The following is a 57,671-nucleotide window of genomic DNA, read 5'->3' as shown; positions in this document are numbered from 1 at the left end:
CGGGTACCGCCTCGACGATCGAGACCGGGCACGTGGTGGGGACGACCCCGGTGACCTTCAGGCCGGCCTTGGCGAACAGCTCGGTGTACTGCGGCAGCGTGCGCTCCTTCGCGCCGAGCAGGTGGAGCAGCCACAGGTCGATGACGTTGCCGATGTGCCGCTCGTTGCCGCCGTCGAGCACGTACTCGACCAGGAGGAGCCTGCCGTCGGGGGCGATGGCGTCCCGCACGTTCCTCAGGACCGTGAGGCACTCGGGCTCTGGGAAGTCGTGCAGGACGTGCTTGAGCACGTAGGCGTCCGCGCCCGCCGGCAGCTTGCCGAAGCCGCTGCCGTTCTCGATCTCGACCCGCTCCGCGACACCGGCGGCCTCGAAGACCGACGCCGCGTCCGCGGACGCGGCCTCGGACTCGACCAGCACGCCCCGGGAGCCCGGCGCCTGCGCGAGGATCCCCGCCAGCAGGCCGCCGCGCCCGCCGTTGACGTCCACGATCGTGCGGAACCGCGAGAAGTCGTACGCCGCCAGCACCGGATCGGTCTCCGAGGCGGAAATGCTGCCCATGCCCTGGAAGAACACGGCGGCGTACTCGGGGTTGGCGCCGAGGAAGTCGTACGCGCCCATGCCCCTCAGCTTCGGCAGATTGGCCTCACCCGTGCGCACGGAGGTGAGCAGGTGCCCCCACTCCTCCCAGAGCAGCGGGTGACCCATCAGGACGGCCATGCCGCGCATCGAGTCCGGCGCGTCCTCGCGCAGCGCGCCGGCCATGGGCGTGAGCGCGAACCGGCCGTCGGGCTCGACCGCGAAGACCGAGTAGCCGGACAGCGTGCGCAGCAGCCGGTGCGTCGCCTCGGGGTCGCTTCCCACCCGCCCGGCTATCTCCGCCGCGGTCAGCGGTCCGTCGCCGAGGACGTCGGCGATGCCGAGCTTGGCCGCGACCGAAATCGCCTGAGTGATCACCGCGCCCTGAATCAGGTCGAGCAGCGAATACGCGGCGGATTGGTCCCGCACCGTGGGCAATGCGGACATGTTCGCCTCCTGGATTGGTAGCCTCTGGTGCCCGACCATAGATTCGCGCTTTTTCTGCCCGCAACTTCCGCCCGGCCCTGTTCAACCGCGTGATGTTCAACCGGAGAAACGGGTCCGGTTGAACCGAGCGGGAATCTATCCGCGCTCGACCGAGATTAGCGAGCACCCTGCCAGGCTGCCATGACAAAAGTCCTACGAAGGGATAGGCGGAATGGCGGACAATGGACAGCAGGTTGCGCTGATCACCGGTGGGACCAGCGGGATCGGCCTGGCGATCGCGGAGGCGCTCGCGGGCCGCGGCTGCAAGGTCTTCATCGGCTCGCGCACGCCGGAGGCCGTCCAGGAGACGGTGGGCAAGCTCCGTTCGAACGGGTACGAGGCCGACGGCGTGGCCGCGGACGTCCGGCGCCCGGAGGACGTCGCGCACCTCGTCGGCGCCGCCGTGGAGCGGTACGGGCACATCGACGTCCTGGTGAACAACGCAGGCCGCAGCGGCGGCGGTGTCACGGCGGACATCGCCGACGAGCTCTGGTACGACGTCATCGACACCAACCTGAACAGCGTCTTCCTCATGACCCGGGAGGCGCTCCGGTCGGGGCGGCTGCTCGAACGCGGCCGGGGACGGATCATCAACATCGCGTCCACCGGCGGCAAGCAGGGCGTGGTGCTCGGCGCCCCCTACTCCGCCTCCAAGCACGGCGTCATCGGCTTCACCAAGGCGCTGGGCCTCGAACTCGCGAAGACCGGCGTCACCGTCAACGCCGTCTGCCCCGGCTACGTCGAGACCCCGATGGCGGAGCGGGTGCGGCAGGGTTATGCCGCGCATTTCGACACCACCGAGGAAGCGATTCTGGAGCGTTTCCAGGCGAAGATCCCACTCGGCCGCTATTCCACTCCCGAAGAGGTCGCCGGCCTCGTGGAGTATCTGGTCAGCGACGCCGCCGCGCCCGTGACGGCACAGGCGATCAACGTCTGCGGAGGACTCGGAAACTACTGACGTCCCATCCTCGATCTCGCGAACGAAGCGGACTCGCGAACAAGCGATCTCGCAGTGAAGGCGGTGGAGCGCAAAATGCAGAGCACCCTGATCGTCGCGCGGATGGAACCGCGGTGGCAGCCGGAGGTCGCGCGGCTGTTCGGCGAGTTCGACCGGACGGACATGCCGGACCGCATGGGCACCCGGCGCCGCGAGCTGTTCACCTACCAGGGCCTGTACTTCCATCTGCAGGACTTCGACGACGAACACGGCGACGACCGGATCCTCCAGGCGCGGACCGACCCCCGCTTCATCAAGATCAGCGACGACCTGAAGGGCTACATCGCGGCCTACGACCCGCTGACCTGGCGCTCGCCCGCCGACGCCATGGCGACCCGGTTCTACCACTGGGAGCCGGGCGGCTGACGGCCGGAGCCGTCACGACGTGACCCGCGAGCGCGTGGCGCTCGCGGGTCACGTCGTCGCGGACGGCTCAGGCCGCGAACGGGTCACGTCGTCGCGAAGCCGGCCAGGACCCGGCCGAGGATGTCCATCTCGATGCGGTGCCACGAACCGGGCAGCTGCATCCCCCAGCCGTTGGGCAGTGCGGCCGCGGTCTCCCGCGCCGCCTCGCGCAGCCAGTCGCCGGTGTTCTCGCTGTTGACGACGAGCGCGGGCGTCCGGAGGGAGGCCAGCCGTCGCGCGGGGACCTCGAAGTCGCCGCAGATGGCCGTGTCGTAGAGGAGCGTGTGGGCGTTCGCCTCGTTCGTCGCCCACAGGGGGGTCTGCCGCCAGTTCGCGATCATTTCGGGGTCGAGCCACATCATCTCGGTGAGGAAGTACTCCGCGGCCTCGCCGCGCCTGCCGTCCGCCACCAGGGCGCGGAGGGTGTCCGCGAAGTCGGCCGGGGGCTTCGGGTTGTCCCCGACCCGGTAGAACGGCTCGTGCAGCCCCAGTTTGGTGATCGGGGCGCCGGCCAGCGCCGCCTCGATCGCCAGGTTCGCGCCGCAGGAGCCGGCGAACACCACCGCCTGGCCGCCGGCCTCGTCGATGACCGCCACGAGATCCTCGATCTCCCGCTCGACGGCGTAGTCGGGCGAGTCCCCGCTCTGCCCGCGTCCCCGGCGGTCGTAGACATAGGTGGTGCAGTGCGGCGCCAGCTCGGGCACCAGCGACTCGAAGATCGTGTGGTCGCGGAACGCCCCGTTGAGCAGCACGATCGGCGGGCCGTCACCCGCCTTCTCGTAGGCGATCGTCGTGCCGTCCCGCGAAACGACCTTGCGCATGACGCCCTCCTCGTGGCGAATGGCTGTATTCGTGTCCAATTTCCGGCGCGCCGCTGGACGGCCGCTAGAGGATCCGTCGCGCCCGCCCACCGCGGAGTTCGGCCGGCGTGGATCGGCCAGGGGCCGCTACAGAAGGGCGCCGTCGTGGTGGAGAACGCGGGATATCGCGTCCGCCAGAACACCAGCGGGGTCGTCGCTGCCGTTCATGCTGCGCCAGGCCACGTGATTGTCGGGGCGCACCAGAACGGCGCCTTCCTCGGCTACCTGCCGGACGGCTTCCCACTGCTCGTCGACGTCGGCGAATTCGCCGCCGGCTCCGATGCGGGCCGTCAGGATCGGTAGCGAGAACTTCTCCGCCAGCTGCGCGGCCGCCTCGCACCACGGCGTGCCCGCCGGGCCGGTGAGCAGCGCGAAGCCGAGGCCGGCGCCGGCCAGGTCGTGGGTCGACAGGCGCCGCCCGTCGTGGTCGAGCCAGGCGTGCGGCAGCCGGTGCCCGGGCCGGGTCGTGGGCCGGTACACGTCGCGCAACGGCTCGCGGGACGGGGGCGGGCTGCCGTCAGGGCTGACCGCGCCGTCCTCGTAGGCGAAGCCGATCTCCAGGTCGTGCGCCTGGTAGCCGCCGCGGGCGGTCGCGAACATCTCCGCGGCCCGCGCCCGCCCGGCCGCACCGAGCGGGGACGGGTCGAAGTACGCGGAGAACATCTGCTCCCGGCGCTCCGGCGGGGTGTTCGCGCCGAGGCCGATGGCGCCGAGGATCGCCTGGTTGTGGGCCGCCGCGGACAGCGCCCAGTCGATGTTGTGCCCGCCGACCGGCCGCCGCTCCGCCTCGTAGGTGTCGAGCAGGCCGTCGGGTGCGCGGCCGGTGAGCACCGCGGCCAGCTTCCAGGCGAGGTTGTGCGCGTCCTGGATCCCGCTGTTCAGGCCGAGGCCGACGGTCGGCGGCTGGCGGTGCGCGGCGTCGCCGGCGAACAGCACGCGTCCCCGGCGGTAGCGTTCCGCGAGCAGCCCCTGGACGGTCCAGGACGTCACGCCCAGCAGGGTCAGGTCGAGGCCGGGCAGGCCGAGGACCTCGCGGATCCTGGGGACGATCACTTCCTCGTCCGAAGCGGACGCCTCGTCCGGGGGGAGATGGAAGTGCATGACCCATTCCTCGCAGTGTCGGCCCCAGGTCGGCCCCATCTCGAACAGGTTGCTGAACAGCCCCGGGTGGTAGGGGTTGAGGAAGTGGGTCATGTGCGCGCCTTCGCGCCACCATGCCGACAGGTCCGCGGCGAAGTACACGGTCGTGATGTGCCGCAGCGCGGGCCTGCCCCGCATCTGCATGCCGAGTGCGGGACCGACCGTGCGGCCGCCGTCCGCCGCGATGACGTACCGGGCCGAGATCTCGGTGACCGTGCCGGTCCGGGTGTCGCGGACGACGGCGACGGCGCGGTCGCCCGCGTCCGCGAGTTCGACCAGCTCGTGACCGAACAGGATGCGCCCGGGATTGTGCCGTTCCGCGTGGCGGCGCATGATCGGCTCCAGCCGGCTCTGCGGCAGCCTGGTGGGCAGGACGGGTGCGGCCGCCGCGTAGCGCTCGCGCAGCACGCCGCCGCCGAAGCCGTCCATCTCGTGGATCATCCGGCCGTCCAGCGGCCGGTCGCCGTCCAGCGAGGTCAGCCAGCGCACCTTGGCGAACGCCTCCACCGGCGCCGCCTGCTCGGCCACCGCCGCGTGGAGCCCGTGCTGGCGGAGGATCTCCATCGTGCGCTGGTTGTGGTAGTGCGCTTTCGGAATTCTCGACGTGCCGGCGTGCCGTTCCACCAGCAGGTGGCCGACGCCGTGGTCGGAGCAGAAGACGGACGCGGCCAGGCCGCATCCCCCGCCGCCGACGATCAGGACTGGGACCTCGACCGTGCCCGTGTCCGTCCCCTTATCCGCCATTCCACCGGCTCCTTCTGACGGTGCGTGGGTACTGCTTTCGGCCCCGGCTCGTCACCGGGCTCCGCCGGCCGCCCGCGCGAGCTGCTCGCGCATGGACTCGGTGTCGTTGGCGTGCGGGAAGGGGTCCGAGGGCACGTCGGCGCCCAGGAACTCGCACAGCGGTTCCCAGCCCTGCTTCACGTCGTAGACGAGAAGCCTGCCCGCCTCGATACTCTCCACGACCTCCTGGTTGTGCCGGTCGAAGACCTCGATGGCGTGCTCCTTGTCGGAGAAGCGTCCGCCGAAAAGGCCGTCCCAGACCATGGTGCTCGTCACGCGGTAGATCCGGGCCGGCATGGAGCGCGGGTCCGGCCGCTTCGACTCGTTCATGAGAACGAACTGGTACAGCGTGTCGTAGGTGCTCTGGTACCAGCGCTCGGCATCCCGCACCGTCAGGACCATCTTCGCGTCGGGAAACGCCTTGGCCATTTCCCGGTAGTAGACGGCCGGGGGACCGTCCACGGCCGAGGCGTAGCCGTCGAAAAGCGCATCCCAATCCGGGCTCTGCCCGTCGCAGACGACCTTTTCCCACTGCGCGAGGCGTGCTTGGTCGCCGACGACGTCGAACATGTGGAAGCACGGCCCGTAACCCAGCCGTTCCAAGGCCACCTTCAGCGAAGTGGTACCGGTCCGGCCCAGGCCGGCGTTGATGAGTTTCATCGGGTCGCTTTCCCTTCGGTCGTCGATGGCGCGAACCGCATGGCACAGCACCCTGCTTCCGGAATCGTCCCGGCCGCAAGTTTCCGGTGGTGTTCAAGAGAATGGCGGCGGTTACGCGGAAGCGTGCGCGGCGGCATCGGCGAGGGCGCGGTAGAGCCACTCGTTCCCGGTATGGCCGGCCTCCCATTGCACCCCGACCGCGAACGGCCGGCCGATCACTTCCACCGCCTCGATCACTCCGTCCGCCGCCCACGCGGTGGGGGTGAGGCCCGTGCCGAGCTGATCGATCGCCTGGTGGTGGTGGCAGGCGGTCTCGACCGAGTCCTCGCCGAGGATCTCGGCGATCCGGCTCCCGGGCTTCAGGTCAAGGCGGTGCCGGCCGAGGGCGAACGCCCCGGTCTCCGGGCAGTGCTCGTCGTTGCCGGTGACCTCGGGCAGATGCTGATGGAGCGTGCCTCCGCGGAGGACGTTGAGCAGCTGCATGCCGCGGCAGATGGCGAGGACGGGCAGGCCGGCGCCGAGCGCCCCGTCGACCAGTGCCAGCTCGGTGGTGTCCACGTCCGGGTCGGCTCCGCGGGTCCTCGGGTGCGGCCTGCCTCCGTACAGCGACGGGTCCACGTCCGGGCCGCCCGGGACCAGCAGGCCGTCGAGGCGTTCGAGGAGGTGCTCGACGCCGGGCAGCAGCGGAACCAGCACGGGAGTGCAGCCCGCGGCGGCGAGCCGCTCCACATGCGGCTGGAACGCCAGGCTGACCGTCATCTCGCTGCCCTGCAGCGTGACCGGAGCCGTCCGGGCGCATATCCCGATCACCTGCCGCCCGGCGGCGGACCGGGTGCCCACCGCACCATTCAGCGTTCGGTTCATGACCAGCCCCGTCCTTCCGCGCGTCTCGGGTGACCCTCGTCGAGGATCGCCACCGAACGAAATCACGGTCGTGACGCAGGCGAACAGTGCTCACCGCCGGCACCCGATGGTTCAACCGAGGAGAACGCCCGGATGAACGCGCACCAGCGGTGCTGCATCGCCGGTCCAGGGAGCGTCCATCCGCCGTCGACCGCGCTTAAAGGCGCCCTTGCGAGGGTCGTCCGGGTACGGCAGCGGCAGGGAGGAGCACCGGGCATGGCTGGTGGCAATGGACAGGCTCTCCTGGTGGCGGGCGGTGCCGGTTTCGCCGGGCCCGATGCCGACGACTCGGCCACCGACACCGCGCACGCGGACAGCCTGAATCTGCAGAACTTCGAGAAGCTGCCCGCGTGCGAGGTGTCGGTGGGCGCGCTGTCGCCGGGCCCGGGACTTCGGCAGAGCGGGACGGACACCGCGCACGTCCACCTGCTGGTCGACGCGTCCGGCGCCGCGGAGCTGCCGCCCCTCCTGGTCCAGGAGGACGGCTGGCGGGTCATCGACGGCCTGCACCGGCTGGAGGCGGCCAAGCTGCGCGGCGACAGCAGCGTCAAGGCCCGCTTCGTCGACTGCACGGATTCCGAGGCGCTCGTCCTGGCCATGAAGGCCAACAGCACGCACGGGCTGCCGCTGTCGAAAGCCGACCGTGTCTTCGGAGCCAAGAGCGTCCTGGCCGCCCACCCCGACTGGTCCGACCGGGCCATCGCCACCATCGCCGGGCTGAGCGCGAAGACGATCGCGTCGCTGCGCGGCCGCTCGGCGGCCGGCGGTCGGCTCGGCGACAAGCGCCTCGGCCGCGACGGGAAGCGGCGGCCGGTCACCCCCGGGGAGGGCAGGCTCCGCGCCGCGGAGTACATCACCGCCCATCCCGATGCCCCGCTTCGGCAGGTCGCGCGGGAGACCGACGTGTCGCTCGGAACGGTCCACGACGTCCGGGCCCGCCTGCGCCGGGGCGTGAATCCGGAGCGCAACGGGCACCGGCCGCCCACCGTGCCCGCCACCGAGCCGCCCGCCGTGCCGCCCGCCGTGCCGCCCGCCGTGCCGCCCGCCGCGTCAGCCGCCGGGCCGCTCGCCGCCCGGCCGGGTCCCCGCGCGGTCAGGAGGGTCCCCGACGAGGACGTCGCGGCGGCACCGCCCGACAACAGGCCGCCCGACAACAGCACGCCACTGCGCCGCAGGAACCATGCCGACCTGCCGCCGAGCTGGCCCCAGATCGTGGCCAAGATGGCCAACGACCCGGCCGTCCGCTACACCGACAGCGGCAAGGAGTTCCTCCGGTGGATGTCGCTGCACGCGGCCGATCCGCAGCGGTGGCGGGAATTCCTCAATACCGTCCCGGCGCACTGGCAGACCGTCATCGCCCCCATGGCGGAAGCCATCAGCCAGGAATGGAGCCTGTTCGCCCAGCAGCTCAGAAACCGGCAAGAGACGGCGTAGTGGGCGATCCGCGCGGAGAAGGGAACGCCAGGGTGAAGCGGGCGTGGTTGAAATCCGTCATGCGATCGATTCTGCATCGTCTCGACCAGGAACTGATCTGGGTGGGCTGGATGTACTGGCCCTTCGTCTGGGATGAGTATTACGGCGACCGCCCGGAGGAGAACCCGCGCAGGACGGAGGGGTTGTGACGATGAAAACCTATTGCTGGGAGTCCGTATGACCGGCCGACGGGTAGTGATCACGGGAATGGGGGTGCTGGCGCCGGGCGGAACGGGAGTGAAGAACTTCTGGGACCTGCTCAGCACGGGCCGGACGGCGACCAGGGGGATCACCTTCTTCGATCCGTCCGGTTTCCGTTCCAGGGTCGCGGCCGAGGCGGACTTCGACCCCTGGCTGCACGGCCTGGGCCCGCAGGAGACGCGGCGCATGGACCGGGCGGCGCAGTTCGCCGTCGTCACGGCGCGGGAGGCGATGGCGGACAGCGGCCTGGACCTCGGTCCGGTCGCACCCCACCGCGCCGGGGTCGCCGTCGGCACCGCCGTGGGCGCCACCATGGGCCTCGACCAGGAGTACCGGGTGGTCAGCGACGGCGGCCGGCTCGACCTCGTCGACCACGAGTACGCCGTCCCCCACCTGTACGACTACTTCGTCCCGAGCTCCTTCGCGGCCGAGGTCGCCTGGTCGGCCGGCGCCGAGGGCCCGGCCACCGTGGTCTCCACCGGCTGCACCTCGGGGCTGGACTCGGTCGCCTACGCGGCCGGGCTGATCCGCGACGGCTCGGCCGACGTCATGATCGCCGGGGCCACGGACGCGCCCATCTCGCCGATCACGGTGGCGTGCTTCGACGCGATCAAGGCGACGACGCCGCGCAACGACGATCCCGCGCACGCGTCCCGGCCCTTCGACCGCACCCGCAACGGCTTCGTGCTCGGCGAGGGCGCCGCGATGTTCGTCCTGGAGGAGCTGGCCGCGGCGCGCCGCCGCGGCGCCCGCCTGTACGCCGAGATCGCGGGCTACGCCTCCCGGTGCAACGCCTTCCACATGACCGGGCTGCGGCCCGACGGCAGGGAGATGGCGGAGGCCATCCGGGCGGCACTGGACGACGCGCGGACGAACCCGGAGGACATCGACTACATCAACGCCCACGGTTCCGGGACCAAGCAGAACGACCGGCACGAGACCGCCGCGTTCAAGCGCGCCCTCGGTGCGCACGCCCGCCGCACACCCGTCAGCTCGATCAAGTCGATGGTCGGCCATTCGCTCGGCGCGATCGGCTCGATCGAGATCGCGGCCTCGGTCCTGGCCATGGAGAACGACGCGGTGCCGCCGACGGCCAACCTGCACGAGCCCGACCCGGAATGCGACCTCGACTACGTCCCGCTCACCGCGCGAGACCGGCGGACCGACACGGTGCTGACGGTCGGCAGCGGATTCGGCGGCTTCCAGAGCGCGATGGTCCTCGCCCGTCCCGACAGGAGCACGGCATGACGGCGCGGGCGGTGGTGACCGGAATCGGCGTGGTGGCTCCCAACGGGTTCGGCGTGGCCGACTACTGGGCCGCCACCTGCGGCGGGAAGAGCGGCATCGGCCGTATCACGCGGTTCGACCCGAGTGGCTACCCGGCGCGGCTCGCCGGGGAGGTCTCCGGGTTCAGCGCCGAGGAGCACATCCCGAGCAGGCTCATCCCGCAGACCGACCGCATGACCCAGCTCGCCCTCGTGGGCGCGGAGCACGCGCTCACCGGCGCCGGGGTCAGCGTGGCCGACCTGCCGGAGTTCGGGGTGGGCGTGGTGACCGCCAGCACCTGCGGCGGGTTCGAGTTCGGCCAGCGGGAGCTGCGGAACCTCTGGAGCAAGGGCGGCGAGTACGTCAGCGCGTACCAGTCCTTCGCCTGGTTCTACGCGGTCAACACCGGCCAGATCTCGATCAGGCACGGCATGCGGGGCCCCAGCGGCGTGCTGGTCGGCGACCAGGCGGGCGGGCTCGACGCCATCGCGCACGCCCGCCGCCATGTCCGCAACGGCAGTGACCTGATCCTGTCCGGCGGTGTCGACGCCCCGATCTGCTCGTGGGGGTGGGCGGCCCAGCTCGCGGGCGGACGGCTGAGCACCGGCGACCGGCCGGAACGCGCCTACCTTCCCTTCGACACCGGCGCGGCCGGGCATGTGCCCGGTGAGGGCGGCGGCCTGCTGACCGTCGAGAACGCCGACGCCGCGCGGCGGCGCGGCGCGGCCCGCGTGTACGGGGAGATCGGCGGGTACGGGTCCACGTTCGACCCGAGACCGGGCAGCGGACGCCCGCCGACACTGCGGAAGGCGATCGAGATCGCGCTGGACGACGCCGGCCTGTCACCGGGGGAGATCGATGTCGTCTTCGCCGACGCCGCCGCGATCCCGGAACTCGATCGCATCGAGGCGGCGGCGATCACCGAGGTGTTCGGAGCCCGCGGGGTCCCGGTCACCGCGCCCAAGACCATGACGGGGAGGCTCGGCTCGGGGGCCGCTCCGCTGGACGTCGCCACGGCCTTCCTGTCCATGCGCGCGGGACTGATACCGCCGACGACGAACGTCACCCTCTCGCCCGAGTACGACATCGACCTGGTGACCACGGCCCCGCGGCCCGCGTCCGTGGACACCGCCGTCGTCCTCGCGCGGGGCCAGGGCGGCTTCAACTCCGCCGTCGTCCTGCGATCCGCCGACTGGAACTGACCGCGCCAGGTTTCCGGCGGCCGGTTCAGGCGCCCGGTTCAGGCGGGTGCCGAGCCCGCGGACAGGTCGATCCGCCAGGAGATCCCATAGCGGTCGCTCACCCACGCGAACCTCGGGCTGAAGCCGTAGTCGCGCGCCGGCAGGTGTACCTCGCCGCCTTCGGCGAGGGCCTCGTAGAGCTTGTCGAAGTCCTCCACCGAGTCACGCTGTACGTAGATCGTCATGGCCGGGTTGAACGTGAACTCGTGCCAGGGCATGAGGTCGTGCAAACGGCTGTCCGGCGGCGGCGTGTTGCTGCAGACGACCTGCTGTCCGGCGAGCTTGAAGATCCCGTACTGCAGGGTGCCCTCGGTCCACCCGGCGTCTTCCGCGCGGGCGCGGATGACCTGGAGGACCTCACCGTCCTCGAACAGCGACGTGTAGAAGTCCATCGCCTCTTCGGCGTTCCCGTGGAACATCAGGAAGACGGAGAGTTTCTGCGTGCCCGGCTCGGACGTCATGGTTGCTCCTCATCGACACAGACCGGTCAGGCGGAGGGCAACATCATCGCTGCGGCCGCTCTCCACCCGGTCAAGACTCACTCGACCCGCGGGGTGCACGGTGGCGCGACCTCGGCCGGCGGCCCTGACGCAGCGCATATCGCGGCGGCCGAATGCCCGGCCATGGGGAAAGTCTGACCACGCTATTGCGTGCCACGCATTGTCGTAATGATCCGGTGCGAAAGCCGCTATCAGCCTGACAATGCATGGTTCTCACCGGGGGTTCGTGGTCATATGAATTCGACGGGGGAGAGCGCATCGAGAGAGGGAACAGGCGAAGATGAGACGTGGGGTGACCGGTGTCATCGCGGTCCTGGGGGTCGTCGCCGCCGTCGCGTCGGCCGGAAACGCCTCGGCGGCCCACCGGGCGCCGGGAGCGGTGCTGTTCGACGAGTCGTTCACCGCGGCCACCGCGGACTCGCGCCTGATCGGGTACGGGGCCGCCTGCCTGACGGGCGCGCGGCGCGGAGGCCCGGTCCAGGAGGCCGCCAACCATCCGCTCGGCGGATGCCACCCCGATCCGGCGGGACCCGTGCCGCCGGCCGGTGCGGCGCCCCACGGGTACCTCCAGCTCACCGACGCCCATGACGAGGAGACCGGCGCCGTGCTGTTCGACTCGCCGGTCCCGGCGGCGAACGGCGTGGAGGTGACCTTCGAGCAGTGGCAGTACGGCAGCACCACGCGGACCCCGGCGGACGGGATCTCCTTCTTCCTCACCGACGGCGCCAGGCGGCTCACCACGCCCGGCGCGTTCGGCGGCAGCCTCGGTTATGCCCAGAAACTGCCGGACGGCAGGGCGGGCGGTCAATTCGTCCCGGGTGTCGACGGCGGATATCTCGGTATCGGGCTCGACGTGCTGGGCGACTACTTCGGCGATGGAGAAAGGCGCGGGAATGGCTGCACGCGGCGTGCCCCGGCCGGGACGCGTTTCCCGGCCCCTTCCCCAGGCCCCAACATCGTGACCGCCCGCGGACCGGGAGACGGCGTCGACGGGTACTGCTTCCTCGCCGCCACGACGAGCAACACGACTTCCACCGGTCCCTGGCCGTCGACGCTTCCCGGGCGACTCGATGGGAAGCTGCGGGAAATTCCCGCCGGCGTGCCACCGGCGCGGGCCGAGGCCCTGCTGGAGCCGGTGAAGCGGGTCGTCCGTCTCGCGGTGCCACCCGGGCCCGAACCGATGGCGACGGTCGACATCGATTTCCGGAACGGCGACGGCTTCCAGCGAGTGCTGCGGTTCCGTGCTCCCCGGTCCCTTCCGAACACCGTCAAGTTCGGGTTCGCCGCTTCGACGGGACCGTTCACCGACGTGCACCTGATCCGCAAGGTGACCCTGCGCTCCCTACGTTGACCGGCCCGGACACGCGATCATGGAAGCCGGGCGGAACGACCGGACCGGGCTCATGACGGCCTTCCGGAGCGACGGCCACGTCCCGCTGCGCGACTACGCGGTGATCGGCGACGGGCGGAGTGCCGCGCTGGTCGCCGCCGACGGGACGGTGGACTGGCTGGGGCTGCCCGATCTCGACTCGCCCTCGCTGTTCGCCGCCGTCCTGGACCCCGCCCGGGGCGGCCGCTTCCTGCTGGAACCGGAGGAGCCCTGCACGGTCGCGCGCCGGTACCTGCCGGGCACGAACGTGCTGGAGACCACGTTCACCACCGGCCGCGGCACCGCGCGGGTCACCGACGCGCTGACCCTGGACGGCGGCGGGGCGCTCGGTCCCATGCGGGAACTGCAGCGGCGCCTCGACGGCGTGGCGGGGACCGTGCCGATGCGCTGGAGCGTCCAGCCGCGGTTCGGTTACGGTGCCCGGAGCCCGCGGATCACGAGCCGCTCCGGTGTGCCGGTGGTGGCGTCGGGCGCGGACGCGCTCGCGGTCTGCGCCTGGGACGCCGGAGAGCCGGAGTGCACCGACCGGGCGATCAATGGCCGCCTGGAACTGATGCGGGGGCGGCGGGCCCTGCTGGCGATGCCGTTCGCGCACCAGGAACCGCTCGTCCTGCCGACCCGTCCCGAATGCGACGGCCGTATGGCGCACACCATCGCGGCCTGGCGCGGCTGGTCGGGGGAACGGCCGTACGAGGGCAGGTGGCGGGACGCCGTGCTGCGCAGCGCCTTGGCGCTCAAGCTGCTGATCTTCGCGCCGTCGGGGGCGATCGCCGCCGCGGCGACGTGCTCGCTCCCCGAGGAGATCGGAGGCGAACGCAACTGGGACTACCGCTTCTCCTGGGTCCGCGACTCGGTCTTCACTCTCGACGCGCTCCTCCGGCTGGGCTGCTCCGCCGAGGCGCACGCCTTCTTCTGGTGGCTCATGCACGCCACCCAGCTCACCCATCCGCGGCTGCGGGTCCTCTACCGGCTGGACGGCGGCGCCCGCGCACCGGAACGCACGCTCCCCCTGGCGGGGTACCGCGGCTCCAGACCGGTGCGCATCGGCAACGCGGCGGGCGCCCAGCTTCAGCTGGACACCTACGGTGAGCTGCTGCAGACCGGCTGGCTGTACGCCGGTGCCGCCGGGCGGCTGGACGCGGACATCGCCCGGCGCCTGGCCGAGCTGGCCGACCTCGTCTGCACCGCCTGGCGGCGGCCGGACTCGGGCATCTGGGAGGTCCGCAGCGCGCCCCGGCACTTCACCCACTCGAAGATGATGTGCTGGATCGCCCTCGACCGGGCCATCGACCTGGCCGAGCGCGGGCTGATCCGGGACCGCGGCGCGGCCCGCTGGCGGGCCGCCCGCGCACAGGTGCGCGACTTCATCGAGACGCGCTGCTTCTCCGGCGGCCGCCGCTGCTACACGCGCTCCGCGGACGGCACGGAGCTGGACGCCGCCGTCCTGCTCGGCCTCCTCCACGGCTACGCGCCACCCGGCGACCCCCGCATGCGCGCCACGGTCGACGCGATCGGACGGGAGTTGCGGCACGGCCCGTACGTCGGCAGGTACACCGGCGAGGACGGGCTGGCCGGCACCGAAGGCGCGTTCCTGGCGTGCTCCTTCTGGCTCGCCGAGTGCCTCGCCCGCACCGGGCGTCTCGACGAGGCCGTCGCGCTGATGGACGACCTGGTCGGCCTGGCCAACGACGTCGGCCTGTACGGCGAGGAGATCGACCCGGACACCGGCGCCTTCCTGGGCAACCTGCCGCAGGGCCTGAGCCATCTGGCGTTGATCAGTGCCGCGTGCGCCATCGGCTCGGCCGCCGGGGAGGCGGGCAGGTGAGCGCCTGGGGGACCGCCGCGGGCGCCTTCGTCGGCACGCTGGTGCTGACCACCGTCCTGCGGGCCGCCAGCGAGTTCCGGCTCACCCGCATGGACCTGCCGTTCCTGCTCGGCACCGCCGTGACCGCGAACCGGGCCCGCGCCAAGGCGATCGGCTACCTCGTGCACTTCGCCAACGGCCAGGTGTTCGCGTTCGTCTACTACGCCGTCTTTCTCGCCATCGGCCACGCAGGCTGGTGGCTCGGGGCTCTCTTCGGCCTGGTGCACGGCCTGTTCGCCGGGACGGCGCTGGTGAACATCCTGCTGCCCTTGGTCCACCCGAGGATGGGCAGCCCCCTGACCAGCGCCCCCGACGTCGCCCTCCTTGAACCCCCGGGCTTCCTGATGCGCAACTACGGCCCCAGCACGCCCCTGGTCACCGTCCTGGCCCACGTGGCCTACGGCTCCATAGTCGGCGGCTTCACCGCCCTCGACCCCCACTGATCACCTGTCGAGTGCTCAGGGGCGGGGTAGGTCCTGGGGGCCGAGGAGGTGCCGGCCTCGGCTGGTCAGGTGGTGCATGACGTGGGCGCCGTCCCGCTCGCTGTGGACCAGGTCCGCGTCCCGGAGCACCTTCAGGTGGCCGCTGACCGTGGACGCGGGCATGCCCAGCCGGACGGCGAGAGACCCCGTGGTGAACGTGCCGGTCAGGGCGCCGAGCACCCGCGCCCGGCCGGTGCCCAGCAGGGCGGCGAGCGCGTCCGCGCGGTCGGCGGCGGTCCGGTGATCCGGCGGCCGGGCGCCGGCCGGGTAGACCACGACCGGCGGCAGGCCGGGGTCGGCGATGGCGATCGGCGCGGTGTGGCAGAAGAAGGACGGGACCAGCCGGACGCCGCGTCCCCTCAGGTGCAGGTCGGCGTCCACCGGATACGGCGCGCTGAGCACCGGGTCCCGCCACACGAACGGCGGCAGCGTCTCCAGCATCGCCACCGTGCCGCGCTCAAGGGTCTCCGCCCGCCTCTCCCGGTCGGTGGCGACGGTGGCCTCGACCTCGCTCCAGTCCGGTGCGATCAGCCGGGTGTGGAAGTGCAGGACGGCGTCCGCGACCTGGCCGAGCAGGACGCGGTCGCCCGAGGCGAGCCGCCGGGTCCAGCCGGGGAGCGTCCGGTACCGGGCCGCCTCGCGCAGTTCGCGGGTCAGCCGGGGGCCGGGGGTGCCCCGCAGCGTCCGCAGGGCGGCCGCCATCCCCTCCTCCGACTCGGCGGGGGTCAGGAAGTCGGGGAAGTACGCGGCGTCGGCGGGCGCCAGGTCCCGGAGGAGCCGGGACGCCGCGCGTAGCCCGCCGTCCTGCAGGCGTTCCACCGCCTGGCGCCGCCACGGGTGCAGCCGCCGGGGCAGCCGGGCCAGGGGCGTGGTGAGCACGTGGAGCCCGAGGAACGCCTCCCATACCGGATCGGCTGATCTCGCGAGCCGCACGTGCCGGAAATCGCGGTCGCTGAAGTGGATGCGCAGAACGCCGCCCATCGCCCGACGTTAATACCCGGCGGTAACGAGGGGATTTCGACTGGGCTCGAAAACCTCGGCCGAATTCGGTTCGCCAGGCTTTTACCATCCGCCTGCGTGCGAGAACGAAGTCCCCACCAGGAGGTTCGGGTGAGCCAGTCGAACATCTCCCGCCGGCAGGTGCTGAAGACCGCGACCGCCGCGACCGCCGCGGCCGCGCTCGGCGGCGCGGGCGTCATCGGATCCGCCACCGCCGCGCACGCGGCCCGTGACGGTTTCGGCCTGCGCATCGTCGAGCACGACGAGCGAGACCCCCGCATGAAGTACTACCGGTTCGCCACCGACGCGATCGGATGGAACCCGGGGGTCAACGTCCTCCTCCCCGACGACTACGCGAGCGGGCGGCGGTACCCCGTCCTGTACCTGTTCCACGGCGGCGGCCTCGGCCAGGACTTCATCACCTTCGACCGGTGGGGCATCCGCGCCATCAGCGCGGGCAAGCGCATCATCATCGTCATGCCCGACGGCGGGCACGCCGGCTGGTACAGCAACCCCGTCTCCTCCAATGTCGGCCCGCGCAACTGGGAGACGTTCCACATCGCCCAGCTCCTGCCCTGGATCGACGCGAACTTCCGCACCTACGCCGAATACGACGGACGCGCGGTCTCCGGGTTCTCCATGGGCGGCTTCGGCGCGCTGAAGTACGCGGCCAAGTACTACGGCGACTTCGCCTCCGTCAGCTCCCACTCCGGCCCCGCGAGCCTGCGCCGCGACGCGGGCCTCGTCGTGCACTGGGCGAACATCAGCTCCGCGGCCGTCGACCTCGCCGGCGGCACCGTGTACGGGGCACCACTGTGGGACGAGGCCAGGGTCAGCGCCGACAACCCCGTGCAGCGCATCCCCAGCTACCACCACAAGCGGGTCTTCCTGGTCGCCGGGACCAGCCCCGACCCGGTGAACTGGGCCGACTACGTCCAGGAGACCCAGGTGCTCGCCGGCCAGCGGGAGTTCCGCGCCGGCCTCGGCGCCGCCGGGATCCCGCACGAGTGGCACGAGCTGCCCGGCGGCCACGTCCTCCGAGAGAGCATGCTGCGCCGCGATCTCGACGGCGTCATCGCCCGGCTCCGCAAGGCGTGACCGGCCGGCCCCGGCGTCCCGGCCCTGTCTGCGGCCGAGAGCAGGGACTTTGGTCCCGGTGAGCGTGGACGTCTCGCCAGGGTCCTTCGGCCGGTGATGGGAACGGTTGGTGTAGGAATGCCCGGCCCCGGCACTCGGGTCGCCGGGCGACCGACCGTTGGGAGGCCGACATGGACGGTCAGCGGATGCCGGTGCGGGTGGACGGGCGGCTGGACGAGCCGCTGTCCCGGTGGCTGTGGCTGGTGAAATGGCTGCTGCTCATTCCGCACTACATCGTGTTGTTCTTTCTCGGGATCGCGTTCGCGGTCCTCACCGTGGTCGCGTTCTTCGCGATCCTTGTCACGGGCCGCTACCCCCGGGCGATCTTCGAGTTCAACCTGGGGGTGCTGCGCTGGGCGTGGCGGGTGGCGTTCTACGGGTACGGCGCGCTGGCGACGGACCGATACCCGCCGTTCACGCTCAAGGACGTCCCCGACCATCCCGCTCGCCTGGACATCGACTACCCCGAGGAGTTGTCGCGGGGTCTGGTGCTGGTGAAGTGGTGGCTGCTGGCGATCCCGCACTACGTGGTGGTCGCGCTGTTCATGGGTGGCGGCCTCGGGGGAGATGACGGAAACTGGAACGCGCCCGGGCTGGTCGGGGTGCTGGTGCTCATCGCCGCCGTCGCGTTGCTGTTCACGACGCGTTACCTGCCCGGCGTCTTCGCCTTCGTGATGGGCATGCACCGCTGGGTGCTGCGGGTGGCCGGTTACGCCTTCCTGATGACCGACCGGTATCCGCCCTTCCGGCTGGACATGGGTGGCGCGGAGCCGGAGCCGCAGCCGGGGCCGGTGCGGGCGCCCTGAAGGTCGTCCCCTCAGGGCGGGACCTTTGGCCGTGGAGCGGCGACGTCCCACGGCCTAGCGTCGAAGGCGAAGAGCAGAAGACGGCCCAGGAGGACTGACCGATGGCGGCTCCGACCGTGGTGGGCATCGATGGTTCCGCGCATGCCTGGCGGGCGCTGGACTGGGCGGCGGACCGCGCCGTCCGCCGGCGGCTGCCGCTGCTGCTGGTGCACGGTTCACGTGCCCTGGCGGACGATGGCCCGATTCCACCGGACGCGTTGCGCCGGCTGGTCGCCGAACGCGAGGACCTGCTCGGCGAGGCCCGGCAGTACGCGCTCAAGCTCCACCCGGACCTCGACATCCGGACGCGGCTGGTGCCGGTGGACCCGGGCAGGGCGCTGGTGGAGGAGAGCGAGCACGCCGGCCTGGTGGCCGTGGGGTCGCGCGGGCTCGGCGGATTCGAGGGCCTGTTGTTCGGGTCCGTCGGCCTGTACACCGCCGCGCACGCCCGCTGCCCCGTGCTGGTGGTCTCGCGTTCGGCCCCCTACCCGGCCGACGCGCCGGCGGAGATCGTGGTCGGTGTCGAGGGCCGTCCCGGCGAGGACGCCGTCGTCGAGTGGGCGTTCGCGGAGGCCGCCGCGCGGGACGCCAAGATACTGGCGCTCCACGCGGTGGGCGGGGAGTTCGGCTCGCCGCGCCGGCGTGTGATCGAGGACATGGAGCTGTCGGAGGCCCTGGCCGGGATGGGAGAGCGGTATCCGGACGTCCGGGTCGAGCAGTCGGTCTCCGATCGGACGCCGTCCCGGACGCTGGTGGAGGCGTCGGAGAAGGCCGCCATGGTCGTTGTCGGCGCCCGTCCAAGGCGAGGGCCGGCCGGTATGGCGCTCGGGCGGGTCAACCACGCGGTGCTGCACCACGCCCGTTCACCAGTCGTGATCGTCCCCACCCGGGAGTGATCCCACGTGCTCTGTGCGACACCCCCGGGAGGACTGAGAAGGGAGTTGACATGTCCCATCCGATCATTGTCGGGGCCGACGGCTCGGTTCCGTCCGAACGGGCCGTGGCCTGGGCCGCCGAGGACGCCGCCCGGTACGGACGCGGCCTGGAGATCGTCCACGTGGTGGAGCGGTGGCCGCTCGACGTCCCGCTGACCCTCGCGCCAGGGGAGGCAGGCTCCGTGTCCCGCGTGGGCGGGGAGGTACTGGCGGGCGCCGAGCGCGTCGCCCACGGCCACCGGCCCGAAGTGCCGGTGAGCGTTGAGTTGGTGTCCGGGCACACTGTCCGTGCCTTGGCCGACCAGTCCGAGAGGGCGTTCGAACTGGTGGTCGGGCACCGCGGCCTGGGCGGTTTCGCGGGCCTCGTGCTGGGGTCGGTCGGACTGGGCGTCGTCCGGCACGCCGCCTGCCCGGTCGTGGTGATCCGCGGCGAATCGCCGGCCGAGCCCGCCGGCGGACATGGCGAGATCGCCGTGGGAGCCGGCCTGGGTGATGACTCCGCGGCCCTGGAGTACGCGTTCCGCGCCGCTGACGCGCGGCACGCCCGGCTCCGCGTGGTGCACGCCTGGCGGTACCCCGAGGCGCTGGACGGGCCCGGCGCGGGAGCCGACCTGAAGCGTGTCGAGGAGCGGGCGCGCTGGCGTGTCATCGAGGCGCACGCGCCGTTGCGCAAGCGTTTCCCCGGTGTGGACGTCGTGGAGGAGATCGTCGAGGACAACCCCGCGGCCGCGCTCGTGGCCGTGTCCCACGACGTCGACCTGGTGATCGCGGGCTCGCATGCCCGGGAGGGCCTGATCGTCCCGCGCAGCCGTGCGGTGACGCACGCGCTGATCCACCACGCGCACAGTCCCGTCGCGATCGTTCCTGACCGTTCCGGCGCCTGAGCGATGGACGGCGGTCACCCATGGCCGGGACCGAAGCCCGTTGGCCCGTGCAGCGCAGGTGAGCCGGCCGCGGGGCGCAGTAGGACCTTCGACCCCTGCATGACGCCCGTGCCCTGCGGAAACTGAGGGGGAAGCCTGCGTTCGCGGAAAGGGGGAGACCCAATGGTCGCGCTGACGCGGGTCCAGCGGCCGAACATCCTGCTGGGCTACGACGGAACCGAAGAGAACGAGCCGGCGCTGCGCTGGGCGGTCGAGGAGGCCCGGCTCCGCGGCCTTGACCTGGTGATGTGCTACTGCTGGCGGTGGCCTTATCCGCGCGAGCACGTCGACACCGGTGTCCAGGCCGTCATCGAGCGGGTGGGGGAGAACCTCCTGCGCGAGGGCGCCCGCCGAGCCCGCGACCTGGGAGTCGGCGGGAAGGTGAGCACGCTGCTCAGGCGCGAGCCCGTCTCCGAGACGCTCGTCCACGAGTCCGCCGACGCGGAGCTGATCGTGGTCGGCTCGCACGAGCGGCATCGCCTGCCCGCCGGGTCGACGGCGGTGCAGCTGCCCGCGCGAACCCGTCGCCCGGTGATCGCCGTCCGCGGCATCGCCGAGCCCCGGGGCCTCGTCGTGGCCGGGGTCGACGGATCGGCGGGCTCGGACGCGGCGCTCGGCTTCGCCATCGAGGAGGCCGCCCTGCGCGACAGCGAGCTACGCGTGGTCTACGGAGCCTGGGAGCCGGGCGCGGTGCCCGAGGCCGAGCTTGCCCTGTTCACCGACCGGGACCGGCTGCTCCGCACACGTGCGCCCATGCTGGACGAGGCCGTCCACCCGTGGAGGCGGCGCTACCCGCACGTCCGCGTGCAGATCTCGCTGCAGCTGGAGCGTCCGCGGGAGGCCCTGCTGGAGGCGGCCTCCGGCGCCGACCTCCTGGTCGTCGGCGACCGCGGGATCGGGGGCGTGGATCCACTGCTGCTGGGAGCGACCAGCTCGGCGATGCTGCACCATGCCCCCTGCACGGTCGCGATCGTCCCCGACCCCACCGCGCCGCCGGCCGCCTGAGGGGCGGCCGGCCACCGCGCGGCTACCCCAGCTTGGCGAGCCGCTCGTCGTACTCCGCGGTGTCGATCTCGCCGCCGGCGTACCGTTCGGCGAGGATTTCGCGGGCGCGCTCCAGTCCCGTCTCGCGGTGGCCGGACGCCTCGGCGCGGCGGGAAGTCGCGGTGGCACGGACGATCAGCCACGCGGCACCGCCGATGATGGCGGTCCACAGCAGCACCATCGCCACACCTCCCAACCACATCCAGCCGGACCAGGCGCCGTTTCCCATGTGTCCCCAGCCGTCGCCGTGAGCGGCGAGGGCAAGGGCATGACCGGTATTCATCGCCATACCTCCTGACACCTCCACCCTGCGCCTCCGGCCGCACCGCGGACAGGGCCGAAGGTCACCCGCTTCGGCGGACCCACGCCCCCCGGGAGCGGGCCGCTCTCGGCGTGATCAGCGACGATGGTGAAGGGCTCGTCCGTGGTGGACCAGGGCGCCGGGCAGGATCGGCAGCCAGAAGCTCAGGAGCCGGTAGAGCAGGACGGCCAGGACGGCTTCGGTGGCACCGGTCCCGAACGTGACCAGGGCCAGGACGAGGACCGGCTCGACCACACCCAGGCCGCCCGGGAGCGGGCCGAGGAGCCGCAGGGGGATCAGCAGCAGCAGGATCGCCGCCAGGACCGCCGGTGGGATCGGCACGCCCACGGCGAGGCACACGGCGAGGAAGACCAGCACCGAGCAGGAGGTGACCGCGGAACCGCCCGCGAGCAACGCGATGAGGCGCCCCGGCCGACGCAGCCGCCCGGGCAGACCCACCGCGGCCATCCGCAGCGGCAGGACGACCTCCGCCCGCCGGCGCCACAGCAGCACCCCGCCGAGCGCGGCCACCGCCGAAACGATCAGGAGCAGCCGTCCGGACCAAGCCGGCGAGTGCGGCGTTCCCCATCCCTGCGCGGTCGCCGCGGCCACGGCCAGCGCCAGGGCGATCAGGTGCACGAGCGCACCGGTCAGCCTGGTGAGCGCGACCGTCTCGGTGGCTTCGTTCGGCCCGGCTCCATGCTCGCGGAGGTACGCGCCGAGGACGGCGTCGCCGCCCCGGCCGGCCGGGTGCTGCCGGGCGGCGTAGGAGGCGGCGACCTGGCGCGTCCAGGTGCGTCCGAAGGCCAGGTCGCGCGGGGAGGCGCCCATCAGGGAGAGTGCGCCCGCCGCGTACGAGGCCGCCACGAGCAGCACGGCGGCGAGGAGCCAGCGCACGTGGACGTCCGAGAGCACGGCCAGCGGGGAGCGCGGGCCCGCGATGCCGGCCAGTGCGTGGTAGGTGACGAATCCCGCGGCGACGAGCAGCAGCAGGAGCCAGGGCCGGGTCGGGATCCGCGCCAGCGGCCGGGGCTCGACGCGGGTGGCGCCCGTACCGGTCAGCGTCCGGCGGAGCTCGTCCAGGAGCCGGGGGTGCCTCCGCAGCTCCGTCCGTGTGGAGCCCGCCAGGGCGAGGGGCTGCAGATAGGGGGCGGCGGCCTCGACGGCGGGCATGCCGAGCACGTCGACCGCCGCCCGGACGGAACGCCGCGGACCGGTGAGCAGCGCGGTGGAGACGAGGAGCTCGGCCACGTCCTGGGCCAGCCGCCCATCGCCGGCCGCGTCCTCGGCGAAGCCGAAGTCGATGAGCACGGGACGGCCCCCGGTGGCCACGAGGATGTTGGCCGACCGCAGATCGCGGTGGGCGATGCGCGCCGCGTGGAGTTTCGCCACCTCCCCCCACAGCATGCGCAGGCGGGCGTCGTCGAGCGAGCGGAGGGGACGGCCGTCGGTCTCGACGGCCTCCTCGGCGAGGATCCAGGTGCCGTGCCCGGCGGGCGCCACGCCGATGACGGCGGGCACGCGTGCGCCCGCCGCCGCGGCGCGCATCAGCATGTACGCCTCGTGCTCCACCTGCCGTTTGGGGCTCGCCATCGGTGTCTCGTCCTCGACCTCGCGGTACAGCAGGAAGCGGGCGGCCTTGAACAGCAGGTCCGCGTCGCGCTGGTCACGGCCGAGCGCCTTGACGAACGCGGTGCGGCCGTCGGCGGTGACGGCGGTGAACGGAACCGAACCGCGCGCGTCCGCCTTCACCGGCCTGACGTCGGGTTCCGCCAGGCCGCAGCGGATCAGTCCGGTGGCGATCCGCGCCGGCGGCGGAACGTGGTTCGGTGTGCCGCGCACGAGGTGGACGGCGCCGCCGATCGCCCATCCGAGCGCGGCTCCCGCGACGACGTCCAGCGGGAAGTGGGCGCCGACGTAGACGCGCGCCACGGCCACGGCGACCGCGACGGTCCACAGCACCCACCGGACCGGGCGGCGGACGTGCGCGGCGGCGACCGTCGCCAGGGCGGCGGCCACGGCGGCGTGGCCGGAGACGAACCCGAGGCCGCCCTCGTGCGCGCCGCGCAGGACGACCTCCTCCAGCAGCGCCCCGGGCCGGCCGCGGTCGGCCCAATCCTTGATCAGCTTGGCGAGCAGCCAGGCGGCGGTGCCCCCGAGGGCCAGGTCGGCGGCGAGCCGGACCCGGCGGGCGGCCAGCGCGGCCGCCGCCGTGACCGCGACCGCGCCGAGGGCACCGGTCTGCATCACGATGTCGACCGGCCGGAACAGCCAGCCGGGCAGGTGGTTGACGAGGCGGAACACCCCGGCCTCCGTGCCCAGCAGGAACCCGTCCGCGGCGAAGATCGCCAGGGACGAGCAGACGGCGAGCCCGGCGAGGACCCGGACCACGTCGGCCGGATGCCGCGCCGTGACGGGCGACTTCGGCGGGAACAGCGCGAACCGGGATGCCCGCAGACGATCGGGCCATCGCTTGCGGAGGATCCGCGAGGACGGCCGCTGCGCGTGGTCCCCGGACCGGGCGGCGAGCCCGGCCGACTCGTCGGCGCCCAGCACGCGCCGCGCCGCCGCCAGCGCCTGCCCGCGGGTGGTGGCCGCGGCGGTCATGGCGAGCAGCCGGTCCGCGTCGTCGTCCAGCACTTCCGGTGCCGTGTCGGTCTCGGCGCGTCCCCAGCCGACGATCCAGGGACGTCCCCGCCCGTCGATCAGGATGTTCTCCGGCGCGAGGTCGCGGTGCGCGATGCGGTCCCCGCGCAGCGCGGCGTACTGCCGCCACAGGTCGTCCAGCGCGTCCTGGGCGAGCTCACCGGCCGCGGTCATGGGGCGGCCGTCGACATGGTCCATCACCAGTGCCCAGCCGCCCGGGCCGGCCTCGGCCACGAACCGGATGGCCGGGACGCGGGCACCGGCTCGCCGGGCACGCATGAGCAGATAGCCCTCGTGTTCGGCGAGGTGCTTGGCGGTGGCGAACGGCGGCTCACCCGGCCTGCGGCGCCACAGGCGGCCCAGCCGGTGCAGCGTGTCGGCGTCGCGCTGGTCACGGCCGACCACCTTGACGAAGAGGCGACCGGCGGACGTGGTGACGGCGAAGGGCACCGCATGCCGCAGATCGCCCGGCACCTCCCGCACGTCCGTCACCGTCGAGCCGTGCCCGGCGAGCAGCTCCCGTACCGCCGCGAGCCGGGGCCGGTGGCCCGGCGTCCCGGCGACGAGCAGCACCGCCGCCCCCACCGCCCAGCCCAGCGCCGCCCCGCCGAGCGCGTCCAGCGGAAAATGCGCCCCTATATAGATTCTGGCGGCGCCGACGACGGCGACCACGAGCCACAGGACGCGCCGGTACGGACGCGGAAGATACGCGCCGGCGACCGTGACCAGCGCGGCGGCGACGGCCGTGTGCCCGGCGACGAAACCCGTTCCCCAGGGCGTCGCGTCGGCTCGGAGCGTGACATCCTCCAGCAGCGCGGCCGGCCGCGGCCGGCCGGCGACCTCCTTGACGACCTTGGCCAGGATCCACGCGAGCAGCCCGCTTCCGCCCAGCGCGGCGGCGAGGCGGAACCGGCGGAAAGCGGCGGCGGCCGCCATCGCGGCGGCGGCGGCGCCGAGCCAGCCGCCCTGCATCACCAGCCACACCGGCGGCTCGATCACGTCGGGAAGATCGTTCAAGAGCCGGAACAGATCGGCGTCCCAGCCGGGCACGCCCCGGCTCACCGCGACCAGCAACGCCAGTAGGGTCAGCGCGAGCGCCGGCCGGACCGCGTCCATCGGGTGGCGGAACGCGGCCCGGCGCGGCCGCGCGGCGGTGGCCGGGCGGATCCACCGCCACCACGACCACAGCACGCCGCCCGCCGGCAGGTAGGCCAGATAGGTGAAGAACCGGAACAGCAGCACGCCCGCCGCGGCCGCGGGCAGGTCCGCCCCGGTGAGGTTCAGCCCGCCGATCAGCGCCAGTTCGAGCACGCCCGCGCTGCCCGGGGTGAGCGGGATGACCGTCACCTGCCGCGCCACCGTGTACACGGCGAAGGCCTCCAGGACGCCCACCCGGGTGGTGCCCGCGGCCTGCAACGACAGGTAGAGCACCGCGAACACGCTGGCGTGGTAGGCGATGGCCGACAGTGTCAGGGCGAGCCACCGGGCGCGGATCAGCTCCCGGGCCTCGCCCTGGAACCGCGCCACGCCACCGGTATGGTCGCCCGCCTCGCGTCGCAGCAGCCGCAGGACGAGGCGGGCCGCGCGGTATCCGGAGGCCGCCACGGCGGATGCCGCGCGATCGTTCCAGAGCATGACACCCGTCAGCGCGACGAGCACGGCGGCCAGCCCCACTCCCAGGACCCCGGCCCCGCGGATCCCCGGGGGAACGTCCGACACCAGGGCGAGCAGGCCCAGCGCGAGCAGCGGCAGGGTCAGCCGGGAGACGACGTTCCAAAGGCCGGTCACCAGCACCTGCAGCGCGATCGGAACCGCCCGGAAGCCGAGCTCCCGGGACATCGCGACGTTCAGCGCCGCCCCGGCGGCGCCGCCGCCCGGCAGGGCGTAGGAGAGCGCGGTGGTCACCACGTTGATGACCGCCGCGGGCAGGAGCCTCAGGCCGGGAAGCGCCGCGCTGAGCGCGGCGGCCGACGCGAGCACCGACAGTGCCGTGAGCACCGACAGCAGGACGAGCTCCGCCGTGGTCACCCGCGTGCGCAGGATCTCGGCGACCTCAGCCAGGTCGACGAAGCCGGGCAGGATCTTGCCGAAGATCGCGGCGACCACCAGCAGGGCGAGGACGCGGCCGAACCACGTCCGGGCGCGTCCCCGTCCCGCTTCGCCGTCACCGGAAGCCGAGGAGTCGGCGAGGCCGCCTTCGGCGACCCGCGTGCTCATGCGTTCACCTCAGGCGTCGAGGGCGGTGAGGGAGCAGCCGGCGTCGCGGAGTCCCTGGATGCTCGCGGGGGGCAGGGCGGCCGTGAAGAGTGCGGTGATGCGTCGCATCGTGGCTCACCGTCCTTGATGGGGACTTTCAGCGTCCTCCACCGCGTCGGCCGGTGCAGCGGACGAAGGTCCCCCCGCCGTCCGCTGAACGGCTCGTTCTCCCCGCTACGTCATTCGTGCGGGGAAGGGACGATCACGGCCCGTCCGGTGAGCTCCCCGGCCTCCATCTGCCGGTATGCGTCCATCGCCCGGTCCAGGGGGAACTGGACGATGTCGGGACGCAGCAGCCCTCGCGCGGCCAGGTCGAGGACCTCGACGAGTTCCGGTCTGGTGCCCCAGTAGGTCGTCTGCAGGGACACCTCGTAGGGGACGGAGAAGAACGACAGCGGCAGGGTGCCGCCGCCGATGCCGACGATGGTCACATCGCCGAGCGTCCGGACCGAGGCCGCGGCCATGGCGAGGGTCGAGTCGGAGCCGACGAAGTCCAGGACGACGTCGGCGCCGCGTCCCCCGGTGGCGTCGCGAATGCTCGCCGCCGTCCCGTCATCGGACGGGACGGCGAGGTCGGCGCCGTTCCGCAGCGCGAGGTCGAGGGCCTCGGTGCGGGTGTCGACGGCGATGACGGTCGCGGCGGTGGTGGCCTTGAGGATCTGGACGGCGAGGTGCCCGAGCCCGCCCGCGCCGATCACGACCGCGGTCGCACCGGGCGGCAGCTTCCCCCAGGACCGGCGGACGGCGTGGTAGGGCGTGAGACCGGCGTCGGTGAGCGGCGCCGCGATCGCCGGGTCGAGGCCGTCGGGAAGCGGGAGGAGGAGCCGCGCGTCGGGGATGACCATGTACTCGGCCATGCCTCCGTCAAGGCCGAGTCCGCCGCCGCCGGACGGTACGGGCGCGTTCGCCGGGTCCTCGCAGTAGTTCTCCGCGCCGAGGCGGCAGCGCGCGCACGTCCCGCAGCCCCACGGGCCGTAGACGGCGACCGGCTGCCCGACCTGGAGCCCGGTCACACCGTCTCCGAGTGCCATTACCCATCCGGCGTTCTCGTGCCCGAGGGTGAACGGCGGTGCCCAGGGGAGCTGCCCGCCTTCGAAGTCGCGCATCAGGTGCAGGTCCGAGTGGCATGCCCCCGCGCCGCCGACCCGGATGACGACCTGGCCGGGCCCGGGTTCGGGATCGGGGACGTCGACCGGCACCGGGTCGGACCTCCATTCCCGCAGTCGCAATGCTCGCATGGTCCTCCTCCATTCCTCTCCTACCAGCCAATTACCTTGTGCATCGCGTGCGTAACGGACGAAGGTCCCCAGGGGGTCACTCGCTCTCGATTCGGGTGCCCGCGGTGCCGGACAGATGCGCGGAGACATCGGTGAGCGAGCCGATGACCGCGACGGCGCCCCGGCGGTGCTCCGCGAAGCGGCAGGCGGCCTCGGCCTTGGGACCCATGGAACCGTCCGGCAGATCCATCGCCCGCAACGCCCGGGGAGTGATCTGACCGATGGGCCGGGCGTCCGCCGTCCCGTGGCCCCGCATGACGGCCGGGACGTCGGTGAGGAGCAGCAGCATGTCGGCCGCGAGGTGTTCGGCGAGCAGCGCCGCGGCGAGGTCTTTGTCCACCACGGCCTCGACTCCCCGGTATTCCGGATCCACCGGGACGCCGCCACCGCCGGCGGCGATGACCAGGCAGCCGTCGTCGACCAGCCGGGCGATGGTGGGAAGTTCCACGATGTCGCGGGGATCGGGCGACGGGACGACCCGGCGCCAGGCCGCCCCGTCCCGGCGGACGGCCCAACCGTGCTCCGCCTGCAGCCTGTGCGCCTCGGAGGCCGGATAGGTGCGGCCGATGAACTTCGTCGGGTTGGCGAACGCGGGGTCGTCCGGGGCGACGACGGTCTCGGAGAGCACGGCGACGATCTCGCGACCGGGCAAGGCCCGGCGCAGCTCCCGGGCCAGCCAGTAACCGATCATGCCCTGGGTCTGGGCGCTGAGGACGTCGAGTGGATAGGGCGCCCGAAGCGCCGGGTCTGTGGCGCTCTCCACGGCCAGCAGCCCGACCTGGGGACCGTTGCCATGGGTGATGACCAGTTCGTTGCCGGACGCCGCGGCCGCCAGGCCCCGCACGGCCGCACGGATGCGCCCGATCTGGACGGACGCGTCGAGCGGATCGCCCCGGCGGAGCAGCGCGTTGCCTCCCAGGGCCGCGACGATTCTCATGGGGTGTTGCCTTCGGTGTCCAGGGGCATGAACGCGCGTCGCTTGGGCAGCCGCGCGGCGATGACCTGGCGCGCCTTGCCGGCGGTGAACAGCCGCCGGGCGAGCAGTTCGATGGCCTGCGGGGTGGTGCGCTCGCTCATGCCGACCAGGACGGCGCCGTTGCCGAGAACGTGGTTGCGCGCGTAGGCATAGGGGCCGCCCGTCTTGGGGTAGGCCCGGGCGAGGCGGGCGAACACCAGTGCCAGCAGGATCGCTCCCGCCGCGGTGAACACCCACGCCACCAGGCTGATGGGCCCGTACGCGGCCGGCGAGCTGGGCAGCAGGACCACGCCCGATCCGACCATGTTGCCCACCACCAGGGCGGTGGCCATCCACAGCCCCAGTCTCCGGCGGGCCGGTTGCGCGGTCATCCCTGGCTCCTCTCATCGGCGGCGTCACCGCCGCCGGTTCAGCTGATCACCACGCCGCCGTGCCGGGCGCCGGGCGTCCGTCCCCGGACCAGCGGACCAAGGTCCTCTCCTGCGCGGCCCACAGAAGGGGAAGGTTGAAGAGGACGGGCGAAAGGAGATGGGAACAATGAGAAGAACGCTTCGCGGCACCGTTTACACCGTTCTCGCGGCCGGCGTCTACGCGGCCCTGGTCCGTCCTCGCCTGCTGCGCTGGGGCGCGACCCGGGAAGAGGCGAGCGCCTCCTATCCCGGTGACGACCTCATCGAGCGTGCGACCGCGCAGTCGACCATGGCGGTCTCGCTGCCCGCGCCGCCGGAGGAGGTCTGGCCGTGGCTGGTCCAGATGGGATGCGGGCGGGCCGGCTGGTACAGCTGGGACCTCCTCGACAACGGAGGACGCCGGAGCGCCGACGAGGTCGTTCCCGAGTGGCAGGACGTGGCCGTCGGCACTCGCGTGCCCTCGGTGCCCAGCGGGGCGTTCTACTTCGTCGTCGAGGTCCTCGACCCCGCGAGGACCCTGGTGCTCAGGTCCGATTTCGAACTTCCGTCCGGACGGCCGTTCGACCCGCGCGGCCCGATGCCCGACGCGTACACCGACGGGATCTGGGCCTTCCATCTGCGGCCGCTGCCGGACGGCGGGACCCGGCTGATCGTCCGGACGCGCGGCCGCGGGAAGCCGGCCGCGGCCGACCGGCTGATGGGCCGCCTCTTCGGCGAGCCGGCCCATTTCATCATGCAGCACCGGCAGTTCCGGAACCTTCGCCGGCGCGTCCGGCGGGACGGTCCGTCCGCAGGGCGGCCCCGCACATGGTCGCGATACCGGGATCCTCGGTCCCGTTCGGCGTGGCGGTGATCATCGTCGTCATGGTCGGAGTGGGGTCGGGGTTCGGGCTCCGCTATCCGGGCGACCGCGGCGCCGGGCGGTACGACGACTCCGCCGGGGGGTCCGGCGCAGGCACTGACCCGCGGGGCGCCAGGTCGCCCGCGATCTCGGACGCCCAGGCGTCGATCGCCGGCCAGTCCCGGTAGTCGCCGTACCGTACTCCGAGCAGCCTGCAGATCACGCGCCCGGCGGGAGAGATGTGCTCGCGCCGGAAAACCCCGGAGAAGAGCCGGTGTTCGCGGGCGTCGAGCGTCCGGCGGAGGTCGTCCGCCAGCAGGGCCTCCTCCTTGGGTCCGTAGCCGCGCCAAGGGCCGCGCAGCGCGGCGGGCATCCCGACGCTGAACAGCCACACCGGCCGCTTGGCGAGGGCGTCGCGTTCCCGTTCCAGGAAGCCGGTCGCCTCGGCCAGCCAGGCTCGGCTGTGGACGGCGCTGCCGAGGACGAGCGCCTCGTAATCAGCCGCATTGCCCCCACTGCTCATGGCGCGGACTTCTACCCGCGCACCGTGTTCGGTCAGTACCGCGCCGATCCGTTCGGCGATGCTCCGCGTGGACCCGTGCGTACTCGCGTACGCCACCAGGACGGTCATGTCCTCACCTCCAGTCCGCGCTGCGCGCCCCCCGGAGCCGCCGCCCGCCAGGCGAAACCGACGGCGTCCTCCCCGCCGGCGGGGACGGCCCCGTGCGGGGACGCATGAACCTCTTGTCGAGTCGAGTGATCCGCAGGATCCGCGCGAGCTGCGGACGGACGCCGGTCAGCGTGACGGCACCGCCGCGGCGCCGCGCTAGCCCGTCGGCGGCCACGATCGCCGCCAGTCCCCGGGCATCGCAGAAGGTCAGGGCGGACGCGTCGAGCAGCACGTCCGGTCCGTGCTCGTCGATCACCCGCGCCAGTTCGATCCCGAAGTCGGCGGCGGTCGCGATGTCCAGCACGCCGGCGACCGCCACGCGCGACACACCGGTCGTCCCGTGCTCGAACACCGTCGTGAGCAGCGCGGACGCGCTATGCCGGACGGCATGGACGCACATGACCGTTCCTCTCTGCGGCTTCGCTGGTGACACCAGGCTCCGTCGTCGCTCACCGCGCTGCCAGGGACCAACGTCCCGATATTGCGCGCGGCGGGGCTCGCCGGACGCCCCGAGGGGGCGGCGCGGGCGGTTCGGCGAGCTCAGGGAAAGGGAGGGGTGATCAGGACGGTGCCATTGCCTCTGGCCACGCCCGACATATCCCTGGGCGATCCTTGGCCGGGCGGATGCCACCGGCAAGATCGACTTTCTGGCTCGGATGTGGGCTGCGGTATGACCGAGGGCGGGGACATCATTGTAGTGGATCCGCCATCCGTGCTGAACCCGCATGATGCCCCGAATGTCGCGATAGGGGTATTTGGCGGCACTGGGGAGCCGGGGTGCAGCTTTCGCATGATCGCCCGGTAGGGGCGTGGTACGGGTACCCGCGCGACGACAGATCACCTCATCATCGACGGGTGGCTTGGATGGTCATGCAGGCGCCGGAGGATCGCCCGCGAGGGCATCGGAGCCGCTCGGCTCCCGGGTCAGTCCGCATGAGGGGAGGGATCTTGAGGTACGAAGTCCTGGGGCCGCTCCGCGTGATCGACGAGAGCGGTTCCGCCTCCATTAGCGCACGGAAGGTCGAGACCGTGCTGACCGCCATGGTGATCAGGGCGGATCAGGTGGTGGCACTCGACCAGCTGATCACCGAGGTGTGGGACGACGCGCCACCGCGGCGTGCCATGGCCGGACTCCACGTCTACATATCCCAGGTCCGCAAGTTCCTCGCGCGGCCCGGCCAGGAGGAGAACCCGGTGCTGACCAAGCCGCCCGGCTATCTGCTCCGGAAGGGCGCCGACGACATCGATTTCCACATCTTCCGGCGGCTGGCGGACCGGGGGCGGGCCTGCATCAGGGAACGCCGGTACGAGGAGGCCGCGGACGCCCTGGAGCAGGCGCTGGGCCTGTGGCGCGGGCAGACGCTCGGCGACGTGCGCACCGGCCCCATCGTCGGGGGCTTCGTCCGGTGGATGACCGAGCTGCGCCTGGAGTGCCTGGAGATGCTGAGCGACGCCTATCTCCGGCTGGGCCGGCACCGGGAGCTCGTCGGCTGGCTGTACTCGCTCGTCGCCGAGAACCCGCTGCGGGAGGTCTATTACCGCCAGCTCATGCTGGCTTTGTACCGCTCCGACCGGAAGGCGGACGCACTGCGGGTCTACCAGTCCGCCCGTAGCACGCTCAGGGAGGAGCTCGGCCTGGAGCCGTGCCAGGCTCTGCGGGACATGCAGCGGGCGATCCTTTCCGCTGACGAACGGCTCGACCTGCGCGTCGCCTCCTAGTCCTTTCCGGGCCGGACGGGTGCCGAAGGCGGCGCGGCACGGCAATGTGCCGAATCAATTTTTTTCATTTAGTATTTGGTCTCTTTTGTTTTCTGGGTGATGCTGAAGGTCATCTGTGTGTCAAGGACTGCAGGGTGACGGTTGGATTGCCTGGGGTCTGGATGACTATGTCCCTGCGGTCCATGGAGGAATCGTGCTCTTTCGTCGAGATCGCGGCTTTTGTCGGATCTCGCTGGATTCGGTGGGCTCATGTGTGGAGTGCGCGGGGCGCAGCAAAGAGGTTAATGTCACATTCTACTAATGTCCGGAACGATGTGCCTTGAGAATCCGTGCAGCTTAATCGTCTTATCACGCACGGTGGCCGGCTGTGACGTTTAGTTGATGTTGTAAAACAATGGCCAGAGTGTAAGGATGGTGGCATTTGTGAAGCATGTCGACGAGCGGCGCTCCGAATCGGTGGTGATCACGGCGCCGGGTTTTCAGTGGGGTCGGAGAAACGAGGCGGTCTGCTTAGGAGTCACTCATGATTCTGGTCGGCAGGGAGAATGAACTGGGCACCCTGAAGGGCCTGTTCGGAAGCTTCTCAGGGGGCTCGGTAGTGGTGATTAGCGGGGGAATAGCCACCGGTAAGACGGCTCTCCTGCGCGCCGCCGGCGAGTGGGCCGCCGAGTCCGGCGGCCTCACGCTCGGCGCGGTCGCCTCCCGGAGCGAACGCGACCTGCCGCTGGGGGTGCTGGAACAGCTGGTCCGAAGCCCGGGCCTGCCGCGCGAGAGCGCGGAGCGGGCGATGCGATGGCTGGACGCAGACGCCCTGAACGCCGGCCCGGGCGCACCGGTGGCCGGGGAGGGCGGCGAGGCCGTCGTCCAGGTCCCCACCCGCGTCCTGCGCGGGATGCTGGGGATTCTCCGCGACCTGCTGGAGGACCGGCCCGTCGTGCTCATCGTCGATGACGCGCACCACGCCGACGTGCCGTCCTTGCAATGCCTGCTGTACCTGGTCCGCCGGCTGCGGGGCGCGCGCCTGCACGTCATCTTCGGCGAGTGCTCCCATGCGAACGGGTCGAGCGCCCTGATGCGCAGCGAGTTCCTCCGGGAGCCGCTGTTCCGGCGGATACGGCTGGAGCCGCTGTCCCGGGCGGCCCTCGCCGAGATGGCGGCCGCGCACCTGGACGACCGCCCGCCGCACGACCTGGTCACCGAGCTGTACGAGGCGAGCGCGGGCTACCCGATGCTGGCGCAGGCCTTCCTGGACGACCACCGCGACGGCTCGTTCCGGTGGTCGGGCGCGACGGGGGGTGAGGCGTTCGGCCGCGCCGTGCTCGATTTCCTCTACCGGCACGAAAGCCCGGTCGTCGAGTTGGCACGTGCCATCGCGGTGCTGAACAAGCCGGTGTCGCCCCTGCTGCTCGCCGGCGTCCTCGACATAGGCGTCGATGCCTGCCGCCAGGTCGTCCACCTGCTGACCACGGCGAAGGTGCTGGTGGACGGACGGTTCCGGCACGAGGCGTTCCGCGCCGCCGTGCTGGAGGGCACGCCGGCCGGCACGCGCCGGGCCGCCCACGCGAGGATCGCCGACCTGCTGCACAACGAGGGCTTCCCGGCCGTGGAGGTGGCGGCGCACATCGTCGCGGCGGGCCGGCTCGAAGCGCCGTGGGTCGTTCCGATCCTCCAGGAGGCCGCGGAACACGCGCTCGCCGGCGACGACGTGACCACGTGCGTCCACTACCTGCGGGCGGCCCACCAGGTCTGTGACGAACGGCAGCGCGCCGTGGTGGTGTCCATGCTCGTCGACGCGGAGTGGCGGCTCGATCCCGCCGCCGTCCTGCGGCGGCTGCACGAGTTCTGCGCCGTCGGCGACGCCGACCCCGAAGGCGCCGACCCCGAAGGCCCCGACCACTTCATACCGGCCGGCTACCTGCTGTGGCATGGGCGTGTGCGCGAGGCGCTGGCCATCCTGGACCTGCTGGCGTCGGGCCACGGGGTGGCGGCGGAGTGCGAGAAGGCGAGCACCGCGGATCTGGACGGTCCCGGCCTCTGGGGCGCCTACCTGTATCCGGCCCTGTTCAAGCGTCCCCGGCCGGTGACCTTCCGGCGGCACGGACCCATGCCGGTCCTGGTGAATCCCGAACTGCAGGGGGCCGATGTGATCGCGGCCGAACTGGTGCACGGGAAACAGGCCACGGTTCTGGCGGCGGCCGAGGGACTGCTGCAGCGGTCCCGGCTCAGCGAGCGCATGCTCGCTCCGCTGACCGCCGCGCTCGCCGCCTACACCTACAACGACCGGCTCGCCGAGGCCGCCGGCTGGTGCGACGTGCTGCTCGCCGAGGCCGCAGTGCGCCGCAGCCCGACCTGGCATGCGCTGTTCGCGGCCGAACGGGCGATGATCCACGTCCGGCAGGGCGAACTGCAGGCGGCGGAGGAGCAGGCGAAGGCCGCGCTCAGCCTGATCTCCCCGCCGAGCTGGGGTGTCGTGGTGGGACTGCCGCTGGCGGCGGCGGTCCTCGCGCTGACGGGCAGGGGCGATCTCGACGAGGCGGCGGCCTATCTCGACGTCCCGGTGCCCGAGGCGATGTTCCAGACCCGGATGGGGCTGCACTACCTCTGCGCGCGCGGCCGCTATCACCTGTCCACGAACCATCCCCATGCCGCGCTGAGCGACTTCCTGGCCTGCGGCCGGCTGATGGGGGACTGGGGCATCGACCTGCCGGTCGTGGAAGCGTGGCGCAGCGGGGCGGTCGAGGCGTACCTGCAACTCGGAGACCTTCCCGAGGCCAAGGCGCTCGGTGACGAGCAACTCGCCCTGATCGACCCCCAGCACCTGCGGACGCGGGGGATGGCGTTGCGCGCCCACGCCGCCACGCGCGACCTGGCCGCGCGCATCGCCGTGCTGGAGGAGGCGGTCGGGTTGCTTCAGCAGTGCGGGGACAAGCTAGAACTGGCCTATGCCCTGGCCGACCTGGGCCGCACCTGCCTGCTGCTGGGCGAAGCCAAGCGCGCGCGCAAGCACGCGCGCAAGGCGCTGGCGCTTGCCCGGCAATGCGGCGCCAAGGCGCTGGACCAGGGCGGCGGGTTCGATGCGGGGCCGGCCGGGCCGGAGGGCGCCGCGGCCCATGCCGACACGGCCCCCGGGCTCAGCGACGCCGAGCGCCGGGTGGCGGCCCTCGCCGCCGCGGGCCACACCAACAGGGAGATCTCCGAGAAGCTGTTCGTCACCATCAGCACGGTGGAGCAGCATCTGACGAGGATCTACCGGAAGCTCAACGTGACGCGCTTCGACCTGCAGGACGCCCTTCAGGACAACGGCGCCGAGCTGACGGATCCGGACTGGTTGAGAATCCTTGAGAAGTGCAGCTAGCCGATCGGTCCTTCAGTACCCCGGGTGGGAGTCGAACCCACACTGGACGGATTTTAAGTCCGCTGCCTGACTGCCTGATTGGGCTACCGGGGCGTGGCGTGCGCGTCGTTCGGGCTGATCGTCTTTCAGTGCGGGTGGACGATGGTCTCCGTATCATCCCCTGTTCGTTCGGCCGCCTCCTCCCTATTCGGCGATTTTCGTGCGCATGGTCCAGCGGAAGACCGGCGTTTCCTGCTCATCGGGCCTGCCGATGCGGCGGTCGCGCTCGAAGTGCTCGTATCCGCCCCGGTGCGGGATTTTGATCGTTTCACCGGCGGCCGGGGCGCGCATCCGCCTGGCCGCCGCCGGGAGGTCGTCGGGTCCGCCGACGAGCACGACATCGATGGGATTGCTCCGAGCGGCGTTGTCATCGAGGCCTTTCACCGGGCGTCCTCCTCGCGTGTCGTTTCCTCGATGATTTGCGTCACACCGCCGCGGCGATACCCCGTGACCCCCCCTATTCGCAGGTGCGCGGGATGCCCGGGTGTTCGGGGTGGCCGCACCTCGCGGCCCCTAGGACGCATCGGGGGCGCGGAGCGCGATCGCGGTGATGACGATGTCGGTGCCGGCGAGCCAGCGTCCCGCGAAGCCCTCGACGCGGCGCCCGTCGGCCAGGGCGTGCCCGGGGACGAGCAGCCGCGCGGTGAAGCGTCCGCGGAGCGGGTCGAAGTCGATGTCGGCGTCCTCGAAACCGAGCGGGCGGCGGGTCATCGGGAACCACGCCTTGTAGACCGACTCCTTCGCGCTGAACAGCAGGCGGTCCCAGCGCACCGCGGGGAACTCGGCGGTCAGCCGGTCGATCCGGGGCCGCTCCGGCGGGATGGACACCGCCTCCAGCACTCCCTCGGGCAGCGGGCCGTGCGGCTCGGCGTCCACGCCGATCGCCGCGCAGTCGCGGTCGCTGGCCACGGCCGCGGCCCGGTAGCCGTCGCAGTGGGTCATGCTGCCCACGACCCCGGCCGGCCAGCCCGGCGCGCCACGGATCCCGGGCAGGATCGGGGCGGCCGGCACCCCCAGCCGCCCCAGTGCCTCGCGTGCGCAGGCGCGTACGGTCGCGAACTCCCGGCGCCGCTTGGGCACGGCCTTCGCCACCAGCGCGGCCTCCTCGGGGAACACGTGGGCGGGGCGGACATCGCCGAAGATCTCCGCGGAACGCACGGACGCGGGCAGCAGGCTCTCGATCACACCCGGCTCCGCAGCGCGATCTGTACCTCGCTCAGGCCGGGCGCGGGCCGGGGACGGCGCCGCCATTCACGCGGGTAGCCCACGGAGACCTCCTGGAAGGGCACCCCGTCGCACCAGATCGTGCGGGGTATGTGCAGGTGCCCGTAGACCACGGCCGCGGCGTTGAACCCGTGGGTGCCAGGCGGCCGTGCGCTCGGTGCCGCACCAGAGCGCGAACTCCGGGTACCACAGCACGTCCGTGGGAGAGCGCACCAGCGGATAGTGGTTCAGCAGCACGGTCGGCAGGGCCGGGTCGAGCTCCGCCAGGCGTCGCTCCGTCGACTCCACCCTGGCGCGGCACCAGCTGTCCGGACCGGGGTGCGGGTCGGGGTGGAGGAGGATCTCGTCGGTGCACACCACCCCCGCGTCGCGGGCCTGCGCCAGCGCGGCCTCCTTGGTCGTGCCGGGCGGCCGGAAGGAGTAGTCGTACAGGACGAACAGCGGCGCCACCGCGACCGGGCCGCCCGCGCCCTCCCAGACCGGGTAGGGGTCCTCCGGGGTGATCACTCCGATGTCGCGGCACAGGTTCACCAGATGGGCGTAGCGGGCCTCTCCGCGCAGCGCCACCGGATCCTCCCGCGGCGTCCACAGTTCGTGGTTGCCGGGCACCCACACGACCTTCGCGAAACGTCGGCTCAGCGTGCGCAACGCCCATTCGATGTCGCCCATCATCTCCCCGACGTCACCGGCGACCAGCAGCCAGTCGCCATCGTTTCCGGGACGTAGTGAATCGACCAGCGTCCGGTTCTCCGGGAACATGACGTGCAGATCGCTGATGGCCAGGAGTTTCGGAGGTGAAGTCAGAGATCTGGGCATTTGACGACGGTACCCGGCAAGCGTTTTACGCGGAACCCTTGTTCCGCTCGTCCGGCAATCTGGGGTTGCCATGGCGCCCGTTAGGGGATGGCTTTTTCCGATAGGGGGTGACCATATCTCTCCGGAGCTGCACGGCGCGTTCGCGACGCGATCTATTTCTGGGGTGCCCGCGCATTGCAGGACGGCGTGGAACGCCGGTTACATTGCCCGAAGGCCCTGCTGTCCGGCCATTGTCCTGCCGCGATCACCGCGGCTGCGGGCAGTGCGCGCGGCGGTTGAATTGGAGTGTCGTGACCGTAACCGGAGAAACAGCCGAAGCCACGATGCGGTCCGACCACGGCGGCCCGGTCGCCATCGTGGGACTGTCGTGCCGCATGCCGGGCGCCGCGGGTCCCGAAGAATTCTGGCGCCTCCTGCGGAGCGGGACCGAGGCGGTCGGGGAGGCGCCCGGACGGCGGCGGGCCGCCGGCACGCTGTGCGATCTGAGCCGGCTGGACGTCGCGCCGGGAGCGCGGCGCGGCGGGTTCCTCGACCAGGTCGACGGGTTCGACGCCGCGTTCTTCGGCATCTCCCCGCGCGAGGCGGCCGTCATCGATCCCCGGCAGCGCCTGATGCTGGAGCTCGCGTGGGAGGCGCTGGAGGACGCGGGATTCGTCCCGCGACGCCTGCACGGCGGCAGTACGGGCGTCTTTGTCGGCGCCATCGGGGACGACTACGCGAGTCTCGGGACGCGCTACGGGACCGGCACGATCACGCAGCACACCGCGACCGGGCTGAACCGCGGCATCATCGCCAACCGCGTCTCCTACACGCTCGGACTCGGCGGCCCCAGCGTTACGGTCGACACCGGGCAGTCGTCGTCCCTGGTGGCGGTGCACATGGCCGCCGCGAGCGTGCGCAGGGGCGAGTCGGACCTGGCGCTGGCCGGCGGAGTCAACATCGCCATCACCCCGGACGGGTTCATCGCGGCCGACCGGTTCGGCGGCCTGTCCCCGGACGGCCGCTGCCACACCTTCGACGCCCGGGCGAACGGGTACGTGCGCGGTGAGGGCGGCGCGGTCGTCGTCATCAAGCCGCTGGAGCGCGCGCTGGCCGACGGCGACCGGATCTACTGCGTCATCCGTGGCAGCGCGGTCAACAACGACGGCGCGGGGGAAGGGCTGACGGTCCCGGCGCAGGCCGGGCAGGAGGAGGCCGTCCGCCTTGCCTGCCGCCGCGCTGCGGTCGGCCCGGCGGACGTCCAGTACGTGGAACTGCACGGCACCGGAACACGGGCGGGGGACCCCGTCGAGGCGGCGGCCCTCGGCGCGGCGCTCGGCGTCCCGGCCGCATCGCAGGGGGCGAGCCGCCCGCTGGCGGTCGGCTCGGTCAAGACCAACATCGGGCACCTGGAGGGCGCGGCCGGGATCGCGGGGCTCGTCAAGACCGTCCTGTGCATCCGGCACCGCGAGCTCGTGCCCAGCCTCAACTTCGAACGCCCCCACCCGAGCATCCCCCTGGACACCCTCAACCTGCGGGTGCAGGACGCGGCGGGCCCCTGGCCTCAGCCGTCCCGGCCTCTTGTGGCGGGCGTGAGCTCCTTCGGGATGGGCGGCACCAACTGCCACGTCGTGCTGGCCGAACCGGACATCACGGAATCCACACCCGAGGCCGGCCACTCCGCCGGGGTCCGTCCCTTCCTGGTGTCGGCGCGGAGCGAGCGTGCGCTGCGCGCGCAGGCCCGGCTGCTGCGGGAGCATCTGGACACCGCCGATCCGCGACCGGCCGACCTCGCCTACTCGCTCGCCACGACCCGCTCGGCGTTCGAGTACCGCGCGGCGGTCCTCGCCGACGACGCCGCGGGCCTGGCCAGAGGGCTCGACGCCGTCGCGCGCGGCGGCCCGGCACCGGCCCTGGTCCGCGGCCGGGCCACCGGAGGGCAGGTCGCCTTCCTGTTCGCCGGCGGCGGGACGCAGCGCCTCGGCATGGGACGGGACCTCTATGCCGCCCACCCGTTCTTCGCCCGGTCGTTCGACGAAGCGTGCGCATGCCTGGACCGGCATCTGGACCGCCGGGTGCGGGACGTGGTTTTCGCCGCCCCGGGATCGGGCGAGGCGGCGCTGCTCGACGAGACCCTGTACACCCAGGTCGGGCTGTTCGCGCTGGAGGTGGCGCTGTTCCGGCTCCTGGAGTCGTGGGGGGTCCGGCCGGACTACCTGATGGGGCACTCCAGCGGAGAGGTGGTCGCCGCCCACTGCGCGGGCGTCCTCTCGCTGGAGGACGCCTGCGAGCTGGCCGCCGCGCGGGGCCGCCTGATGCAGGCGCTCCCCGGGGGCGGGGCGATGGTGGCGGTCCAGGCGTCCGAGGACGAACTCTCGCCCCTGGTCGCCGAGCACGGGTCCCGTGCGTCGGTCGCCGTCGTCAACGCGCCGCTGGCGACCGTCCTGTCCGGTGACGAGGAGGCCGTGCTGGAGGTCGCGGCGTACTGGAAGGAGCGGGGCCGCAAGACCAAGCGGCTCCGGATCAGCCACGCGTCGCACTCCTCGCACACCGAGGGCATGCTGGAGGAGTTCGAGGGCATCGCGCGGCGGCTGGCCTTCCGCCCGCCGCGGATCCCGGTCGTGTCGAACGTGACCGGCCGGGTCGCTCCGGACGATGAGATCTGCGCACCGGGGCACTGGGCCCGGCAAGTACGCGGCACCGTGCGGTTCATGGACGGGATGCGCGCCCTCGAAGCCGCGGGTGTCTCCACGTACGTGGAACTCGGTCCGGGCGGCGAGCTGTCGGCGATCGGCCGCGACTGCGTCGACCCTGTCACGGCCGGGTTCGTGCCCACCTTGCGCGACGATCGCCCCGAGCCGCGCACGCTGCTCGGTGCGGTGGCAGAGCTGTCGGTGCGGGGCGCGGACGTGGACTGGGAGGCGGTGCTCGCCGGGACGGGCGGGCGCCGCATCCCGCTGCCCACCTACCCGTTCCAGCGCGAGCGGCACTGGCTGCGGCCGCCCGCCGCGGGGGAGCCGGCCGAGGGGGAGCCGGACGAGCCGTCCATGGCGGCGGAGCCGGTGCGCGCCGAGGCGCGCACGGACCACGGGGAGGACCACGACGACCACGACGACGACCACGACGACCGCCCGGTCAGCGGGCTCGCGATGCTCGACGTGGTCCGCGCCGAAGCGGCGACCGTGCTGGGGTACGACCGGCCGGAGGCGGTGGAGCCGCAGTGGACGTTCCGAGACCTCGGCTTCGACTCGCTGACGGCGGTCGAGCTGCGCACCCGGCTGGCGCAGGCGACGGGGCTGCCCCTGCCGTCGACGGTGCTGTTCGACCATCCCTCGCCCGAGGGGCTCGCGCGGCACCTCGCCGAACGGGCGGCGGGAACGCCTGACCCGGATCCGGGCGCAACCCCCGGGGCGGTGGCCGCGGCGGACGAGCCCGTCGCGATCGTCGCGATGGCCTGCCGGTTCCCCGGAGGCGTGCGTTCCCCCGAGGACCTGTGGGAGCTCGTCGCGGCGGGCCGTGACGCGATCTCCGGCTTCCCGGACGACCGCGGCTGGGACCTGGCGGCCCTGCACGACCCTGACCCGGGCCGGTCCGGCACCACCTACGCCACCGCGGGCGGGTTCGTCCGGGACGCGGGCGGCTTCGACCCCGACCCGTTCGGGATCTCGCCCCGCGAGGCGGCGGCGATGGACCCCCAGCAGCGCCTGCTGCTGGAGACCTCGTGGGAGGCCCTCGAACGAGCGGGGATCGACCCGATGTCCCTCAAGGGCAGCCGCACCGGCGTGTTCGTCGGCGGCACCCACCAGGAGTACGGCCCGCGGCTGCACGAGGCCGGTGACGACGCCGAGGGCTACCTGCTGACGGGGACCGCCGCCAGCGTCATGTCCGGCCGGATCGCCTACGTGTTCGGCCTGGAGGGGCCGGCCGTCACCGTGGACACGGCGTGCTCGTCGTCGCTGGTCGCGCTGCACCAGGCATGCCAGGCGGTGCTGCGCGGGGAGTGCGAGCGGGCGCTGGCCGCGGGCGTCACGGTGATGTCCACCCCGGGGATGTTCGTCGAGTTCGGCCGGCAGCGGGGCCTGGCGCCCGACGGCCGGTGCAAGTCCTTCGCCGCCTCGGCCGACGGGACGAGCTGGGCGGAGGGCGCCGCCGTGGTCCTCGTCGAGCCGCTGTCGGTGGCGAGGCGCGCGGGCCATCGCGTGCTGGCGACGGTCGCCGGGTCGGCGACCAACCAGGACGGGGCGAGCAACGGGCTGACCGCGCCGAGCGGCCCGGCCCAGCGCAGGGTGATCGCCCAGGCGCTCGCCGCGGCCGGGCTGGCACCGGACCAGGTGGACGCGGTGGAGGCGCACGGGACCGGTACCGCCCTGGGCGACCCGATCGAGGCCCGGGCGCTCCTCGCGGCCTACGGGCGGGACCGCGACCGGCCGCTCTGGCTGGGATCGATCAAATCGAACATCGGCCACACCCAGGCCGCGGCCGGGCTGGCGGGCGTGATCAAGATGGTCCAGGCGATGCGCCACGGGACGCTGCCGCGCACGCTCCACGTCGACGCGCCCACGCCCCACGTCGACTGGTCGGCGGGCAGGATGGCGCTGCTGACCGAGTCGGTCGGCTGGCCCGCCGCCGACCGTCCGCGCCGCGCGGCGGTGTCCTCGTTCGGCATCAGCGGCACCAACGCCCACGTGATCCTGCAGGAGCCCCCCGCCGGGGCGGCGGACGGGCCGGACGCCCCCGCCGGGGAGCGGCCGGGCCGCGTGGTTCCGCTGGCCGTGTCGGCGAAGAGCGAACCGGCGTTGCGGGCGCAGGCCCGCAGGCTGCGCGAGCACGTGGCCGCCTCACCGGATCTGAGCCCCGCGGACGTCGCGTATTCGCTGGCCACCACCAGGGCGGGCCTGGAGCGGCGCGGGGTCGTCCTGGCCGGGGACCGCGCCGGGATGATGGACGGCCTGGCGGCTCTCGCCGAGGGCGACGCCGGCTCCGGCGTCATCCGGGCGGAGGCCCGTCACGGCCGCGTCGCCGTGCTGTTCTCCGGCCAGGGGTCGCAACGGCCCGGCATGGGCCGCGAACTCTACGAGACCTTTCCCGTTTTCACGGCCGCCTTCGACGAGATCTGCGCGCACCTGGACCCGCTGCTGGAGCGCCCGCTGCGCGACGTCGTGTTCGCCGAGCCGGGACGGCCAGGGGCAGAGCGGCTCGACCAGACGGCCTACGCCCAGCCCGGACTGTTCGCCCTTGAGACGGCACTGTTCAGGACGGCCGAGGCGTGGGGCCTCCGCCCCGACTTCGTGGCCGGTCATTCGATCGGCGAGCTGACCGCCGCCCACGTGGCCGGGATCCTCTCGCTGGAGGACGCGTGCGCGCTGGTGGCGGCGCGCGGCGCGCTGATGGGGCGGCTGCCCGCCGGGGGCGCCATGGCGGCGGTCCAGGCCACGGCGGAGGAGGTGGGCCGGCTCCTGGAGGAACGCGGCGGGCGCGCGTCGATCGCGGCGGTCAACGGCCCGGCGTCGGTCGTGGTCTCCGGCGACGAGCCCGTCGTGGCCGAGATCACCGACGCCTTCCGCGCCCGGGGCCGCAGGACCAGGCGGCTCACGGTTTCGCACGCCTTCCATTCCCCGCGCATGCAGCCGATGCTGGCCGAGTTCGGCGAGGTCGCCGGGCGGCTGGCGTACCGGGCACCGCGGATTCCCGTCGTGTCCAACCTGACCGGCGCGCTGGGAACGGCCGAGGAACTGTGCTCTCCGCGGTATTGGGTCGAGCACGTGCGGCGCCCGGTGCTCTTCGCCGCCGGCGTCGGCCGGCTGGCGGGGGAGGGCGTCACCAGGCTGGTGGAGCTCGGCCCCGACGGCACCTTGGCCGCCCTGGCCGAGGAGATCCTCGCCGACCGGGACGCCGGCGCGGACGCCCTCGCCGTACCGGTGCTCCACCGGGACCGCCCCGAAGCGGAGTCCTTCACGGCGGCCCTCGCCCTGCTGCACGCGCACGGCGTGCCGCTCGACTGGGAGGGGGTCTTCGCGGGCTCCGGAGCCCGCCGGGCCGAGCTGCCCACCTACCCGTTCCAGCACCGCCGGTTCTGGGCGCCGGCGCCGCGCGCCGCCGCGTCCGCGGCAGACCTGGGACTGGACGCGGCCGATCACCCGCTGCTGGGCGTCGCGACCCGGCGAGCCGACGGCGACACCGTGACGCTGCACGGCCACCTCTCGCTGCGCACCCACCCATGGCTGGCCGACCACGTCGTCGCGGGAGTGCCGATGGTGCCCGCGACCGCCCTGGTGGAAATGGCGCTGCGCGCCGCCGAGGAGACCGGCTGCGACCAGGTGGAGGAGCTGGTCCTTCAGGCTCCGCTGGTCCTGCCGCCGGACGGGGGCATGCAGATCCAGGTCACGGTGGGCGGCGCCGACGCGTCGGGCCGCCGGCCGCTGACGTTCGATTCCCGGACGACCGACGTGCGGGCCGGCTCCGACCGTCCCTGGACCCGCAACGCCGACGGTGCCGTGCGGACCGGATCCGCGCCCCCGCCCGGGGGCGAACCGGCCGCCTGGCCCCCGGCGGGCGCGGTGCCCGTGCCGCTGGACGGGTTCTACGACGAGCTCGAACGGGGCGGCTACGAGTACGGTGCGTCGTTCCGGGCGCTGACGGCCGCCTGGCGATCGGGGGACGAGATCTTCGCCGAGGCCGCCCTGCCCGGCGAGCTGCGCGGCGACGCCGCGCGCTTCGCAATCCATCCGGTCCTGCTGGACGCGGTCCTGCACGCGCGGGTCGGGCTGGACGGCCCGGGCGGGCCGGACGGCACCGCCCCGCGGCTGCCCTTCGCCTGGAACGGCGTGACCCTGCACGCCACCGGTGCCACCCGGCTTCGGGCGCGCATGTCGGCGGACGGCGGGATGACGGTCACCGACGGGACGGGCTCGCCCATGGCGACGGTGGACGCGCTCGCCCTGCGCGCGCCTGCCCGACCCACCGCGGCCCCGGCGCGGGTCGTCCGCGATTCGCTGTTCCACGTGGAATGGCGGCCGATGCCGGAGGCACCGGGCGCGGCAGAGCCGACACTGGCCGTCGCCGACCTCCGGCCGGAAGGGCCCCGGGCGGAGGAGCCCCGGGCGGAGGCCGCCACGGTCCGCGAGACCGCCGAACGAGCCTTGCGAGTGGTGACGGACTGGCTCGCCGCGGACCGTCCCGGGAGCGCGCGGCTGGTCGTGCTGACCCGTGCGGCGGTCGGCGTCCACGACGGCGAGGCCGCCGACCCGGCGCAGGCGGCGGCCTGGGGGCTCGTCCGCTCGGCCCAGGCGGAGAACCCCGAGCGCCTGCTCCTGGCCGACTCCCTCGACACGGATGAGGGGAACGCAAGGCTGCTGGAAGCCTGCCGTGCCGCGGCGGCCGCGGGCGAGCCGCAGCTCGCGCTGCGGGAGGGCCGGGCCCTGGTGCCCCGGCTGGCGCGGACCCCCGCTCCGGCCCCGGAGCCACCGGAGCTCGATCCCGCCGGAACGGTCCTGATCACCGGGGGCACGGGCACGCTGGGCGGCCTGCTCGCCCGGCACCTGGTGGCCGAGCACGGCGTGCGGCACCTCGTCCTGGCCGGGCGCCGCGGCCCCGACGCGCCCGGCGCGGCCGAACTCCGGGCCGAACTCGCCGCCGCCGGAGCGCGGGTGACCCTCGCCGCCTGCGACGCGGCCGACCGCGCCCGGCTCGCCGCGACGCTGGAGGCCATCCCCGGTGACCACCCGCTGATCGGAGTCGTGCACGCGGCCGGAGCGGTGGACGACGGGATCGTGACCGCGCTCACCGCCGAGCGGCTGGACCGGACCCTGCGCCCGAAGGTCGACGCCGCGCTGCACCTCCACGAGCTGACCCGCGGCCTCGACCTTTCGATGTTCGTCCTCTACTCCTCCATAGCGGGCACGCTCGGAACGGCCGGCCAGGGCAACTACGCGGCGGCCAACGCGGCCCTGGACGCGCTCGCGCGGCACCGCCGGGCGCGGGGGCTGCCGGCCCTGTCGATCGCCTGGGGCCTGTGGGAACCGGAGAGCGCGATTAGCGGGACGCTGACCGCCGGCGCCATGGCGCGCCTGCGCCGCACCGGCATCGCGCCGCTGCCATCCGAGGACGGCCTGGCGCTGTTCGACGCGGCCGTCGCGTCCGGGCGGGCCGAGGTGGTGGCGGCCCGCCTCGACCCGGCGGGCCCGCGGACGGGTGCCGGCGGCGGCCCGCCGCCGATGCTGCGCGGGCTGGTCCGCGGCCGGAGCCGCCGGGTTGCGGACGGCGAACCGGCCGGCGGCGTGGCCGGCCGGCTCGCCGCGCTCAGCGAGGCCGAACAGCACCGGGAACTCCTCGGGCTGGTGCGGGCACAGGTCGCCGAGGTGCTGGGGCACGCGTCGTCCGGCGCGATCGGGGACGACCGGGCGTTCGAGGACATCGGGTTCGACTCGCTGACCGCGGTGGAGCTGCGCAACCGGCTCAACACGGCGACCGGTCTCCGGCTTCCGCCCACCCTCCTGTTCGACCACCCCACCGTCCGCCGCCTGTCCGCGCGCCTCCGGGAGGAACTGCTGGGCACGGCCGCCGCGCGGGCGGACGTGACGCCGGGGCCCGCCGCGGGAGCACCGGACGAGCCGATCGCGATCGTCGGGATGGGCTGCCGCTATCCGGGCGGCGTCGCCTCCCCGGAGGAACTGTGGGAGCTGGTGGCCGCCGGCCGCGACGCCATCTCGGGTTTCCCCGGCGACCGCGGCTGGGACCTGGACGGGCTCTACCATCCCGACCCGGACCACCCCGGCACCTCGTACGCCCGCGAGGGCGGGTTCCTGCACGACGCGGCGCAGTTCGACGCCGGGTTCTTCGGCATCTCGCCGCGCGAGGCGCTCGCGATGGACCCGCAGCAGCGGCTGCTGCTGGAGACCTCCTGGGAGGCCCTGGAGCGGGCGGGCATCGATCCGGCGTCGCTGAAGGGCAGCCCGGCCGGGGTGTTCGCCGGTGTCATGTACTACGACTACGCCCGCGGTGGCAGGCTGCCGCGGGTCGCGGAGGGCTACGCGGTGACGGGCACGTCGGGCAGCGTGGTGTCCGGCCGGGTGGCGTACCTGTTCGGGCTGGAGGGACCCGCGGTCACGGTGGACACCGCGTGCTCCTCGTCGCTGGTCGCGCTGCATCTGGCCGCGCAGGCGCTGCGCCGGGGGGAGTGCTCGCTGGCCCTGGCGGGCGGGGTGACGGTGATGGCGACCCCGGACACCTTCGTGGAGTTCAGCCGGCAGCGCGGGCTCGCGCCGGACGGCCGCTGCAAGTCGTTCGCCGCGTCCGCCGACGGGGTGGCCTGGTCGGAGGGCGCGGGCGTGCTCGTCCTGGAGCGGCTGTCGCAGGCGCGGCGCAACGGGCACCCGGTGCTGGCGGTGGTGCGCGGCAGCGCCACCAACCAGGACGGCGCCAGCAACGGGCTGACCGCGCCGAACGGCCCGTCCCAGCAGCGGGTGATCCGCGCCGCGCTGAGCGCCGCGCACCTCCGGCCGGACCAGGTGGACGCGGTGGACGGGCACGGGACGGGGACCACGCTCGGGGATCCGATCGAGGCCCAGGCGCTGCTCGCCGCCTACGGCGGGGACCGCTCGCCGGACCGGCCGCTGTGGCTGGGCTCGGTCAAGTCCAACATCGGGCACGCGCAGGCGGCCGCCGGCGTCGCGGGCATCATCAAGATGGTCATGGCGATGCGGCACGGCGAGCTGCCGCCGTCGCTGCACGGCGCCGAGCCGACCCCGCACGTGGACTGGTCCGCCGGGGCGGTGTCGCTGCTGGCCGAGCCGGTTCCGTGGCCGCGCGGCGACCGCCCCCGGCGGGCTGGCGTCTCGTCCTTCGGCATCAGCGGGACCAACGCCCACGTGATCCTCGAAGAGGCGGACGGGGAAGAAGCGGACGGGGCGGCCGCCGCGCCCGCCGAGCCCTCCGACGCCGGTGCGGCGGTCGTTCCCTGGCCCTTGTCGGGCCGGACGGAGCACGCGTTGCGGGCCCAGGCGGCCAGGCTGCGGGGCTTCCTCACCGCCCGCCCCGACCTCCGGCCGGTGGACGTGGGCTTCTCGCTCGCCACGACGCGAACCGCACTGGAGCACCGCGCGGTCGTCCTGGTGCGCGAGCGCGAAGAGGCACTGCAGGACCTTGCCGAGTTGTCGCAGGGCGGGCGGGCGCCGGAGGTGGTCCACGGCGAGGCGCGTGCCGACGGCCGTGTCGCGTTCCTGTTCCCCGGCCAGGGCGCGCAGCGGGCCGGCATGGGCCGCGGCCTCTACGAGGCGTACCCGGTGTTCGCCGAAGCGTTCGACCAGATCTGCGAGCGCCTCGACCCGCTGCTGCGGTGCTCGCTGCGCGAGGTCGTGTTCGGCGGTGCGGCGCCCGGCGGGTCCTCCCTCGACGACACGGTCTACGCCCAGGCAGGGCTGTTCGCCGTCGAGACGTCCCTCTTCCGCCTGCTGGCGGCATGGGGGGTGCGGCCGGACTTCCTGCTGGGGCACTCGATCGGCGAGGTGGCCGCGGCCCATGTGGCCGGGGTGCTGTCCCTGGACGACGCCTGCTCCCTGGTCGCGGCGCGCGGGCAGCTGATGCAGCGGCTGCCGGGCGGCGGCGCGATGGCCGCGGTGCAGGCGTCGGAGGACGAGGTGCTGCCGCTGCTGGCCGGCCGCGAGGACGCGGTGGCGATCGCGGCCCTGAACGGGCCGTCCGGCACCGTGCTCTCCGGGGACGCGGAGGCGGTCGAGGAACTGGCCGCCCACTGGCGGGACCGCGGCCGCAAGACCAGGCGGCTGCGGGTCAGCCACGCCTTCCACTCGCCGCGGATGGAGCCGATGCTGGCCGGCTTCCGCGCGGTGGCCGAGGGGCTGTCGTTCCGGCCACCGGAGATCCCGATCATCTCCAACCTCACCGGCGGGCCCGTCCCGGCGGAGCGGCTCTGCTCCGCCGGCTACTGGGTCGAGCACATCCGCGGCGCCGTGCGCTTCGCCGACGGCGTGCGCTGGCTCGAAGCGCAGGACGTCGCCGCCTGCATCGAACTGGGTCCCGGGGTGCTGACCGCGATGGCGCGCGAGTGCATGGAAGCGGCGCCGGCGACGGCGGTCGCGCTGCGCGAGAACCGGCCCGAGCCCGAAGCGGTGCTGGGCGCGGTCGCGCAGGCCCACACCGCCGGGGTGCCCGTGGACTGGGCGGCCCTGTTCGCCCCGGCGCGGCCCCGCAGGGTCGACCTGCCGACCTACGCCTTCCAGCGGCGGCGCTTCTGGCTCTCCGCGGACACCGGGCGGGAGGACGCGGCGGGGCTCGGACTGGCCGCCGCCGAGCACCCCCTGCTGGGAGCCTCGGTCGGGCTGGCCGACGGCGACGGGATGCTCTTCACCGGCAGGCTGTCGCCGCGCACCCACCCGTGGCTCGGCGACCACCGGGTACTGGGCACGGCCGTCGTGCCCGCCACCGCGTTCCTGGAGATGGCCGTCCGCGCCGGCGACGAGCTGGGCTGCGGCCGGGTGGCGGAGCTCACCCTGGAGGCGCCCCTCGACGTTCCGGACCAGGACGCGGTCGCGTTGCAGGTCAGGGTCGTGGCGGACGAAGAACCGGAACGCTGGGCGCTGAGCGTGCATTCGCGTCCGGAGAAGGCGCCGGCGGGAACACCGTGGACGCGGCACGCCACCGGAGCCCTCGGTCCGGCCGCGGCCGCGCCCCCCGCATCCGGCGAGGCGGTGTGGCCGCCGGAGGGCGCGGAGCCGGTCGACGTGGCGGACCTCTACGCGCGAGCCGCCGCCGGGGGCCTCGACTACGGTCCCGCGTTCCGGCGGCTGCGCGCGGTCTGGCGGCGCGGCGACGAGGTGTTCGCCGAGGCGGACCTCGACCCCGGCGCCGATCGCGCACCGGACGGGGACGCCGATGGCGCGGCGGACGGCTTCGTCGCGCATCCGGCGCTGCTGGACGCGGCCCTGCAGGCCGGGCTCCCGCTGATCGCCGGGGAGGGGGACGCCGGGGGACGGCTGCCGTTCGTCTGCGCGGGGATGGACGTCTACGCCTCCGGCGCGTCGGAACTGCGGATCAGGGTCGTCCCGGAGGGCGGGGAAGGGATCTCGGTGACGGCCTGGGACCCGGACGGGAGCCCGGTCGCCGCGATCGACTCGGTGGTGCTGCGGCCCGTGCCGGCCCGGCGGGCGCGCGGCGGCGGCGAATGGCTCTTCCAAGTCGACTGGACACCACTGCCCGGAGACGTGCACGGAGCCCCGGACCCGCACGACTGGGCCGTGCTGGGCGCCGACGGCCTCGGGCTGGGCCGGGCGCTCGAATCCGGTGGCGTGCGTGTGCGCCGCCACCCGGACCTCGCCGGGCTGGCCGCCTCGGTCGAGGCGGGCGCCCCCGTACCGGACGTCGTGGCCCTGCCGTGCGCGGGTCCGGCGGACGCCGGCGACGGAGCGGCCGCGGAGCGGATGACGGTGGCGGTCCTCGGCACGGTGCAGCGATGGCTCGCCGACCCGCGGTTCGACTCCTCCCGGCTGGCCGTGTTCACCCGCGGAGCGGTGGCGGCGGGCGACGGGGCCGAGGTCGCCGATCTGGCCTGCGCTCCGCTCTGGGGCCTGATGCGGTCGGCGCAGGCGGAGCATCCGGGCCGCTTCCTGATCGTCGACCTCGACGGCGATCCCGCCTCGCCGCAGGTCGCGGCGGACCGCCTGCCCGCCGCGGCGGACGCGGACGAGCCGCAGCTCGCGATCCGGCACGGCGAAGCCCTCGTGCCCCGGCTGACCGGCACCGGAACCGGCCCCGCGCTCGCTCCCCCCGCCGAGGCCGGGGCCTGGCGGATGGCGGCGCCGGGAAGCGCGACGCTGGAGGACCTGGAACTCGTCCCGCACCCGGAGGCCGAGGCGCCGCTGGCCGCCGGCGAGGTCCGCGTGGCGGTGCGCGCCGCGGGCCTGAACTTCCGCGACGTGCTGATCGCCCTGGGCATGTACCCCGACGCCGCCGCCCCGCTCGGCAGCGAGGGGGCCGGGGTGGTCACCGAGGTCGGCGCCGGGGTCACCGACCTGGCCGCGGGCGACCGCGTGGCGGGCCTGTTCCCCCACGCCTTCGGCCCGGTGGCGGCGGTGGACCGGCGGATGCTCGCGCGGATCCCGGCGGGCTGGTCGTACGCGCAGGCGGCAGCCGTGCCGGTGGCCTACCTGACCGCCTGCTACGGGCTGGTCGACCTGGCCGGCCTGCGGCCGGGCGAGGCCGTGCTGGTGCACGCCGCGACCGGCGGCGTCGGGATGGCCGCGGTGCAGCTGGCCCGGCACCTCGGCGCGGAGGTGTTCGCCACGGCGAGCGAGGGGAAGTGGCCGGCGCTGCGTGCGCTGGGGCTGGACGACGCGCACATCGCGTCGTCCCGCGACCTGGACTTCGAGCACCGGTTCCTGGCGGCGACCGGCGGCCGCGGCATGGACGTCGTCCTCGACGCGCTGAACGGCGAGTTCGTCGACGCGTCGCTGCGGCTCCTGCCGCGGGGCGGCCGGTTCGTGGAGATGGGCAAGACCGACATCCGCGACGCCGACGAGGTCGCCGCCGCCCACCCCGGCGTGGCCTACCGCGCCTACGACGTGCTGGAAGCCGGGCCGGAGCGGCTCGGCCGGATGCTGGCGGAGATCCTCGCGCTGTTCGAGCGGGGAGCGCTCCGGCACCCGCCGCTGCGCGCGTGGGACCTGCGGCAGGCCCGGCAGGCGTTCCGCTTCATGAGCCAGGCCCGGCACGTCGGCAAGATCGTCCTCACCGTGCCGGTGGCGCCCGACCCGGCGGGCACGGTCCTGATCACCGGCGGCACCGGCGCGCTGGGCCGACGGGTGGCGCGCCACCTGGTGGAGCGGCACGGGATGCGGCACCTGCTGCTGACCGGCCGCCAGGGCTCCCGGGCGGCCGGCGCCGCCGAACTGGCGGCCGAGCTGACCGGGCTCGGCGCGCGGGTCACCGTGGCGGCCTGCGACGCCGCCGACCGTGCCGACCTGGCCCGGCTGCTGGCCGCCGTCCCGGCGGAGCACCCGCTGACCGCGGTCGTGCACGCGGCGGGCGTGGTGGACGACGCGGTGGTCGGCTCCATGACCCCGGACCAGGTGGCACGGGTGCTGCGGCCCAAGGTGGCGGCCGCGGCGAACCTGGACGTGCTGACCCGCGAGCTCGACCTGGCGGAGTTCGTGCTGTTCTCCTCCAGCGCCGGTGTGCTCGGCACCCCCGGGCAGGCCAACTACGCGGCGGCCAACGCGTTCGAGGACGCCCTCGCCGCCCGCCGCCAGGCCCGCGGGCTCCCGGCCGTGTCGCTGGCGTGGGGGCTGTGGGCGGAGACCAGCCGGATGACGGCGCACCTGGACGGCGCCGACCTGGCCCGGCTCGGCCGGTCCGGAGTGGTGCCGCTGCCCTCGGAGCAGGGGCTGGCACTGTTCGACACGGCGCGCGGCGACGGGCGGGCACTGCTGGTGCCGGCCCGGCTGGACGTGGCCGCGCTGCGGGCGCGGACCGGAGCCGGGAACCCCCCGGCGGTCCTGCGCGTCCTGGCCGGCGGCACCGGCCGCCGCGCCGCGGGCCGCGGCGGCCGCGCGGCAGGGCCCTCGCTCGCCGAGCGGCTGGCGCGGCTCCCCGCAGGCCGCCGGCACGAGGCCCTGGTGGACGTCGTCCGGGCCAACGCCGCCACCGTGCTCGGCCACCGGTCGGCGGACGCGGTCACCACCACCGCGACCTTCAAGGAACTCGGGTTCGACTCGCTCACCGCGGTCGAGTTCCGCAACCGCCTCAGCACCGCCGCGGGCACCCGCCTGCCCGCGACGCTCGTCTTCGACCATCCGACGCTCGACGCGCTCGCCCGGCACCTGGGCGTGTTCCTCGCCGGCGGTGAGTCGGCGGAACCGGAGCCGGGAGCGCCCGCGGTACTGAGCGAACTGGACCGGCTGGAGACCGCGCTCGGCGCGGCTCCCGGCGGGTGGAGCGGCCACCGGGAGGTGACCGCGCGCCTGGAGGCGCTGCTCGGCCGCTGGCGGGACCGGCACGCCGGCGCGCCCGCGGCGGACCCCGGAACGGACCGCCTCGACGAGGCGGCGACCCCGGACGAGGTCATCGACTTCATCGACAGAGAACTCGGGATCTCCTGAGCCGGCGGCCGGAGGGGCCGTGGCACCCGAAGCGAAGGGACGGGACTCACGTGGACCAGTGCGGACGGAAAGACGACCTCTGGCTGCGGCGCTTCCACCAGGGCGTGGACGGCGATCCGCTGCTGGTCTGCTTCCCGCACGCGGGCGGCTCGGCGGCCTACTTCTTCCCGGTCTCCGCCGCGCTGTCCGGCTCGGCGAACGTGCTGGCCGTGCAGTACCCCGGCAGGCAGGACCGGCGCAGGGAGCCGCCGGTCGACACCATCGACGAGCTGGCCGCCGCGGTCTTCGCGGCGCTGCGCGGCGTGCTGGACCGCCCGCTGGTGTTCTTCGGGCACAGCATGGGGGCCGTCACCTGCTACGAGGTGGCCCGCGTGATCGAGCGGGAGACGGGCGGGAGCCCGCTGGGGATCATCGTCTCGGGCCGCCGGGCGCCGTCGCTGCACCGTACCGAGACCGTGCACACCCGCGACGACCAGGGCCTCATCGCCGAAGTGCGCTCCCTGGAGGGCACCGACGCGGGGGTCCTCGGAGACGAGGAGCTGCTGCGGATGGTCCTTCCGGCGCTGCGGACCGACTACAAGGCGATCGAGACCTACCGGCACCGTCCCGGCCCTCCGCTGCGCTGCCCGATCGCCGCCTACGTCGGCGACTCCGATCCGAAGGTGGCGGTCGCGGAGGCCGCGGCTTGGCGCGACCACACGTCGGCCTCCTTCGGCCTGCGCGTGTTCGCGGGCGGCCACTTCTACCTGGGGGACCGCCCGGCGGAGACCATCAAGGCGGTCTCCGCGGACATCCTCGCCTTCCGGGCCGCCGTCCCGTGACTCCGCGGGCGCGCAAGGACCGGGTTAGCGCAGCTTTAGCCGGTCCCGAGATCGTGAATGCGGGGCCGCGGGAGGCGGTCCCGCTGACGAGGACGAGCCGGACGGAACGCGGCGAGGCCGCGGGGGAGGAGGCGGGCGTGGGCGAATCGGCTCCGCGGGACGGTGTGGCACCGGCCGACGCGCTGCTGGCCCTGCACCGCTCGGGGACCCTGGCCGCCCGGTATCCCGAGGCCCAGCGGCTGGTGGCCGAGCTGAGCGGGCGCGAGCTGGTGCGGGCGGGGAACCTGCTCGCCCGGCTGGACGCCGCCGAGACGGCCGAGCGGCATCCCGGGATCCCCGCGGTGACCGTCGCGCTCACCGGGCACGGCACGCTGCCGGACCTGCTGCCCGCGCTGACGGCGCAGCTCGCCCGGCACGGTTTCCTCCTCCGCCCGTTCACGGGTCGTTTCGATGGCTATGTCCTCGAACTCGGTGACCCGGGCAGCGAGCTGTACGCGGCCGGGCCCGACCTCGTCCTGTGCGTGCTGGACCCGGCGGTCGTGTTCGACGAGGTCGCCGTCCCCTGGCGCCCCGAGGACGTCGAGCGCGCCGGCCTGGAGAAGATCGGCCTGCTGGAGGGGCTGGCCACCACGTTCGAGGCGAACTGCCGCGGCACGCTGGTGCTCAACACGCTGCCGCTGCTGCGGCGGTACACCGCGCAGCTCGTCGACCACCGGTCGAGGGCCCGGCTGGGCGCCCTGTGGCGCGAGCTGAACGCCCGGCTGCTGCGCCTGTGCGAGGAGCACGAGCGCGTCGTGGTGCTGGACCTCGACCCGTTCGCCGCCGAGGCGTCGCCCGCCAGCGACCCGCGCCTGAGCGTCTACGCCAAGGCGCACCTGTCCCCGGACCTGCTGGCCGCGTACGCGCGCGAGGCCGGCCACCTGGTCCGCCATCTCACCGGCCGCACCAGGAAATGCCTGGTTCTCGACCTGGACAACACGCTGTGGGGCGGAGTGCTCGGCGACGACGGCGTGGACGGCATCGAGGTGGGGGAGGGGCACCGCGGCGAGGCGTTCCGGGAGTTCCAGCGCGTGGTGAAGCAGGTCGGCTCGCAGGGGGTGCTGCTCGCCGTGGTCAGCAAGAACGACGTCGAGCCGGTCCGCAAGGTGCTGCGCGAGCACCCCGGCATGGTTCTGCGTGAGGACGACTTCGTCCACGTCGTGGCCAACTGGAGACCCAAGCCTGAGAACGTCGCCGAACTCGCGCGGGAGCTCAACCTCGGCACGCACAGCCTCGTCTTCGCCGACGACAGCGCCTTCGAATGCTGGCTCGTGCGGTCCGAGCATCCCGATGTGGCGGTGGTCGGCCTCGACGACGATCCCGCGCTACACGGCGAGAGGCTGCTGGCCGACGGCTGGTTCGACGTCCGGGAGACGACCGCCGAGGACCACGTCCGCAAGGCCAGGTACCGGGACGAGCGGGCGCGCCGGAACTTCCTGCACACCTTCGACTCGATCGAGGACTACCTGCGCGAGCTGGACGTCCGGGTCGTCCTGGCCGACGCCACCGGGGAGGACGCGGCGCGGGTCTCCCAGCTCACCATGCGGACCAACCAGTTCAACACGGTCACCCGGCGGCTCGGCGTCCCCGAGGTCAGGGACCTGCTCAAGGACGCCCGCACCCGGATCCTGACCATCCGGTCACGCGACCGGTTCGGCGACAACGGAACGGTGGGCGCGCTGTTCACCCGGTGGGCGGACGACGCGGTGCGCATCGACGGGTTCCTGCTGAGCTGCCGCGTGTTCGGCCGGGGTATCGAGCAGGCGTGCCTGGCGGCGGTGCTGCGGCACGCGCGCGCCGGCGCCGCCCGCGCCGTCTACGGCGCCTACCGCCCGACGCCCAGGAACGGCGGCGTCGCGGACCTCTACTCCCGGCACGGCTTCGTGGAGGACGCGGCGTCCGGCGGCGGACCCGCCGGGCCGGACGGCTCCGAGGGGACGACCTGGTTCCGGCACGACCTCGCCGAGATCTTCACACCGCCCGACCATGTCCGCCTCACCGACGAGCTTGGGGGGCACACGCCGTGAACACCATCGACGACTTCGTCGCGCTCGTCCGGGACCACCTCGGCCTGCCCGTGACGACCGAGGACGCCGAGCGCACCCTGGACCAGGTCCCCGGCTGGGACTCGATGCACCTGCTCTGGCTGCTCACGACGATCGAGCGGGAGACCGGACGCAGCGTGCCCCTGCCCGACCTTCTCCAGGCATCGAGCCTGCACGAGATGTACCTGCTGGCGGTGGACAGGTGAGCCGAGGGGTGGTTCCGGATGGCGGATGAACAGAAGCTCGTCGACTACCTGAAATGGACGACGGCCGAACTGCACCGGACACGGGAGCGGCTGTCCGAACTGGAGTCCGCCGACTCCGAGCCGATCGCGATCGTGGGGATGGGCTGCCGGTACCCGGGGGCCGCCCGGACCCCCGCAGACCTGTGGCGGCTGGTCGCGGACGGGACCGACGCCGTGTCCGCCTTCCCCTCCGACCGGGGCTGGAACCTGGACGCGCTCCGCCATCCGGACCTGGAGCGCAGGGGCACCAGCTACGCCCACGAGGGGGCGTTCCTCTACGACGCGGGCCGGTTCGACGCCGAGTTCTTCGGGATCAGCCCGCGTGACGCGCTGGCGACCGATCCGCAGCAGCGCCTCCTGCTGGAGACCGCCTGGGAGGCCGTCGAGAGCGCCGGCATCGATCCCGCCGGCCTGCAGGGCAGCCGCACCGGGGTGTTCGCCGGAATCATCTACCTGGACTACGGGACGGGCTTCCAGCGGATGCCCGAGGAGTTCGACGGCCAGATCGGGATCGGGGGCGCCGCCAGCTTCGCCTCCGGCCGGGTGGCCTACAGCCTCGGCCTGGAGGGTCCCGCCGTCACCGTCGACACCGCCTGCTCCTCGGCGCTGGTGGCGCTGCACTGGGCCTGCCGGTCGCTCCGGCTCGGCGAGTGCGATCTCGCCCTCGCGGGCGGCGCGACCATCATGTGCACCCCCGCCCTGTTCGTGGAGTTCTCCCGCCAGCGGGGCCTGGCCCGTGACGGGCGCTGCAAGTCGTTCGCGGCGGCGGCCGACGGGACAGGCTGGGGTGAGGGTGTCGGGCTGCTCCTGGTCGAGCGGCTTTCCGACGCGCAGCGCAACGGCCACCCTGTGCTGGCCATCGTGCGCGGGTCGGCGGTCAACCAGGACGGCGCCAGCAACGGCCTGACCGCCCCCAACGGGCCGTCGCAGCAGCGGGTCATCCAGGACGCGCTGGCCAGCGCCCGCCTCACACCCGCAGACGTCGACGTCGTCGAAGCCCACGGCACCGGCACCACCCTGGGCGACCCCATCGAAGCCCAAGCACTCATCGCCACCTACGGACAGCAACGCCCCGCCGACCGGCCCCTGCGACTGGGCTCTATCAAATCCAACATCGGGCACACCCAGGCCGCCGCCGGTGTCGCCGGTGTCATCAAGATGGTGCAGGCCCTCAATCACGGGGTCGTGCCGCGGACGCTGCATGTCGACGAGCCGACCCCGCACGTGGACTGGTCCGCGGGGGCGGTCGAGTTGCTCACCGAGCAGATCCCCTGGCCCGACACCGGACGGCCCCGCCGCGCCGCCGTCTCCTCCTTCGGGATGAGCGGAACGAACGCGCACACCATCATCGAGCAGGCTCCGGCCATCTCGTCAGAGGCGGACGGTGAGGTAGTCCGTCTCCAGTCTTCTGCGGTGGAGGTGCGGCCTGAGCCTCCGGTGATTCCGTGGCTGCTGTCGGCCAAAACACCAGCCGCGCTAGCCGCCCAAGCCCAACGCCTGATCCACCACCTGGACACCCACCCCGACCTGGACCCCGGTGAAGTGGCCTGGGCGCTGGCCACCACCCGCTCCACCCTGGACCACCGCGCCGTCATCACCGGCAACCCAGCCGCACTGCGCGAAGGGCTGGAGGCGTTGGCGGCCGGGGAGCCGCACCCCAGCCTGGTCACCGGCCGCGCCACCCCCACCGGCGGCAAACTCGCCCTGCTGTACTCCGGACAAGGCTCCCAACGCCCCGGCATGGGCGCCCAGCTCTACCACCACCTGCCCACCTTCGCCCACGCCCTCGACCAC

38 protein-coding genes, 1 tRNA gene and 1 pseudogene (1 of these 40 running past the window's edge) are annotated in these 57,671 nt (G+C 73.3%); 22 read left to right on the top strand and 18 right to left on the bottom strand.

Going from position 1 to position 57,671, the window contains the following annotated elements:
* Positions 1–1,024: the 5' portion of a methyltransferase gene (locus E1289_RS09095; RefSeq protein ID WP_131977362.1), read on the bottom strand. The gene continues 5 nt to the left of window position 1, outside the view; 1,024 of the gene's 1,029 nt are visible here — the first part of the coding sequence; it begins with the start codon at positions 1,022–1,024; the stop codon falls past the left edge of the window.
* Between the two features lie 211 nt (positions 1,025–1,235).
* Here E1289_RS09095 and fabG point away from each other — a divergent pair, with 211 nt between their 5' ends.
* Together fabG and E1289_RS09085 are read left to right on the top strand one after the other, a co-directional pair.
* A complete protein-coding gene (gene fabG, locus E1289_RS09090) occupies positions 1,236–2,021 on the top strand; it encodes a 3-oxoacyl-ACP reductase FabG (protein WP_131977359.1) in 786 nt (261 codons plus the stop codon).
* 75 nt (positions 2,022–2,096) lie between these two features.
* Positions 2,097–2,426: a TcmI family type II polyketide cyclase gene (locus E1289_RS09085; RefSeq protein ID WP_131977356.1), complete on the top strand. Its 330-nt coding sequence runs from the start codon at positions 2,097–2,099 to the stop codon at positions 2,424–2,426.
* Between the two features lie 83 nt (positions 2,427–2,509).
* On the opposite strand, the gene E1289_RS09080 is transcribed toward E1289_RS09085, so the two are convergent.
* The 4 genes from E1289_RS09080 to E1289_RS09065 form a co-directional block, all read right to left on the bottom strand.
* The gene (locus tag E1289_RS09080) at positions 2,510–3,286 is read right to left on the bottom strand and encodes an alpha/beta hydrolase (protein WP_131977353.1); all 777 of its coding nucleotides are present in this window, start codon (positions 3,284–3,286) and stop codon (positions 2,510–2,512) included.
* 126 nt (positions 3,287–3,412) lie between these two features.
* Positions 3,413–5,209: an FAD-dependent monooxygenase gene (locus E1289_RS09075; protein ID WP_131977350.1), complete on the bottom strand. Its 1,797-nt coding sequence runs from the start codon at positions 5,207–5,209 to the stop codon at positions 3,413–3,415.
* A 51-nt stretch (positions 5,210–5,260) separates the two neighbouring features.
* A complete protein-coding gene (locus E1289_RS09070; protein WP_131977347.1) occupies positions 5,261–5,908 on the bottom strand; it encodes a sulfotransferase family protein in 648 nt (215 codons plus the stop codon).
* Positions 5,909–6,019: 111 nt separating this feature from the next.
* A complete protein-coding gene (locus E1289_RS09065; protein ID WP_131977344.1) occupies positions 6,020–6,772 on the bottom strand; it encodes a gamma-glutamyl-gamma-aminobutyrate hydrolase family protein in 753 nt (250 codons plus the stop codon).
* A 255-nt stretch (positions 6,773–7,027) separates the two neighbouring features.
* Here E1289_RS09065 and E1289_RS09060 point away from each other — a divergent pair, with 255 nt between their 5' ends.
* From E1289_RS09060 to E1289_RS09050, 4 genes are read left to right on the top strand one after another with little or no spacing between them, the layout of a single operon-like run.
* A complete protein-coding gene (locus tag E1289_RS09060; protein ID WP_131977341.1) occupies positions 7,028–8,245 on the top strand; it encodes a ParB/RepB/Spo0J family partition protein in 1,218 nt (405 codons plus the stop codon).
* Positions 8,246–8,304: 59 nt separating this feature from the next.
* Positions 8,305–8,433 carry a hypothetical protein gene (locus tag E1289_RS40080; RefSeq protein ID WP_279487119.1) on the top strand — a complete coding sequence of 43 codons (129 nt, stop codon included), beginning with the start codon at positions 8,305–8,307 and terminating at the stop codon, positions 8,431–8,433.
* A 28-nt stretch (positions 8,434–8,461) separates the two neighbouring features.
* Positions 8,462–9,733, top strand: a complete 1,272-nt coding sequence (locus E1289_RS09055) for a beta-ketoacyl-[acyl-carrier-protein] synthase family protein (RefSeq protein WP_131977338.1) — start codon at positions 8,462–8,464, stop codon at positions 9,731–9,733.
* Entirely contained in the window at positions 9,730–10,953 is a 1,224-nt protein-coding gene (locus E1289_RS09050; protein ID WP_131977335.1) for a ketosynthase chain-length factor, read from the top strand. Before E1289_RS09055 ends, E1289_RS09050 begins: the two co-directional genes overlap by 4 nt.
* 38 nt (positions 10,954–10,991) lie before the next feature.
* Here the strand turns inward: E1289_RS09050 and E1289_RS09045 are convergent, their stop codons facing one another.
* Complete coding sequence (locus E1289_RS09045; RefSeq protein WP_131977332.1) at positions 10,992–11,453, bottom strand: VOC family protein; 462 nt, start codon at positions 11,451–11,453, stop codon at positions 10,992–10,994.
* Positions 11,454–11,784: 331 nt separating this feature from the next.
* Here E1289_RS09045 and E1289_RS09040 point away from each other — a divergent pair, with 331 nt between their 5' ends.
* The 3 genes from E1289_RS09040 to E1289_RS09030 are packed head-to-tail and all read left to right on the top strand — an operon-like array spanning position 11,785 to position 15,189.
* Entirely contained in the window at positions 11,785–12,843 is a 1,059-nt protein-coding gene (locus tag E1289_RS09040) for a hypothetical protein (RefSeq protein WP_131977329.1), read from the top strand.
* A 19-nt stretch (positions 12,844–12,862) separates the two neighbouring features.
* Positions 12,863–14,707 (top strand): glycoside hydrolase family 15 protein, encoded by a 1,845-nt coding sequence (locus E1289_RS09035; RefSeq protein ID WP_207928875.1) that lies wholly within the window; start codon positions 12,863–12,865, stop codon positions 14,705–14,707.
* Complete coding sequence (locus tag E1289_RS09030) at positions 14,704–15,189, top strand: hypothetical protein (protein ID WP_131977326.1); 486 nt, start codon at positions 14,704–14,706, stop codon at positions 15,187–15,189. The genes E1289_RS09035 and E1289_RS09030 overlap by 4 nt, the downstream gene beginning before the upstream one ends.
* Positions 15,190–15,204: 15 nt before the next feature.
* Here the strand turns inward: E1289_RS09030 and E1289_RS09025 are convergent, their stop codons facing one another.
* Positions 15,205–16,209 carry a helix-turn-helix domain-containing protein gene (locus E1289_RS09025; protein ID WP_131977323.1) on the bottom strand — a complete coding sequence of 335 codons (1,005 nt, stop codon included), beginning with the start codon at positions 16,207–16,209 and terminating at the stop codon, positions 15,205–15,207.
* 129 nt (positions 16,210–16,338) lie between these two features.
* Here E1289_RS09025 and E1289_RS09020 point away from each other — a divergent pair, with 129 nt between their 5' ends.
* The 5 genes from E1289_RS09020 (at position 16,339) to E1289_RS09000 (ending at position 21,072) form a co-directional block, all read left to right on the top strand.
* Complete coding sequence (locus E1289_RS09020) at positions 16,339–17,325, top strand: esterase family protein (RefSeq protein WP_131977320.1); 987 nt, start codon at positions 16,339–16,341, stop codon at positions 17,323–17,325.
* A gap of 170 nt (positions 17,326–17,495) precedes the next feature.
* A complete protein-coding gene (locus tag E1289_RS09015) occupies positions 17,496–18,170 on the top strand; it encodes a DUF4389 domain-containing protein (RefSeq protein ID WP_131977317.1) in 675 nt (224 codons plus the stop codon).
* A gap of 101 nt (positions 18,171–18,271) precedes the next feature.
* On the top strand, positions 18,272–19,105 hold the full coding sequence (locus E1289_RS09010) for a universal stress protein (RefSeq protein WP_131977314.1): 834 nt from the start codon (positions 18,272–18,274) through the stop codon (positions 19,103–19,105).
* Positions 19,106–19,155: 50 nt separating this feature from the next.
* Positions 19,156–20,028 carry a universal stress protein gene (locus E1289_RS09005; RefSeq protein WP_131977310.1) on the top strand — a complete coding sequence of 291 codons (873 nt, stop codon included), beginning with the start codon at positions 19,156–19,158 and terminating at the stop codon, positions 20,026–20,028.
* Between the two features lie 162 nt (positions 20,029–20,190).
* Entirely contained in the window at positions 20,191–21,072 is an 882-nt protein-coding gene (locus tag E1289_RS09000; RefSeq protein WP_131977307.1) for a universal stress protein, read from the top strand.
* A 22-nt stretch (positions 21,073–21,094) separates the two neighbouring features.
* Here E1289_RS09000 and E1289_RS08995 read toward each other — a convergent pair whose 3' ends face one another.
* The 5 genes from E1289_RS08995 to E1289_RS40310 all read right to left on the bottom strand — a co-directional run bounded on the left by E1289_RS08995 (position 21,095) and on the right by E1289_RS40310 (position 28,938).
* Positions 21,095–21,394 carry an SHOCT domain-containing protein gene (locus E1289_RS08995; RefSeq protein ID WP_131977304.1) on the bottom strand — a complete coding sequence of 100 codons (300 nt, stop codon included), beginning with the start codon at positions 21,392–21,394 and terminating at the stop codon, positions 21,095–21,097.
* Positions 21,395–21,508: 114 nt separating this feature from the next.
* On the bottom strand, positions 21,509–26,275 hold the full coding sequence (locus E1289_RS08990; protein WP_131977301.1) for a lysylphosphatidylglycerol synthase domain-containing protein: 4,767 nt from the start codon (positions 26,273–26,275) through the stop codon (positions 21,509–21,511).
* 218 nt (positions 26,276–26,493) lie between these two features.
* Complete coding sequence (locus E1289_RS08985; protein ID WP_131977298.1) at positions 26,494–27,552, bottom strand: NAD(P)-dependent alcohol dehydrogenase; 1,059 nt, start codon at positions 27,550–27,552, stop codon at positions 26,494–26,496.
* Between the two features lie 76 nt (positions 27,553–27,628).
* A complete protein-coding gene (locus E1289_RS08980) occupies positions 27,629–28,528 on the bottom strand; it encodes a carbamate kinase (RefSeq protein ID WP_131977295.1) in 900 nt (299 codons plus the stop codon).
* Positions 28,525–28,938 carry an arginine deiminase family protein gene (locus tag E1289_RS40310; RefSeq protein ID WP_131977292.1) on the bottom strand — a complete coding sequence of 138 codons (414 nt, stop codon included), beginning with the start codon at positions 28,936–28,938 and terminating at the stop codon, positions 28,525–28,527. Before E1289_RS40310 ends, E1289_RS08980 begins: the two co-directional genes overlap by 4 nt.
* A gap of 166 nt (positions 28,939–29,104) precedes the next feature.
* Between E1289_RS40310 and E1289_RS08970 the strand changes: the two genes are divergently transcribed.
* The gene (locus E1289_RS08970) at positions 29,105–29,830 is read left to right on the top strand and encodes a hypothetical protein (RefSeq protein WP_207928874.1); all 726 of its coding nucleotides are present in this window, start codon (positions 29,105–29,107) and stop codon (positions 29,828–29,830) included.
* A 43-nt stretch (positions 29,831–29,873) separates the two neighbouring features.
* On the opposite strand, the gene E1289_RS08965 is transcribed toward E1289_RS08970, so the two are convergent.
* Both E1289_RS08965 and E1289_RS38075 read right to left on the bottom strand, forming a co-directional pair.
* A complete protein-coding gene (locus E1289_RS08965; RefSeq protein ID WP_131977289.1) occupies positions 29,874–30,449 on the bottom strand; it encodes a flavodoxin domain-containing protein in 576 nt (191 codons plus the stop codon).
* A 4-nt stretch (positions 30,450–30,453) separates the two neighbouring features.
* Positions 30,454–30,888: an STAS domain-containing protein gene (locus E1289_RS38075; protein WP_165970395.1), complete on the bottom strand. Its 435-nt coding sequence runs from the start codon at positions 30,886–30,888 to the stop codon at positions 30,454–30,456.
* Positions 30,889–31,436: 548 nt separating this feature from the next.
* Here E1289_RS38075 and E1289_RS08955 point away from each other — a divergent pair.
* Together E1289_RS08955 and E1289_RS08950 are read left to right on the top strand one after the other, a co-directional pair.
* Positions 31,437–32,207 (top strand): AfsR/SARP family transcriptional regulator, encoded by a 771-nt coding sequence (locus E1289_RS08955; protein WP_131977283.1) that lies wholly within the window; start codon positions 31,437–31,439, stop codon positions 32,205–32,207.
* Between the two features lie 523 nt (positions 32,208–32,730).
* Complete coding sequence (locus tag E1289_RS08950; protein WP_131977280.1) at positions 32,731–35,562, top strand: LuxR family transcriptional regulator; 2,832 nt, start codon at positions 32,731–32,733, stop codon at positions 35,560–35,562.
* A 16-nt stretch (positions 35,563–35,578) separates the two neighbouring features.
* Here the strand turns inward: E1289_RS08950 and E1289_RS08945 are convergent.
* The 4 genes and pseudogenes from E1289_RS08945 to E1289_RS08930 form a co-directional block, all read right to left on the bottom strand.
* Positions 35,579–35,655 (bottom strand) — tRNA-Leu (locus E1289_RS08945).
* Between the two features lie 90 nt (positions 35,656–35,745).
* A complete protein-coding gene (locus E1289_RS08940) occupies positions 35,746–35,985 on the bottom strand; it encodes a DUF5988 family protein (protein ID WP_131977277.1) in 240 nt (79 codons plus the stop codon).
* Positions 35,986–36,114: 129 nt separating this feature from the next.
* Positions 36,115–36,786: a 4'-phosphopantetheinyl transferase superfamily protein gene (locus E1289_RS08935; RefSeq protein ID WP_207928873.1), complete on the bottom strand. Its 672-nt coding sequence runs from the start codon at positions 36,784–36,786 to the stop codon at positions 36,115–36,117.
* A pseudogene (locus tag E1289_RS08930) lies at positions 36,783–37,641 on the bottom strand (metallophosphoesterase). The gene E1289_RS08935 and the pseudogene E1289_RS08930 overlap by 4 nt, the downstream one beginning before the upstream one ends.
* Positions 37,642–37,931: 290 nt before the next feature.
* On the opposite strand from E1289_RS08930, the gene E1289_RS08925 reads away from it, so the two are divergent.
* From E1289_RS08925 to E1289_RS08905, 5 genes are all read left to right on the top strand, one after another.
* Positions 37,932–52,727 carry a type I polyketide synthase gene (locus E1289_RS08925; RefSeq protein WP_131977271.1) on the top strand — a complete coding sequence of 4,932 codons (14,796 nt, stop codon included), beginning with the start codon at positions 37,932–37,934 and terminating at the stop codon, positions 52,725–52,727.
* Positions 52,728–52,777: 50 nt separating this feature from the next.
* Entirely contained in the window at positions 52,778–53,548 is a 771-nt protein-coding gene (locus tag E1289_RS08920; RefSeq protein WP_131977268.1) for an alpha/beta fold hydrolase, read from the top strand.
* A gap of 137 nt (positions 53,549–53,685) precedes the next feature.
* Positions 53,686–55,614: an HAD-IIIC family phosphatase gene (locus E1289_RS08915; protein WP_207928872.1), complete on the top strand. Its 1,929-nt coding sequence runs from the start codon at positions 53,686–53,688 to the stop codon at positions 55,612–55,614.
* Complete coding sequence (locus tag E1289_RS08910) at positions 55,611–55,838, top strand: phosphopantetheine-binding protein (RefSeq protein WP_131977265.1); 228 nt, start codon at positions 55,611–55,613, stop codon at positions 55,836–55,838. The genes E1289_RS08915 and E1289_RS08910 overlap by 4 nt, the downstream gene beginning before the upstream one ends.
* Before the next feature lie 18 nt (positions 55,839–55,856).
* The coding region (locus E1289_RS08905; protein ID WP_207928871.1) for a beta-ketoacyl synthase N-terminal-like domain-containing protein at positions 55,857–57,671 on the top strand (1,815 nt) is incomplete at its 3' end.

It is taken from the genome of Actinomadura sp. 6K520 (assembly GCF_004349245.1).
In the GTDB taxonomy this organism is placed as follows: Bacteria; Actinomycetota; Actinomycetes; order Streptosporangiales; family Streptosporangiaceae; genus Spirillospora.
This window is presented reverse-complemented; position numbering and strand designations above follow the sequence as displayed.

What these genes read in the sequence shown, in the direction of transcription:
- E1289_RS09045 (WP_131977332.1), bottom strand. Translation starts at nt 11,453, where the DNA reads ATGACGTCCGAGCCGGGCACGCAGAAACTCTCCGTCTTCCTGATGTTC.
- E1289_RS09025 (WP_131977323.1), bottom strand. Translation starts at nt 16,209, where the DNA reads ATGGGCGGCGTTCTGCGCATCCACTTCAGCGACCGCGATTTCCGGCAC.
- E1289_RS08985 (WP_131977298.1), bottom strand. Translation starts at nt 27,552, where the DNA reads ATGCGAGCATTGCGACTGCGGGAATGGAGGTCCGACCCGGTGCCGGTC.
- E1289_RS09035 (WP_207928875.1), top strand. Translation starts at nt 12,863, where the DNA reads ATGGAAGCCGGGCGGAACGACCGGACCGGGCTCATGACGGCCTTCCGG.
- E1289_RS09065 (WP_131977344.1), bottom strand. Translation starts at nt 6,772, where the DNA reads ATGAACCGAACGCTGAATGGTGCGGTGGGCACCCGGTCCGCCGCCGGG.
- E1289_RS38075 (WP_165970395.1), bottom strand. Translation starts at nt 30,888, where the DNA reads ATGTGCGTCCATGCCGTCCGGCATAGCGCGTCCGCGCTGCTCACGACG.
- E1289_RS08965 (WP_131977289.1), bottom strand. Translation starts at nt 30,449, where the DNA reads ATGACCGTCCTGGTGGCGTACGCGAGTACGCACGGGTCCACGCGGAGC.
- E1289_RS40080 (WP_279487119.1), top strand. Translation starts at nt 8,305, where the DNA reads ATGCGATCGATTCTGCATCGTCTCGACCAGGAACTGATCTGGGTGGGC.
- E1289_RS09050 (WP_131977335.1), top strand. Translation starts at nt 9,730, where the DNA reads ATGACGGCGCGGGCGGTGGTGACCGGAATCGGCGTGGTGGCTCCCAAC.
- E1289_RS40310 (WP_131977292.1), bottom strand. Translation starts at nt 28,938, where the DNA reads ATGACCGCGCAACCGGCCCGCCGGAGACTGGGGCTGTGGATGGCCACC.
- E1289_RS09080 (WP_131977353.1), bottom strand. Translation starts at nt 3,286, where the DNA reads ATGCGCAAGGTCGTTTCGCGGGACGGCACGACGATCGCCTACGAGAAG.
- E1289_RS09015 (WP_131977317.1), top strand. Translation starts at nt 17,496, where the DNA reads ATGGACGGTCAGCGGATGCCGGTGCGGGTGGACGGGCGGCTGGACGAG.
- E1289_RS09075 (WP_131977350.1), bottom strand. Translation starts at nt 5,209, where the DNA reads ATGGCGGATAAGGGGACGGACACGGGCACGGTCGAGGTCCCAGTCCTG.
- E1289_RS08970 (WP_207928874.1), top strand. Translation starts at nt 29,105, where the DNA reads ATGAGAAGAACGCTTCGCGGCACCGTTTACACCGTTCTCGCGGCCGGC.
- E1289_RS09055 (WP_131977338.1), top strand. Translation starts at nt 8,462, where the DNA reads ATGACCGGCCGACGGGTAGTGATCACGGGAATGGGGGTGCTGGCGCCG.
- E1289_RS09060 (WP_131977341.1), top strand. Translation starts at nt 7,028, where the DNA reads ATGGCTGGTGGCAATGGACAGGCTCTCCTGGTGGCGGGCGGTGCCGGT.
- E1289_RS09085 (WP_131977356.1), top strand. Translation starts at nt 2,097, where the DNA reads ATGCAGAGCACCCTGATCGTCGCGCGGATGGAACCGCGGTGGCAGCCG.
- E1289_RS09070 (WP_131977347.1), bottom strand. Translation starts at nt 5,908, where the DNA reads ATGAAACTCATCAACGCCGGCCTGGGCCGGACCGGTACCACTTCGCTG.
- E1289_RS08950 (WP_131977280.1), top strand. Translation starts at nt 32,731, where the DNA reads ATGATTCTGGTCGGCAGGGAGAATGAACTGGGCACCCTGAAGGGCCTG.
- E1289_RS08995 (WP_131977304.1), bottom strand. Translation starts at nt 21,394, where the DNA reads ATGAATACCGGTCATGCCCTTGCCCTCGCCGCTCACGGCGACGGCTGG.
- E1289_RS09000 (WP_131977307.1), top strand. Translation starts at nt 20,191, where the DNA reads ATGGTCGCGCTGACGCGGGTCCAGCGGCCGAACATCCTGCTGGGCTAC.
- E1289_RS09005 (WP_131977310.1), top strand. Translation starts at nt 19,156, where the DNA reads ATGTCCCATCCGATCATTGTCGGGGCCGACGGCTCGGTTCCGTCCGAA.
- E1289_RS08980 (WP_131977295.1), bottom strand. Translation starts at nt 28,528, where the DNA reads ATGAGAATCGTCGCGGCCCTGGGAGGCAACGCGCTGCTCCGCCGGGGC.
- E1289_RS09010 (WP_131977314.1), top strand. Translation starts at nt 18,272, where the DNA reads ATGGCGGCTCCGACCGTGGTGGGCATCGATGGTTCCGCGCATGCCTGG.
- fabG (WP_131977359.1), top strand. Translation starts at nt 1,236, where the DNA reads ATGGCGGACAATGGACAGCAGGTTGCGCTGATCACCGGTGGGACCAGC.
- E1289_RS08990 (WP_131977301.1), bottom strand. Translation starts at nt 26,275, where the DNA reads ATGAGCACGCGGGTCGCCGAAGGCGGCCTCGCCGACTCCTCGGCTTCC.